Below are 56,063 nucleotides of genomic sequence, written 5' to 3'. Positions count from 1 at the left end.
CCTTCAGGCGGAAGAACATCACCGATTGCTGCGACAGTGCGCCGAGAAAGTGCGGGTCTGCACGGCCTTGCGCCGCGATATGCCCGGCCTCCTGCAAGTGGGACAGCATGACTTCGACCACGGCTTGCTCGCGGTTTTTCGGCGCCAGAATGCTGAGCACTTCGGCAATCCCGTTTGGCCGGGCATAATAGCAGAAGAAACCCACCGGCTCGCCGCTCGTGCCGGAAACCGAGCAGGAACGGAGCGCACCGGCGGCGCGGTTGTCGCGGGCAAGGTTCAAGACCCAGTGCAGGTCCTGTTCCGTCCATGCCGGATAGGCGTCATAGGTCGGCAGGAAGTGACGGATCAGGCCGATGGCGTCGCTTTGCTCAATGTCCTGCACCGTCAGCTTGCCATTGGTGAAAGTGCGCAATTTGGGCAGCGGAACGAGAGGGTCCAGAAGCTGGCCGACCTTTGCCGCAGGCCAGCCGCGCAAGGCGACGCGGCGTTCGGCGACGAACTGGGCCACATAACTGGCAGCGCGGAAAATCCGGGTCCAGGCAAGGCCATGGGTATCGAGCGTGATGCCGCCGACTGCGCTGAAATGGCGGGTGCTGACGGGTGCTGCACTGTCGCTGAAGGAGAAATCATTGGGCCGGGAGCGCAAGGTCAGCGTCAGTTCCGCCGCGCCGCGTGGTGAGCTGCCGGGGCGCATCATATAGGCGCAGAGCAGCCTTCCCATGACGATCTTGCCGTCGACATGATAGGGGATGGGCAACACGCAAAGCGTACTGTCGATCTCGCCCTTGCTGTCCTCATGCACGATGCTGCACAGATCAGCATCGTAATAGGGGTTTTCGAAGAAAACTTGCTGGAAATAGCGGTCGAAACTCTCGTCGTTCGAGGTGGCTTCGGGTCGGAAGACCTGTCTGAACAGGTCGCGCACCGCTGGTATGTCGTCGACACGCATGGACCGGACCCGGTGTGTCCTTGTATCCGCGACAGATGTGAACCCCACTATACCCTGCCCCTCTGCCCGGGCGGACCGGGCTTAAACTTGAACCTCTTTCCTTGCAGCAGCCTCGCGGCTTCTTTTGACGAGATAGAAGACGCAGCACCACGAAGCCAACACGATACATATTTCAATAAAGTAAATGGCGGTGAACGTGCCGGTGATCGGGGCGTACCATGTGGCTGCCGCCAGAAGCGGCGCACCCAGAATATTACCGACATTCAGCACCGCCGTGCGATAGGCGTGCTGGCTGGCAGCTCCGAGCAAATCCACTGCAATCGACCACAGAGCGACAAAGATCGTGATCCAGCACAGGGTGCGGCAGAAGGCGATCAGCGTCGTATATTCCTGACCGAACAGGAGAGGGAGATAGGGCGCGGCGATGAAGATGACCAGCGAGGTCAGCGTTCCAATCAGAAGCGAAGCACCGAGCAGACGCAGCGTGATCGGCAATGCGTGGTGAATGCCGTTGGCGCTGGCTTGCGACAGGCGCGGATAGACGAGACGGTTCATAGCCTCGATGGTCAGCATGCTGCTGTCCACGATACGGCGGGTTACGCCATAGCTGCCGACGATGCTGGGTGCGACAAGCGCGCCGAGGATGAGAAGGTCGGCATTTTGGCGAATAGCGCGAAAAATGAACTGCGAGGCGAACATGATGCCGAGCCGGATTTCCTCGCGCACGATTCGATATTGCGGCGCGCCGAGCCGGCGCAAAAACCACACATAGATCGCCAGCACCAGCACATGGCAGCCGAACTGCCAGTAGGCCCACTGCACCACGGTTGAAATATCGAAGACGAGGCAGGCAATGACTGCGGCCAGCGTGCGCGCCACCGCAAAACCGACCACCGACAGGTTGGCCGATACGAAGTCGGTATGGGCGATATAGATCTGTTCGACGAGAAGAATGGCGCGGACAAGCACGATATTCGTGACGAGCAGGAAAAACATGCCGAGATAATTGCTGGCGAATTCCGGGACGGATTCAAGCCAGAACGGCAGCAGGATCATGCCGATCACCACCAGCACGACGCCGCTTGTGACGATCAGGATGATATTGTGCCCGAGCATGGCGGGATAGATGGCCCGGTTTTGGGCCACGCGCCGCACGAGACATTCGGCTCCGCCAAGTCCGCAAATGTAATTCGCTATGGCCGTGATCGCCATGACGGTCACGAAAAGCCCGAACTCGTGTGATCCGAGATACCGTGCCAGAATGGCAAAAGTCAGCAGCTGCGCCACATTGGCTGCAAACAGACTGCCACTCGATGCGGCATAGGACAACAAGGTGGGCCAGTAGCGTTTCAACATTTCTTACTGCGGATTTAGGGGGTAATCTGTGTCGGGCATTGTCTGCCGATGTCGGCTTTGCGCCTCGGTCCAGCCCGGCATGGCTTTTGCGGAAAGGTTGTTTCCCTCTCCCGACTTACTCAATATTGTCTTGATCTGCGGTTATTCTGCTTATTGCACATGTAGCGTTGAAATATGAACCCTAACTGAACAGGTCATGTATTTTCCAGTTTTATCGCGTATTGCTGCCCGATAGTTGTGATTAACCAATTTTTTTAATCTTCTCATATAAACAAGGCAAAGGCGCTTTTTGCGCGACGGGGCAACACGAGGGCGATCAAAGGCCCAACCATAGGATCGATCAATGTACACCTTGCGTGACCTTGCTTCGAAGGCTCAGCAACCGGCTGCTCAAAAGCGCGGTGCAGAGACGCTCGAGCAATGGAACCAGGCTTTGGCGCAGAACCATGCGCCGTCATATCCAAGGCCAGCGTCCGTTTCCGATGCACCTGCATCCCGTCCGGTGGAGCAGGAGACGGGGTCTGCTGGCGACGGGCTCATGCTGCCGGAAATCGATCTCTGGGCGGCACTTGAATGGGTGCGCGCCCGCTGGATATGGATCGTCATTCTCGCGCTTGCCGGTGCACTGGCGGGCCTTGCCTATGGCATGACGGCCAAGCCGCGCTATACGGCCTATACGGATATGCTGGTGCCGCCATCCGGCTTGCAGCTTTTGCCCAACGATATCTATGCCCAGAGCCTTCAGGCTGACAGCCAGATTCTCGACATCGAAAGCAAGATGAAAATGCTGGTGTCGGGCAATGTGCTGCGTCGTGTCGTGCAGGATCTCAACCTGCAAAGCGATCCGGAATTCGTGCCGCCGCCTGCCGGTTTCGATCTGCGCGCGCTGGTTGGACTTGGCAAACCGAAGGGTGCATCCGACGACACGCTGACGGCGGTGCGCGCCTTGTCGCAACGCATTGTCGTGAGCCGGCCGGAGCGGTCCTATCTCGTGACCATCGGTGTCTGGACTGATAATCCCGAAAAATCGGTCAAGGTTGCCGATGCTTTGGCGCAGTCGTTTCAGGAAGAAGTGGCAGAGGCGGATGCCGATGGCGCAGGTCGCGCTGCTGCGGCCTTGTCGGAACGCCTGACCTCCTTGCAGAAAGCCGCCACCGATGCGGAAGAAAAAGTCGCCGCTTTCCGCCGCGCACATGGTCTCCAGACCACCGGCGGCGAACTGGTCAGCGCGCAGTCCATGGCGCAGATCAACACGAAGCTGGTCGATGCCAAGGCGCGCCAGACCGACGCCAGCACCCGCTATAACGAGCTGACTCGTGATACGGGCAGCCCGGTTGGCCCGGCAAGCACGCTGCAATCGCCGACTATGACCAATCTGCGCAGCCAGTATGCGACGCTGAAGCAGCGTTACGATGCGCTGACCATGACCTATGGCCCGCGCTATCCCGAGCTTATCAACACGCAGCGCCAGCTCGACGGGCTGGAACAGCAGATCGCCAATGAACGCTCGCGCATCCTGCAATCGGCAAAGGTCGATCTCGATCAGGCCAATGCGGTTGTCAATGCGCTCAATGCGCAGGCCGCGACGGCGCGCTCTGCGGTAGCGCTGGACAATGATGCGCAGGTGCAGCTGTCCGATCTCGAACGCGACATGACCGCCAAAGTGTCCATCTACAACACGTTCCTGACGCGCTCGACGGAAACGCATCAGCGCCAGCAACTCGACGCCACCAATATCCGCGTGATCTCGACGGCGATCCCGCCCGTCAGCCGCAGCTGGCCGCCGCGCACCGTGTTGCTCGGTGCAGCCGGTGGTTTCGTGGGGCTCGGTCTCGGCGTGGCGCTGGCGCTGGCGCTGGGTTATCTTGGCGCCTGGCGGAGAAATCGGGAGAGCCGTGTCTGACCTCGCTTCCCATCGGCGTGTGACGGCCCCTGTCCCAGTCAAAGCATCGCCCCGCGACCTGACGACGGTATCGTCATCGCTGGGCGTTGCCCTGTTTCTGATCATGTTTCTGTTCATGTGGGTGGGGATCAGCCCCTATCCGACTTCCAGTGCTGAACTGGGCACTGCTGCCTCGGCAGGGCAATCGAACCTGCTGAACCAGCTGCTGACGCTGGGACTGACCGCAGGCTTCATCGCTTGCGGCCTGAGCAGCCCCTTGCGCCAGACCATTCTCCAGCCGCGGACGCTTCTGGTAACGCTGTTCATCTGGATGTTCGTGACGGCCCTTGTCTCGGCGCATCCTTCGATCGCAAGCCGCAAGGTGGTGTTATCGGTATTGATGGCGCTCAATGCCAGCATATTCCTGCTTTTGCCGCGCTCCGCCACCCAGATGGCGCGGCTCCTGCTGATCGGGTCGTTCATCACGCTCGGCTTTGCCTATTTCGGCGTTATCTTCATGCCGAGCCGGGCCATCCATCAGGCAACGAATGTCATCGAGCCGATGCTGGCGGGCGCATGGCGCGGACATTTTCCACACAAGAACGCTGCTGCTGCTGCATTGGTGCTGCTCAGCTTCTTCGGCCTTTATGGCTGGCAAATGGGGTATCGCAAGGCAGGCGGGCTGGTCGTGGCGCTCTGTGTCTTCTTCCTGTTGCACACGGGCGGCAAGACATCGACGGCCATGCTGCCCTTCATCGCCATCATATCGCTGATCTTCACGCACTGGCGCTGGACACGCATTCCAATCTCGATCGGCGGGGTGGCGGCGTTCAATTTCGTCGCCATTGGAGCGGCGGTTTCGGACCCCATCCGCCAGCTGATCACCAGTATCGGCATTGACGCGACATTTACCAACCGCGCCGATATTTGGCGCATAGCCTTTTCGGCAGTCGCTAAAAAGCCGATATTCGGTTACGGGCTGGACTCTTTCTGGAAAACACCGGAAATGGTCTATGCCGGGGGAGGCGGGGCGACATGGGCAGTCGCGGCCTTCAACGCGCATAATGCCTATCTGGATATGATGATCAATGCGGGCGTTTTCGGCCTGATCCTGATGCTGATCTGGCTGATGATCCTGCCGCTAAGTTATATCAAAGCAGCCGAAGCGACGGGGAACGATCCGGCATTGACGCTTCTTTTCAGCCGTTTGTGGTTGTACGGCCTCTATGCATCCTGCATGGAAAGCACGTTTTTCCAGAATGGCAGCGCCGTCTGGTTTTGTTTGATGATTGCCGTTTTCGGCATGCGCCTTCAGGCGAAGGCGCGACTTGTAAGTTAAGCTTTTTGGGGCAAAGGCTTGGTAAAGACAATGGGACAGGAAAAATTGGGGGAGCAGGACAGATTGGGCTGGGCGCGGGCACGTCTGGACCGGCTGAACAACCGCCTGCATGACGCGCTGAGCCGCAGTTTTCCGTTGCGGCCCTTTCCACTGCCGAAGGACCGGCGGATCATCAGTTTCACATTCGACGATGTTCCCGACAGTGCTGAAAGCACAGGCGCGAAGATACTGGAACGCTACGGCTTTCATGGCACCTTCTATATTGCCGGTGGCCTGGTCGGCTCCGTCGAAACCCACCGGCGGCTGATCACCGAAGACGGGCTCCGCAGGCTGGCCGAGGCCGGGCACGACATTGGCTGCCATACATACGCACATTGGAATGTGCCTTCGGTCGGCGCGCGCGATCTGGCGGCCGATCTTGACCGCAACCACGCTTATCTGCACGGGTTCGAACCGAACCGGGTCGGGCGTCGCAATTTCGCCTATCCCTATTGCGCCTCGTCGATGCGCTCGCGCGGCCTGTTTGCCGACCGCTTCGCCACCTGCCGCAGTGGCGGCGAGCGCATCAATCGCGACGCGGTTGATCTCGCCTTTCTGGAAGCCGTCGAGATAAGGCAGCCGGAGCAGCATGCGGAGCAATTGACCCGGTGGATCGACGATCTCGTCGCAAATCCCGGCTGGCTGATCTTCTATACGCATGATATCAGCGACAGGCCGACGCCTTTCGGTTGCACGCCGGAAACCTTCGAAAAGCTGGTTTCCCATGCGGCACAAAGCGGCGCGGAAGTTTTGTCGATACGCGATGCGCTGGCTCATATCGGAGCAGAGGAAGGTGCTCCCTGATGAAAGCTGCCGATCCGGATCACCGCCTGCTGGCAATCAATAATTATTTTTACCGTCGCGGCGGGGCCGAAGCGGTTTTTCTCGACCATATCAAGCTCTTTTCCGAGATTGGATGGGAGACGGCTCCCTTTGCCATGCAGCATCCGGACAATTTCGCCTCCGACTGGTCGTCCTATTTCGTGTCGGAAATCGAATATGGGCGCGAGAGCGGCCTTCTCACCAAAGTCGCGCAGGCAGGCAAGATCATCTATTCATGGGAAGCGCGCGACCGCATCAAGGCGCTGATCGAGCGCTTTCGCCCGAACGTCGCCCATGCGCATAATGTTTATCATCACCTGTCGCCGTCGATCTTTCCGGTGCTGAAAGCGGCGGGTATTCCGACCGTCATGACCGCGCATGATCTGAAGCTCGCCTGCCCGGCCTATAAGATGCTGTCGCATAACCAGATTTGCGAGCGCTGCAAGGGCGGGCGCATCTACAATGTCGCAGTCCATAAATGCATCAAGGATTCGACGGCGTTGAGCGGGTTGGTTCTGGTCGAAACGGCGATCCATCGCACGCTCGGCCTTTATCGCAACACGCTCGATCGCATCGTGGTGCCGAGCCGCTTCTATATTTCGAAGCTGATCGAATGGGGCTGGCCGGAGGAAAAGCTGGTCTATATCCCGAATTTCGCGCAGACCGATAACCTCGAACCCTTCGAGCATGAGAGCGACTATTTCGCCTATGTGGGCCGTCTGGCCCCGGAAAAGGGCATTGGTACGCTGATCCGCGCAGCTGCAATTGCCGGCCAGAAACTGGTGATTGCAGGCACCGGCCCGGAAGAGCAAAGTTTGCGGGCGCTGGCGGCTGAAACCGGCGGCGATATTACCTTTGCGGGTTATGTCTCGGGCGAGCGGCTGCACCGGCTCATTGGCGAGGCCAAGGCGCTGATCCTGCCGTCGGAATGGTATGAAAATGCGCCGATCAGTATTCTGGAGGCCTATGCGCTTGGCGTGCCGGTGATTGGCGCCGACATTGGCGGTATTCCCGAAATGATCGTGCCGGGCGAGACCGGCATGGTGGCCAGAACCGGCGATGCTGAAGACCTTGCCCGCGTCATGAGCGAAGCCGCCAGTCTGCCCCCGCAGGCCCGGCGCAGGATGGGCCGTCTTGGCCGCACCTGGGCTGGTCGGGAGTTCTCGCCGGAGGCTTATCGGAACCGGACACTGGAACTTTACGCGGAACTGGGAGCGCTTTGATGGAACAAAGGGCTAAAAAGCGACGTGTCATGATGCTCGGCCTGCGCGGCGTACCCAATGTGCAGGGCGGCGTGGAGCGACATGTCGAAGAACTGGCCCGTCTTTACATCGCTAAGGGTTGGGATGTCGAAGTGGTGGGCCGCAGCCCCTATCTCCCCAACAAACAGCCCTATGTCTGGGAAGGCGTGAAAGTCACGCCGATCTGGGCGCCGACGTCGATGAAGTTCGAAGCCATCGTGCATACCCTTCTGGGCGTGCTGCGCGCGGGTTTCACGCGTCCCGACATTTTGCACATCCACGCTATCGGCCCGGCACTAGTGACGCCGCTTGCGCGTCTGCTCGGTTTGCGGACGGTCGTGACCCATCACGGCTTCGATTATAACCGTCAAAAATGGGGCCGCCTGGCGCGCACGACATTGAAGCTTGGCGAAAAATGGGGAATGCGCTTTGCAAACGCCCGCATCGCCGTCTCCAACGATATCGCGAAAACGGTCGGGCAACGCTATAACGTTCCCGTCACCTTCATCCCGAATGGCGTCACCCTGCGCGAGCCGAGCCGTGATCCAAGCTGGCTGGAAAAGCATGGGCTAGTTCCGAGCCGCTATATTGCGCTGGTCGCGCGCATCGTACCGGAAAAGCGCCAGCTCGATCTGATCGAGGCATTCGCCAAGCTCTCCGATCCATCGCTGAAACTCGCCTTGATCGGCTCGGCGGAATATACCGCCGACTATGCGGGAGAGGTGCGCACCCGCGCCGAGGCCGTGCCGGGCGTCGTCCTGACCGGGGCATTGCAGGGGGAGGAACTCTCCGCGCTTTTCAGTCAGGCTGGCCTTTTCGTGCTGCCGTCGAGCCATGAAGGTATGCCTATCGCGCTTCTGGAGGCGATGGGCTACGGACTCAATGTGCTGGCCAGCGACATCACGGCCAATCTGGAAGTCGGACTGCCAGACGACGACTATTTCCCGCTCGGCGACATCGATGCGTTGAAAACCGCGCTACGCCGCAAGAGCGACAACCCGCTGACGGCAGAACAGTCGCAGCAACTCATCGACTGGATCGCCCGCGATTACAGCTGGGACGGCATCGCCGATCGCACGCTGAGGGTCTATGAGGAGGGGAATAGGGGAGTAAGTGAGTAGGTGAGTAGGGGAATAAGGGAATAAGGGAATAAGGGATTAGGGCAGTAGGGCAGTATGTGAAGGAATAGGGTGGCAGGCAAAGAAAAAGGGAGCTGCCGACGATATCGTCAAGCATACTCCCTTATTCCCTTACTCACCTATTCCCTTAGATCAGCGTGCCCGGCGTCGTTCTGCCGTCGGCTGGAAAGCCAGGCGGGAGTGGTAGCTGCAATAAGGGCTGGATTCACCCGATTCACTGCCGCAGAAGTGGAAATCTTCGTTCAGCGGGTCGCCGATCGGCCACTTGCAGGTACGCTCGGAGAGCTGCAACAAAGTGAGGCGTCGCGAAATCGGCACCACCACATTCGAAGCCGGCTTGACGACGGTTTCCGTCACCACTTCGGCTGCATATTCCATCTGCAGTGCCGTTGCGCCTACCGTCTTGGTGACCGTTGCCGTGCGCATCGTCGTCGTATGGGCCGTATGCGTGCTGCCGCCCGCATGCTGCGTTACAGGACGCGGCGCTGCTGCAACCGTATTGACTTTCTTGCTGCGCGGAGCAGCGGTCGTCGTCTTACCGCGACCCGAAAGCTTCAGACGGTGCACTTTGCCGATCACTGCATTGCGGCTCACACCGCCAAGCTGTGCTGCGATCTGGCTTGCGCTCAAGCCTTCGCTCCACAGTTTCTTCAGTAGTTCAACGCGTTCGTCTGTCCAGTTCATCGCCCTGGGCTCCAATCATTTTCGTTATCCGGAATCCACCAGTGTTCCCGGATTGCTCCAGGCGCAAACACCATATCTATCCGGGTGACTAGGTCCGCCGCACGAAATGTAGCTTTTTTCTTTAAAGAGAAACTACAATACCGGATGACTCCATGACAAGGGATAGCCCTGTCAGGCAGATTCCATTTTTAAGGTTTTCCCCAACTTGGGTGGCAAAGACGGTTTTTCTTTGGTCCCGTGGTGCATTTTTGAACACCTTTGAGAGAGAAGCCGCTGCACGCGCCGCGCCGTGGAAACTGGGCTCTATATATAGGCGGGATGTCGGTAGCGCTAGCCCGCCTCCGGAAATGTTGGCGACAAGTCCGGCATGCGCGCTGAAAAAACGCGGGCAAAGCCCGGCCAACGGGCAAAAAATGCATCAACTCATGCGTAAAGAAGCGCGATAATCGAGCCTTAGTTTGATTGACATTTTTTTCGCGAGCGCCAATATACACCCAGAATAATTATGCCGCCCGGTGGGCGGCTTTTTATTTCGGCAGGTTCGTCAGGCGAAGGGCGCATGATCGACGTGCCAAAATCCTGTGATAGCTGGCCGGAGAGAGGGCCGGAATATCGCTCAAAATGGCAAGGCTGACAGTCCGTTTTCTGCGGATGTGCAGCATTAGAAAGGCTTATGGAGGCCTGATTGCAATGACCGACGCTACGACCGTGCAACCGCTTTACGACACCTATAATCGTGCGGCTCTGCGCTTCGAGCGAGGTGAGGGCATCTGGCTGATCACCGAAACCGGCGAACGCTATCTCGATTTTGCGGCCGGCATTGCGGTGAACTCCCTTGGCCATTCCCATCCGCATCTGGTCGAAGCCCTGAAAAATCAGGCAGACAAGCTGTGGCACCTGTCCAATCTTTATGAAGTTCCCGGACAGGAAAAGCTAGGCCAGCGTCTGGTCGACAACACATTCGCCGACAAGGTCTTCTTCACCAATTCCGGTGCTGAAGCGCTGGAATGCGCGATCAAGACCGCCCGTCGCTATCATTTCGCCAACGGTCATCCGGAGCGTTTCCGGATTGTCACCTTTGAAGGCGCGTTCCATGGCCGCACGCTTGCGACCATCGCTGCCGGTGGCCAGGCCAAGTATCTCGAAGGTTTCGGCCCGAAGGTCGAAGGCTTCGATCAGGTGCCGTTCGGCGACGAGGTGGCCCTTCGCGCCGCCATCACTGATGAAACCGCCGCTGTCCTGCTTGAGCCCATTCAGGGCGAGGGCGGTCTACGTGGCTTCCCGGAAGAATTCATGCGCCTTATCCGTCAGATCTGCGACGAAAAGGGCCTGCTCCTGATCCTCGATGAAGTGCAGACCGGCGTTGGTCGTACCGGCAAGCTTTTCGCCCATGAGTGGTCGGGCATCACGCCGGACATCATGGCTGTGGCGAAGGGCATCGGCGGTGGTTTCCCGGTTGGGGCCTGCCTTGCAACGGCTGAAGCCGCCAAGGGCATGGTTGCCGGTGTGCATGGCACCACCTATGGCGGCAATCCGCTGGCCATGGCGGTCGGCAATGCCGTGCTGGACGTTATTCTGGAAGAGGGCTTTCTGGAAAATGTTCAGGCCACCGCGCTTGTCATGAAGCAGGGCCTTGCGTCGATCATCGACCGGTTCCCGAATGTGGTGTCCGAGGTGCGCGGTCGCGGCCTTTTGATGGGCATCAAATGCGTTGTGCCGAACACCACGCTCATTCAGGCGCTGCGCGACGAGCATTTCCTCAGCGTCGGCGCTGGCGACAATGTCGTGCGTCTGCTGCCGCCATTGGTCACGACGCCGGAAGAAGCCCGTGAAGCGCTGAACCGCATCGAAACAGCCGTGGAACGGCTTTCTGTCGTAAATCCGATCAGCAAGACGGCGTAATCATGGCTCAGGATAACGGTATCAAGCACTTTCTCGACCTGTCTTCTGTTTCAGGAAGCGAATTGCGTTCCATCCTCGAAGACGCCAAGGCGCGCAAGGCGCGGCTGAAGGCGGGCGAGATTGAAAAGCCCTATGCCGGTAAGGTGCTGGCGATGATTTTCGAAAAGCCATCGACCCGCACGCGCGTGTCGTTCGATGTCGGCATGCGCCAGCTCGGCGGCGAAACGCTGATGCTCACCGGCTCGGAAATGCAGCTCGGTCGCAGCGAGACTATCGCTGATACGGCAAAGGTCCTGTCGCGCTATGTGGATGCGATCATGATCCGCACCACATCGCATGACCGCATGCTCGAATTGGCCGAATATGCCACCGTTCCGGTCATCAACGCTTTGACCGACGACACCCACCCTTGTCAGATCATGGCCGACGTACTTACATATGAGGAACATCGCGGCTCGATCAAAGGCAAGACCTTTGCCTGGATGGGGGACGGCAACAACGTCCTGCATTCGCTTGTGGAAGCCGCGGCGCGGTTTGACTTCAACGTCAATATCGCGACGCCGGAAGGCAGCGAGCCAAACCAGCACTTCATTGACTGGGCCAGGGCAAACGGTGCGGACATCATGTCCACGACAGACCCGGAAAAAGCGGCAAGCGGTGCGGATTGCATCGTGACCGACACCTGGGTTTCGATGGGGCAGGAAGACCGCGCCCGTGGACATAATGTGTTCATGCCCTATCAGGTCAATGCGCGGCTGATGGCGAAAGCCGACCCGAAGGCCCTCTTCATGCATTGCCTGCCCGCACATCGCGGGGAGGAAGTGACCAACGAAGTGATCGACGGGCCGCAATCGGTCGTGTTCGACGAAGCCGAAAACAGGCTCCACGCCCAGAAGGCCATTCTGGCCTGGTGCCTGCAAGGCGCGTGATTGGAGTTTTCTGTGGCTGAGAATACCAGCAACGATTATATCGAAGCCGAAAACGGCCATTCGGGTCCCAAGCTCGATCTGGGTGATTTCGGCTTTGCAGGCGACGACGCCGTCGTGCCTTTCCAGGTGGAAGGGCTCGATGTGCGCGGTCGCGCGGTTCAGCTTGGCACGAGCATCGACGCCATCCTGAAACGCCACGAATATCCGGAAGAAGTGGCCCGCCTGCTGGCGGAGGCGACGGTTCTGACCGTCCTGCTCGGCACTTCGCTCAAATTCGAAGGCAAGTTCATCTTCCAGACCCAGTCCGACGGTCCGGTGGACATGCTGGTGGTGGATTTCAGCACACCCAATGCGGTGCGCGGCTATGCGCGTTTCGATGAGGATCGCCTGAAGGACGCCATCGCCACAGGCAAGACGCAGCCTGAAGAGCTGCTCGGTCGCGGCACATTGGCCTTCACGGTGGATCAGGGCGCCTATATGCAGCGCTATCAGGGTATTGTGGCGCTGGACGGCTCGACGCTGGAGGAAATTGCCACGACCTATTTCCGTCAGTCTGAACAGATCCCGACCGATCTGAAGCTGAGCGTCGCCAAGCTGGTCGAACGGGGTGCCGATGGCAAGCCGGTCGAGCAATGGCGCGCAGGCGGTCTGATCATCCAGTTCCTGCCGGAATCGGAATTGCGCGCGCGTGTTCCTGATCTGCCGGGCGGCGACGGTGACGAGGAAGAAGCCGTGTTTCATCCGGTGGATGATGCCTGGGATGAGGCGCGGTCACTGCTCGGCACCATCGAAAGCTCGGAACTGACCGATCCGCAGGTCGGTTCGGAACGCCTGCTGTATCGCCTGTTCCACGAGCGCGGCGTGCGCGTCTTCAACGCCATCAAGGTGGCGGATATATGCTCCTGCTCGCGGGAGAAAATCCAGGGCGTCCTGTCAGGCTTCTCGGCAGAGGAAATTCAGGACAGCATCGAAAACGGCAAGATTTCGGTGTCCTGCGAATTCTGCTCGACGCATTACGAGTTTGATCCGGCGCAATTCGCCAAGTAATCAAAAAAAGGCGGTTCAGGAGAACCGCCTTTTTTGTTTCCTGCTCTAACTTTGTTTTAACGCGCATCTTGTTCCGAAAACCGTTTCACACTTTTCGGGATGCGCTCTAATTCAGCGTGCGGCGCTGCTCTGGCACATCCAGCGAGAAAGCCGGAATATCCACTTCGAATGTATTGCCCGTCGGGTTCTGCATCTGATAGCGCCCGACCATGACGCCGGATGATGTGGTCAGCGGACAGCCGGATGAATATTGGAACGAGTCGCCCGGATCGAGCACCGGCTGTTCGCCGACGACACCGGCCCCGCGCACTTCCTCGACGCGGCCATTGGCATCGGTAATCTGCCAGTAGCGCGAGCGCAGCTGCACCGTGTCGGAGGAATTATTGGCAATGGTGATGCGGTAGCCCCAGACATAGCGGTTGTCTTCGGGAGCCGACTCGTCTTCCAGATAAAACGGCTCAACCGTTATTTCGATCCCCTGCGTCACCGCCCTGTACATCGCATCCGCCTTTGTCATGTGCCTGTTGCCCACCTATCGCCAAAGTTGCGTTGGAGGTCAACGTGGCGCGGCAATCTCGACAGGGCCAAAGCGGGCGGTTTTCTGCAATCGGATCGTTCTTGTGGGGGATTGCAGCGAAAAGGTCACATTTTTTAAGACGAAACACCGTCTTTTGCATGATCCAGAGATGCTTCGGCACAAGAAAATGCAGAAGATAAACGGATGACCCGGCCTGACGGAATCAGGCCGGATCATCCTTTTCTTTATTTAGCGAACGGCTGCCTTCAGCGCCTCTTCGACGTCTTCCAGAAGATCGTCGGTATCTTCAAGGCCAACCGAAATGCGCAGCACGCCATCGGAAATGCCAAGCTCGGCCTTGGCCTCATCGCTCAGGTTCTTGTGCGTCGTGGTGGCCGGATGGGTGATCAGGCTCTTGGCGTCGCCCAGATTGTTGGAGATGCTGAACACCTGCAACGCATTTTCGAATTTGAACGCGGCTTCCTTGCCGCCTTCCAGTTCGAGCGCGATCAGGGTCGAACCGCCAGTCATCTGCTTGGCGATCACATCTGCCTGCGGATGGTCGGCGCGGCCCGGATAAAGGACGCGCTTGACGCCCGGCTTGCCTGCGAGAACATCGGCAACGGCAGCCGCCGACTGCGTCATCTGGCGCACGCGCACGGACAGCGTTTCCAGACCCTTCAGCATAATCCAGGCATTGAACGGGCTCATGCCGGGGCCGGTATGGCGATAATAGTCCTGAAGCTCGGTTTCGACCCATTCGCGGTCGGACAGCACGATGCCGCCAAGGCAACGGCCCTGGCCGTCAATATGCTTGGTGGTCGAATAGACGACGATATGCGCGCCAAGCTCCAGCGGCTTCTGGTAAAGCGGGGTCGCAAAGACATTGTCCACGATCAGCTTCGCGCCTGCTTCATTGGCCACTTCGGCCACGGCGGCGATATCGATGATTTCGAGCGTCGGGTTCGACGGGCTTTCGAGGAACATCACCTTGGTGTTCGGACGAACAGCGGCTTTCCAGTTGGCGATGTCCGAGCCGTCGATGATCGAGATTTCCACACCATAGCGCGGCAGCAGGGTCTCGACGATATAGCGACACGAGCCGAACACGGCGCGCGCGGAAATCACATGATCACCCGCCTTGACCTGACACAGAATGGCAGCGGCGACGGCAGCCATGCCGGAAGCCGTGGCACGGCCTTCCTCGGCGCCTTCCAGCGCGCACATGCGCTTTTCGAACATGTCCGTGGTGGGGTTGGCGTAACGCGAATAGATGAAACCCGGATTTTCGCCCTTGAAACGCGCTTCGGCGGCTTCGGCATCGGGATAAAGGAAACCCTGCGTGAGGAACATCGCTTCCGACATTTCGGCGAAACCGGAGCGGAGCGAACCGGCGTGCACGAGCTGCGTTGCGGGGCGGAATTTGCGGGTAGTCTCAGTCGTCATTTTTCCAACCTGTCAAAAGCTGGTCGGCCGGGACGCCCAAAAGCGTTTAGTGGCATCTCGGCGGCCAATAAAAAACCGGCCCAAAAGGCCGGTAACGAACCGCGGCCCTTTTTAGCGAATTCTTTAACGTGGCTGCAAGCCGGCCGGCCAAATCACCACGGAACACATTTTCCATATGCCTGTTGCGCAAGGTCGTCAATGCCACGATAGCGAGTTTTGAGGAAAAGCCTGCCGCGTTGGCTCACGATTGGGTTCGATTCCTGCGGAAAACCCCGTTTCTCCGGGCGTGAAGGGTTGGCATTGGGCCTTCGAGTGGTCAAAGGTCTTTTGAAGAATTGCTCAGACTATGGAGTACGAGGTCGATGGCGCTAAGAGATGCGGGAATTCTGGCGGATGCGGATATCGCTGCGCTGTTCGAAAGCGGTTTGCTGGCTTCGCCGCGCCCGCTGGATACCGACCAGATTCAGCCTGCGAGCCTCGATCTCCGCCTTGGCGCAAAGGCCTATCGCGTTCGCGCCTCCTTCATGCCGGGTCCCGGCACACCGGTTATAGATAAGCTCGAACGGCTCAAGCTGCACGAGATCGACCTGACCGCAGGCGCGGTTCTCGAAACCGGCTGCGTCTATATCGTGCCGCTCTTGGAAAGCCTTGCGCTGTCGCCCGAACTGTCGGCATCCGCCAATCCGAAAAGCTCGACTGGCCGTCTCGACATCTTCACCCGCGTGATTGCCGATGGCGCGCAGGAATTCGACAAGGTGCCTGCGGGTTACAACGGCCCGCTTTATCTGGAAGTCAGCCCGCGCACATTCCCCATTGTTGCGCGCACCGGCTCGCGCCTGTCGCAGATCCGTTTCCGCAAGGGCCGCGCCCAGCTCGATGAAGCGGAACTCGCCGCGCTGCATAATTCCGAGACGCTGGTGGCCGCTGAAATGCCGAACATCTCCGGCGGCGGCATCGCGCTTTCCGTCGATCTTTCCGGTGGCCCGGACAAGTTGATCGGCTATCGCGGCAAGCATCACACGGGCGTTGTCGATGTGGACAAGCGCGCCGCCAATGATGTGCTCGATTTCTGGGAGCCGATCTATGATCGCGGCGCACGCGAACTCGTGCTTGACCCGGATGAATTCTATATCCTCGTCTCGCGAGAAGCCGTGCATGTGCCGCCGCTCTACGCCGCAGAGATGACGCCGTTCGATCCGCTGGTCGGTGAGTTCCGCGTTCACTATGCGGGCTTCTTCGATCCGGGCTTTGGTCACAGTGCGGCTGGCGGCACGGGCAGCCGCGCGGTTCTCGAAGTGCGCAGCCATGAAGTGCCGTTCATTCTGGAACATGGCCAGATCGTCGGACGCCTTGTCTATGAGCATATGCTGCATCGCCCGAAGGCGCTTTACGGCACTGATCTCGGCTCCAATTATCAGGCGCAGCAGTTGAAGCTTTCCAAGCATTTTCGTTGACTGTATGAGCCTGCTCCGCGCAGATAGATGAAGTGCGGAGGAAAGCGACGAACGTGGCCAACGGAACAGGACCGGAAACAAGCCGAAAACAGGATGCCCCGGCGGATGCGCCGCCGCGTAGGCTGTCGGTTGGCATTGTCGCGCTGCCGGGTTTTACGCTGACGGCGCTCAGCCTGTTTCTCGATCCCTTCCGCCTCGCTGCCGATGATCGCGACAAGAGCCGCCAGATCCGCTGCGCCTGGAAAATCTGCACGCTGTCCGGCGATCCGGTCGCGTCCAGTTCCGGCATGGTGATCGAGCCGACAGCTCCCATCGGCGAACTCGACGAATGCGATTATGTGGCGGTCGTTGGGGGGGTGCTTGCCCAGTATCGTCCGCGCCAGCAGGCATTGATCGATCTCATCAAGCGCGCCGACAAACGCGGCAAGACCGTGGTGGGGCTTTGCACCGCCGCTTTCCTGCTTGCCGAGGGCAGCTTGCTCGAAGACCGCAATTGCTGTGTGAACTGGTTCCACCGCGACGATTTTCTCGACCTGTTCGACGGCTATACCGCCGATACGACCAGCCTGTTTCACCGCAGCGGGCGGCACTATACCTGCGCGGGTGGATTGGGTGCAGCGTCGCTGGCGCTCTCCATCATCCAGAACGAGATTTCCGAGGAATTGGCGCGTAAAAGCGCGTCGATCCTGATGATCCCTTACGAGCTGGTACGCTCCGAACAGCCAGCACTCAGCTTTAACGGCGTGCGCTCGCCGATGATCCGCAAGGCCATCCGCATTTTCGAGGAAACGCTGGAAGACCCGGTGCCCATGATCGATGTGGCGCGCAGGCTCGGCATTTCCGTACGCCAGATGGAGCGCGGCTTCCGGCTGGCGCTGGAACGCACAGCCTTCGAAGTGCGCGAAGAACTGCGCGTCAAGAAGGCAAAGGAACTGCTGGCCGAGACCGGATTATCGCTTCTGGAAGTGGCCGTCGCGAGTGGCTTTACCGATACGCGCAGCATGAACCGGTCCTTCTCGCGCCAGAAGCAGAAGGCTCCACGCGATTATCGTAAGCAAAGATAGATGCAGACGCTCAAAACTTGCGGATGTCATCATCTCCGCTTATGTCTTGCGCGATGAATCTGTCAGCATGGCGGAAAATTGAGACGCAGGAGATTTGCATGTCTGATGGTGTAAACCGTTTTCTTGGCGATACGCCTGCACGCATCATCGTCAAGCTGGTGCTGATTTCGCTGGTGGTTGGCGTGGTCATGAGCGCGTTCCACTGGACGCCCTACGATATTCTCTGGGGCATTCGCGATTTCTTCCTGCGCCTGTGGAATATGGGCTTCTCCGCCGTCGCCCGTTTCGCGGATTATCTCATTTTGGGCGCAGCCGTTGTCATCCCTGCCTTTATTTTGCTCCGTATCCTCAGCTATCGCAAATAGCAGATATTGGAAGCAGGGTTATACATTCGGACGATGCAGCAAAAACAAGGATTTATGCTTTCCCGGCGCGGCTTTCTGGTTCTCGCCGGGGGCGCGGTTTCGCTCTCCGTCTTGCCGTTCGGCGCAGCGGATGCAGCGACGAATGTGGTGAGCGCGGGCGATCCCACCGCGCTGTTCAACACCATCCGCAAGGCAAACGGCCTCTCGCTCATGGCGACCGATTCCAAGCTGGAACAGGCCGCGCTTTTTCAGGCGAAGCGCATGGCAAGCTATGGCAAGATCGGCCACAGCGTCGGCTGGGGCAATGGTTTTGTCGCGCGGTTGCGTCAGGCGGGCATTCGCGGTCCTGCGGCTGAAAATGTCGCCTCCGGCCAGCCCAATACCGAAGCCGTGTTCGACGCCTGGATGAAGTCGCCCGGCCATCGCAAGAACATGCTCGATCCCACCTTCAGCCATTATGGCCTGGCCTGGGCCACGCCGGAAAACAAACCCAATCGCATCTATTGGGCAATGATGCTGGGCCTCTGATCTCTATAACTCCTGACATAAAGCTGTCAGGGGCTGCGACAATCTATGGGCCGAATTCTCTGTAGTTTCGAGCGATTCCAGAGTAGACGTTCTCGAATTACAGGTGCGAATTCGGGGATAGTGGTTATGGATCAGTCGCAGCGCGTTGGAAGCGTTACGAGGCCGTTCGATGTGACGCATCGCATGGTCATGCTGATCGCCATTCCCATGACGCTTGCCGCCATCACGACGCCGCTGCTGGGGCTCGTCGATATGGGCGTGGTCGGGCAGATGGGCAAGGCCGAACTGATCGGCGGGCTGGCCATCGGCGCGCTGGTGTTCGATTTCCTGCTGTCCATGTTCAATTTCCTGCGCTCCGGCACAACCGGTCTGGTGGCGCAGGCCATGGGTGCTGAAGACGCCATCGAAGAACAGGCAATCTTCTGGCGCGCCATCATTATCGCGGTGATCGCGGGCGGCTTGATGATCCTCTGCCTGCCGCTCATTCTGGCCGCGGCCTCCAGCTTCATGCATCCGACAAGCGCGACGCAGGAGGCCATGGCGACCTATGTGTCGATCCGCATGCTGGCCGCGCCGGTGGCGCTCATCAATTATTCGGTGCTGGGGCTGGTTCTCGGACGCGGACAGGGCCTGCTTGGCCTCGGCCTTCAGGTTCTGCTCAACGGCATCAATATCGTGCTCTGCATCATTCTCGGCCTCGAACTCGGCTGGGGCGTGACAGGCGTGGCATGGGCCACGGTCACCGGCGAAACCGTCGCGGCGATTGTCGGCCTCTTTCTGGTGGTCCGGCATTTCCGCAAGGACGCGACCAAGCGCCCGAGCCGCCAGCGCATTTTCCAGAAGGAAGGCATTCTGCGCATGTTCGCGGTCAATCGCGATATCATGATCCGCTCCTTCCTGCTTCTGACCGCTTTCGCCTTCTTCACACGTGCGGGTTCCGATCTCGGGCCGGTGACGCTTGCGGCCAATGCCGTGCTGATGAATTTCTTCCTCGTGGCAGGCTTTTTCCTCGACGGCATGGCCGCCGCCGCTGAACAGATCGTCGGGCGGTCGATCGGTGCGCGCTACAGCCCGGCCTTTGTGCGCGGCACCAAGCTCACCTTTGTGTGGGGGCTGGTGATGGCCAGCATCATCGCCTTCGCGCTTTTGGTTTTCGGAGATCCAATCATCAGCCTTCTGTCCAAGGCCGAGGATGTCCATGCCGAGGCGCTCAAATATCTGCCCTGGGCGGCACTCACCGGTATCACCGGGCTGCTCGCCTTTCATATGGACGGTGTCTATATCGGGGCTACATGGTCGCGCGACATGCGCAACATGATGTTCCTGTCGCTGGCCTTCTTTATGGCCGTGCTTTATGCGGCAAAGCCCGCGATGGGCAATCACGGGCTTTGGCTGGCGCTTAATCTGTTTCTGTCGATACGTGGCATCACGCTTCTGGCGATGCTGCCACGCCGCTATCGGCTGGAATTCACGAAATAATCACGCAGGCAAAGGGCGCGCTGCCCAGTCTTTTGTGTCGCGGTCGCGCAGTTCGGCAATATTGGCGACGCCTTCGCGTTTAACCGCTGCCGAAAGCCCGCGCAGAATGTCGCTTGGCAGGCCGGGGCCGCGATAGATGAGGCCCGTATAAAGCTGTACCAGATCAGCCCCAGCCTTGATCTTGGTCAGGGCGGTTTCGGCGCTATCGATACCGCCAACGCCGATCAGCGGCATGTCAGGCCCCACACGCTCGCGCATGCGGGCAAGAACCACGGTGGACCGTTCGAACAGCGGTGCGCCGGAAAGCCCGCCGGTTTCGTCGCGGTTTTCAGCACTTTTCAGCCCGGTACGCGACAGGGTGGTATTGGAAACGATGATGCCGTCCAGTTTCTGCTCGGTGGCCTCGGCGGCAATGTCGTCCAGTTCCTCATCGGCCAGATCAGGCGCGATCTTGAGGAACACCGGACGCTTCAGCGTGCACATGCTGCCTTCCTCGTTGCGCGCTTCCAGCACACGGCTCAAAAGCTCGCGCAGACTGTCGCGCGCCTGGAGATTGCGCAGGCCCGGCGTGTTGGGCGAGGAAATATTGACGGTGAAATAGCGCGCCAGCTGGTAGAACCGGCGAATGCCCGCCACGTAATCGGCGATGCGATCTTCCGCATCCTTGTTGGCACCGATATTGACGCCGACAATGCCGCTCTTGCCTGCGCGCTGCGACAGGCGCTTGAAAGCCGCCTCGTGGCCTTCATTATTGAAGCCAAGGCGATTGATGACGGCCCTGTCATCCACAAGACGGAAAATGCGCGGACGCGGATTGCCGCTTTGCGAGCGCGGCGTGATGGTGCCGATTTCGGTGAAGCCGAAGCCCAGCTTCAAAAGCGCATCCGGCACTTCGGCATTCTTGTCATAGCCAGCGGCCATGCCGAGCGGATTGAGAAACTGCAATCCCGCAACCTTGACCGACAAAGCGGGGTCGCTCGGTGCGCTGCAGCTTACGAGCCCGGTCTTCAGCCCGGCAATGGACAGGCCATGCGCCTGTTCTGCGTCGAAAGAGAAGAGGGCGCGTCGGCCGAGAGTTTCAAAAAGTCCGCTCATTCGTCTTTCAGCTCCGGGAAAATATGAAGTCCATTGTCGTCGAGCAGCAAGGGCTCGACAGCCACGACCGCATCAAGCGGCAGGTCCGCATAGAGATGAGGGAAAAGCGCACCACCGCGCGAGGCCTCATATTTAAGGTCTTCACCAAGACGGGTCGCGTCCACGCTCACAAGAACCAAGTTGTTCTGGTTCGCGAAATGCTTCGCAGCGGTTTCGCGCACCTGTGTTGCAGTAGAGAAATGGATATAGCCATCGGCAATATCAACCGGTGCACCCGAAAAGCTTCCCGCCTTTTCCGCTTGCGCCCAGAGTTCGCGCGGGGCGATCTTGTAGATGATCTTGGTCATGGCTGTCCTCTAGACCGAAATTGTCAGAAAATCAAAGACCCAAAGCATTTCCAGCAAAAGTGCGAAGCGGTTTTGCGTGGGATAATGCGTAAAAACAAATAGCTGAAGGGGTTCGATTTTCGTCGCAAAGCTCCCATATGATGACAGGAAGCCAAAGGGAGATCGGATTATGTCGAACAAAAACACCTTTTTCGCCGCACGTCCCGTCATGCGCGGTCTGGCGGCGGTGGCTCTGGTCGCGCCGGTTCTGGCTGCATCCGGGGCGGTGGCGCAGGAAAATGGCCGCTATCGTCTGGAACAGACCGAAACCGGCTATGTGCGCCTTGATAGCAAGACCGGCGCGATTTCGGTTTGCACCGAACAGTCGCAGGGCCAGATGATCTGCAAGATGGCCACGGAAGACCGCGAGGCTTATGAGAATGATCTGGCGGATTTGCAGGGCCGCGTGAAGGTGCTGGAAGACCGGCTGGCGGCCATCGATCAGAAGGGCGGCGGCAATACCGCTTCGGGCCTGCCGAGCGAACAGGAGTTCGAACAATCCATGAGCTATATGGAACGCTTCATGCGCCGCTTCATGGACATTGCCAAGAGCTTCGACAGCGAGCCGGAAAAGCCCGCCGAGACGACACCAACACCGCCCGGCGGACGGACGTGATCGCTCGTGGATAATAAAAAAGGCGCCAAATGGCGCCTTTCCTGTTTCTGTCGTTACGCGGCGTAGCGTTTCGTCGCTTCGATCAGCTCATGAACGATGCCCGGCTCGGTCACGGCGTGGCCGCTATCCTCGACGATCTTGAGGTCGGCTTCCGGCCACAGCTTCTTCAGCTGCCATGCATTGATGAAGGGCGTGCAGATATCGTAACGGCCATGCACGATGACGCCCGGAATATGCCGGATGCGTTCGACATTGCGCAAAAGCTGGTCATCAGAATCGAGGAAGCCGCGATTCTGGAAATAGTGGCACTCGATGCGCGCAAAGGCGATTGCATATTCATCCGCGCCGAAGGCATCAACGCGCGATGGGTCCGGCAGAAGCGAAATGATTGAGCCTTCCCAGCGCGCCCAGCGACGGGCGGCTTCCAGCTGAACTTTCGGATCGCGGTCCGTCAGGCGCTTGTAATAGGCGGCAATCATATCGCCGCGCTCGGCTTCGGGAATATGCTCCTGAAAGGCTTCGAAGTGATCTGGAAAAATGATGCTGGCACCGTTGGTATATGTCCAGTCGATTTCGAACCGGCGCAGCATGAAGATGCCACGCAGCACCATTTCCGACACGCGTTCCGGGTGCGTTTCAGCATAAGCGAGGCCGAGCGTCGAACCCCAGGAGCCACCGAAAATCTGCCATTTGTCGATGCCGAGATGGGCGCGGATATGCTCCATATCGGCAACGAGATCCCAGGTGGTGTTTTCACGCAATTCGGCGTGCGGCGTGGAACGACCGCAACCGCGCTGGTCAAACAGGATGATGCGATAACGCTCCGGATCGTGCAGGCGACGCATGGCTGGCGTGATGCCGCCGCCGGGGCCGCCATGAATCATGATCACCGGCTTGCCGTCCGGGTTGCCGCACTGCTCGACATGGATGCGATGCAGCGGGGACACCTGCAGCATCTCTTCCTTGAAGGGTTCAATCTCGGGATAAAGCATATTGCGCGTCATGAAAGGCCTTCTGGTTCCCACCCTCTGCTTCACGTGCCTGGCGGGGCCTGTGTTTCAATTTCCGGCGCAACCCTACCACAGAATGCGGCCACATGGCGGCAATGAGAAATGCGAAAACACGTTAGCAACGTGATTTTTGGTTGCTCCGCATAAAAATAGGCATAAAAACTTGTTTGGTAGCATTGGATGCACCGCACGGGGAGGAACCACTTGAAATTGGCGCGCGAGGCACATGCACTTTATCATCGCTGACGATCACCCGCTTTTTCGCGGCGCATTGAGACAGGTTCTGTCGGGACAATCCGAAAACGTCGAGATTGTCGAAGTTGGCGATTTCGATGCCGTCAGGAAACTGGTTGCCGAACGCGACGATATCGACCTTCTGCTGCTCGATCTGACCATGCCCGGCGGCGCTGGACTTTCGGGGCTGGTGGCGCTGAAGGCGTTGCAGCCGGCCCTGCCGGTGGTGATCGTGTCCGCCACCGACGATGCCGCGACGATCCATCATGCGGTGGAACTGGGCGCATCGGGCTTCATCTCCAAATCGGCCAGCATGGAGACCATCGGCGAGGCGGTGCGCGCCGTGCTTGCGGGCGATATCTGGACACCGGAAGGCATTGATCTCGATCACCCGAAGGATCCGGAAATCGAGGGCCTGATTGCGCGCCTGCGCACGCTCACACCGCAGCAGACCCGCGTGCTGACCATGCTCGCCGAGGGTCTTCTCAACAAGCAGATCGCCTATGAGCTGAGCGTGTCGGAAGCGACCGTCAAGGCGCATGTCTCGGCCGTGTTGCAGAAGCTTGGCGTCGATAGCCGCACTCAGGCTGTCATCTTGCTGTCGCGCATCGGCAGTGACGTTATCAGCACATGATATGATTATTGCGCAGCCGTCTGTGACGGGCTGCCGTCCTGTCGCGCATGATAAAAATGCGACAGCAATGAGCGTAACGCCGCCGGGCGAAGCGGCTTGTTCAACAAGGTGATGTTTTCATCCTCGGCGCGCTGGCGCACTTCCTTGGAACGGTCGGCGGTCAGCAAGATGGCGGGTATTTCCGTCTCGAAATGCTCCCGCGTGAAGCCGATCATGTCGATGCCGTTTTCATGGATCAAATGATAATCGGCGACGATGACATCCGGCGCGGTGCTGCGATTGGCGCAAAACGCTTTCAGCGCCGCGCCGTTGCGCAGCGTGGTCACGTTGCAGCCCCAGCCCGAAAGAAGCGTTTCCATGCCGGACAGAATGTCGGCATCATTGTCGATGCACAGCACATCGAGGCCTGTCAGTTCCAGCGCGCGCGCATGGCCACGACGGCTTCTGGTTTCCTCTACCGGCACTGGCTCGTTTGAAACCGGAATGCGCAGGGTGAATGTTGTGCCCTTGCCCTGAACCGAGCGCACCGACAGCGGAAATTCCAGCAGCCGGGCGATGCGGTCGACGATGGACAGGCCAAGTCCCAGCCCTTCCGCCTCGCGCATACCTTCATCAAGGCGGGTGAATTCGCGGAAGACGAGCTTCAGCTTGTGCTGCGCAATGCCGATTCCGGTGTCCAGCACCTGCAATTCGACAAAAGCGCCCCGCCGCCGGACGCCAAGCAGCATGCCGCCGCTGCGGCTATATTTGATCGAATTGGAAACGAGATTCTGGATCAGGCGGCGCAGCATGTTGCGGTCGGTTTTCACCACGATGCTCGACGGCACCACGCGCAGTTTCAGCGCCTTCTTGCGCGCCAGCGGCGTGAAATCCGTGGCGATCTGGCTCAGCAACCTGTCCAGCCGGAACACCGAGACTTCCGGTTTCAGCGCGCCTGTGTCGAGGCGCGAAATATCCAGCACCATGCCCAGAATGGCTTCCACCGCCTCCAGCGAGGAATCGATGTTGCGGGCAAATTCGCTGGTTTCCGAACGCCCAAGTTTCTCCGACAGCGCGGTGGAATAGAGGCGCGCGGCGTTGAGCGGTTGCAGAATGTCGTGGCCCGCGGCGGCGAGAAAGCGCGTCTTGCCGAGATTGGCCTCTTCGGCAGCGGCCTGCGCCCGCGCCAGTTCCTTGTTCACATGGGTCAGTTCCGCCGTGCGGTCGGCCACGCGCTGTTCCAGCATTTCGGCGGCCTTCTGGCGCATCAGATCGGCTTCGACGGCGGCGGTGATGTCGGTATAGGTCGCGACGATACCGCCATCCGGCATCGGATTGGACTGGATTTCCAGTGTCTTGGCCGTCGATTTCATCTTCAGGCGCGCGGGCTTGCGGCTGGCCGTCAGCGAATGGATGATGCTGTTGCGCGCATTGAAGGCGATGTCTTCGCGGCGGATCAGATGCTCGACGATTTCCGAAACCGGGATACCGACCTGCATCACCTCGTCAGGCAGGTTGAGCAGGGTGCGGAACTGGCGGTTCCAGAAGGCCAGCCGAAAATCCTTGTCGAAAACCGTAATGCCCTGTTCCATCTGGTCGAGCGCGATCTGCAACAGGTCGCGATTTTGTTGCAGGGCGGCGGAAGCGTCATCGAGAAGCTGGCGCGCATCACGCCCTGAAGCATCGTTGCGTTGCAGAAGCAGCGACAGAACGAGCCGTGCCGAAGCGGTGCCGACCGCCGTGCCAAGCAATTGTTCGGCATGGCGGATCAGGGGCGTGTCAACGGTCATGCCCGGATCGAGCCTGCGCTGTTCATGCCCTTCGAACCGCAGGAAGGCGCGCTCGACACGTTCGGAGCCGAGATAGCGCGCCATGGTGGCTTTCAGTTCCGCCACGGTGACGGTGGTGCGGAACCGTCGGAGCGTCGGCGTCGCGATGAAATAGCGCGGCAAGAAGATGCTGGCCTGAATGCGCTCCAGCGGCGTCGAGGCGCGCGAGAGCGAACCCAGAATATAGAACAGCGTATTGGCTGTGAGGCTCCAGATCACGCCATTGGTCAGCGGCAGCGCATCGGTGCCGAACAGGGCTTCCGGGCGCAGTGCCGTGAAACCCAGAAAGCCGTCGCGCAAAATGGCGGCATCTTCCGGCGCCATGGTAGGCAAAAGCAACGTATAGGCCCACACGAGAAAGCCCGCCGACAGCCCCATCATCGCGCCGCGCCCATTGGCATTGCGCCAGAACAGACCGCCGATAAAGGCCGGAACGAATTGCGCAATGGCCGCAAACGATACGAAGCCGATAGAGGCAAGGTGAATATTGTTGGACGTGAAGCGATAATAGGCGAAGGCGAGCGCCAGAATGGCGATGATCGTCACACGCCTTGTATTGAGAATGACCTTTGTCAGGTCGGGCTGTTCAGCCGGGTGACGCTTGGCCATGCTGCGGATGAAAAGCGGCAGCACGAGATGGTTGGAAATCATGATCGACAGCGCCACGCAGGCGACGATCACCATCGCCGTTGCAGCGGACAGACCGCCAAGGAAGGCGATGAGCGCCATCCAGTGCGCTTCGGCGGCAAGCGGCAGCGCCAGCACGTAAAGATCGCCACTGACCGTGGTGCCAAGCGTCATCACGCCGATCAGGGCAATCGGAAACACGAAGATATTGATCAGCACCAGATAGACCGGGAACAGCCAGGATGCGGTGCGCAATTCCTTTTCGCTGCGGCTTTCGACGACCGTAACGTGGAACTGGCGCGGCAGCATGATGATGGCCGCAGCACTCAAGGCGGTTTGTATGATCCAGGTGCCGATGGAGGTCTGGTAGTGGAAGGCTTTCAGCGCATCGGTGGACTGGGAAATCTGGTCGATGAGCTGCGAGGGCGAGCCGAACAGGAAGAACGTGCAGGCGAGCCCAACGGTGAGAAATGCGCAAAGTTTGATGACGGATTCCACCGCAATGGCGAGGATCAACCCGTTCTGGTGTTCGGTCGCATCGGTGTGGCGCGTGCCGAACAGGATCGCGAAGACGGCGAGCACAGCGGCAACTGCCAGCGAAATATCGCCGAAGATGAAGGCAGGCGGCGCGACGGCGCGGCCATAATGGTCCATCACCAGCCCGACGCTGCCCGCAACTGCTTTCAGCTGCAAGGCGATATACGGGATCGACCCTACGGCGGCGATACAGGTGGCGAGAGATGCCACGCCAAAACTTTTGCCATACCGCGCCGCCAGAAAATCGGCGATGGAGGTGATGCGCTCCGCCTTGGCCAGCCGCACGATATGGCGCAGTAGCCGGTTGCCGAGCGTGAACACCAGGATCGGCCCGATATAGATTCCGAGAAATTCCAGCCCGCGCTGTGCGGACAGGCCGACAGAGCCGAAGAAGGTCCAGGACGTACAATAGACCGCAAGGCTCAGCGCATAGACATAGGGACGCGGCGCACTGTTCCAGCGTGAGGCTCTGCGGTCGCCGATACTGGCAACAGCAAAAAGCAGCAGCAGGTACAGGAAGGCAGCGCCGATGATTCCCCAGCCTTGCATAGGCGGCTTTATTCCTCTTCAGTTTATCCAAGTCTGTCTGACGCAAGCACTTTCATGTCCTGCGTGCAAGAATATTGATGAAAAAGCGGATGTTTTACCCATCGATATCCGCGTTTATCTTTTCTTTGAAGTTTTTCGAATACAAACTAAGCGAAATACAGTTTGATAGAACCGTTCTTCGAGCCTCCCCCTGTCAGGAGCGGTCCTATCGTTCACCGTCGGAGCGATCTGACGCCATATTAATTGACGAACGCACCGCAGCAACGACGGCCCGGTTATGTGGAATGCAATCGTGAGGGAGACTGACGAATGTTGAAAGAATTCAGGGAATTCGCTCTCAAGGGCAATATGGTCGATCTGGCCATCGGTGTGATTATCGGCGGCGCCTTCGGTGGCCTCGTCAATTCCATCGTCAACGATATCATCATGCCGATCATCGGTCTGATCACCGGCGGTATCGATTTCTCGAACATGTTCATCCAGCTTGCCGGCGAGCCGAAGTCCACGCTTGCCGCCGCCCGTGAAGCCGGTGCAACCGTTGCTTACGGTAACTTCGTGACCCTGCTGATCAATTTCCTGATTATCGCCTGGGTGCTGTTCCTTGTCGTCAAGGGCATGAACCGCATGAAGAAGAAGGAAGAAGCAAAGCCTGAGCCGGAAGCTCCGCGCGAGGAAGTGCTGCTGACCGAAATCCGCGATCTTCTTGCCAAGAAGGCCTGATCGGGATTTTTCTTTGCGATCCAAGACGGAGCCTGCAAGGGCTCCGTTTTTGTTTTGGCATTCATCAATACCGATGATCGGATCATCACAAAATGCCGAGTGATTTTGTGCTCGCGTCTTGCTAAGGCCGATAGACATAGAGCAAGTAGCGCAGGATCATCATGACACTTTTAGCCAGTCTCCGCCGTGAAGCAGCGCAAGCGCCAGAAAGCGGCATTGTCGCCGTTGCCAATCATGGCCGGGGCCGCGAAGGGCTCATTCCGTTATGGGTGGGCGAAGGCGATCTGCCGACGCCGGATTTCATCCGCGATGCGGCGCAGAAAAGCATTACCGACGGCGAGACCTTCTATACATGGCAGGCCGGTATTCCCGAACTGCGCGAGGCGCTGGCCCGTTACCATGCGCGTCATTTCCCGCTGGCCTTGAAGCCTGAGAATTTCTACGTCACCGGCTCGGGCATGCACGCCATCGAAATGGCGCTGACGGCGACGGTCGGTGCGGGCGAGGAAGCGATCTATCTGTCGCCGGCCTGGCCGAATTTCGTCGGCGCGGCTGGTCTTGCAGGTGCGGTGCCCGTCGCGGTGGAACTGGAATTCGGCGCGAATGGCTGGGTGCTCGACCCGGAGAAGGTCGCCGCCGCCATCACGCCCCGCACCCGCGCGCTGTTCATCAACACACCGTCCAACCCGACCGGATGGACCGCCGACCGCGAGACGCTGCGTTACATCCTTGATCTGGCGCGCAAGCACGGGCTCTGGATCATCGCCGACGAGATCTATACGCATTTCTATTATGGGGGCGGTCACGCCCCGTCTTTTATGGAAATCATGGAGCCCGACGACCGCATCATCTTCGTCAATTCCTTCTCCAAGAACTGGGCGATGACCGGCTGGCGCGTGGGCTGGATGACGGTGCATCCATCCGTCGGTCCGGTGATCGAAAACATGATCCAGTATTCGAACTCCGGCGTGGCGCCATTCATGCAGCGCGGCGCGGTGGCCGCGCTCGATCAGGGTGAACCCTTTATCGCCATGCAGGTGGAGCGTGCCCGCGCCACCCGCGACAGGCTTTGCTCGACCTTGCAGGCAACCGGCAAGGTGCGCCTGGCCCCGCCGGAAGGCGCGTTCTATCTGTTCTTCGGCGTTGAAGGCGTGACGGATTCGGTCAAGGCGGCCATCGATATTATCGACCGGGCCAATGTGGGCCTTGCACCGGGCAGCGCCTTTGGGCAAGGCGGCGAGGCATTCTTCCGCCTTTGTTTCGGTCGCGCCCCGCATCAGATTGATGAGGCCGCAGCCCGGCTCGTGAAATGGATTGAGCGACTTTAATCTAAAACAAAGGCCGGTGAAAACCGGCCTTCTTCATTCAGCTGTATACGAGAATCTTATCCGCCCGCCTTGGACACCATCAGCGGCACGACGCGGTCGGAACTGGCTGTCTGCGGGGCATCGGTTTCGGCAAAGGGAATGCCAAGCGTGTTCCAGACTTCCAGCAGAGCATCCTTCAGCCCGTCGATCAGCGCATCGTCATGCAGCGGCGACGGCGTGATGCGCAGGCGTTCGGTGCCGCGCGGCACGGTCGGATAGTTGATCGGCTGGATATAGATGCCGTGGACATCGAGCAGCCGGTCGCTGGCCTTCTTGCAAAGTTCCGGATCGCCGACCAGCACGGGCACGATATGCGTGTCCGAAGGCATGACCGGCAGGCCCGCCGCCGACAGCACATCCTTGGCCTGCTGCGCTTGACGCTGCTGGCCGTCGCGTTCGATCTGCGAGGTTTTGAGATGGCGGATCGAAGCCGTCGCGGCAGCTGCCACCGATGGCGGAAGCGCGGTCGTGAAGATGAAGCCCGGCGCATAGGAGCGCACGGCATCGATAATGGCGCGTGAGCCGGTGATATAGCCGCCCAGCGCGCCGAAAGCCTTGGCGAGCGTGCCTTCGATGATGTCGATGCGGTGTGCCAGACCATCGCGGTCGGTGATACCGCCGCCGCGCTTGCCGTACATGCCAACCGCATGAACTTCATCAATATAGGTCATGGCGTTATACTTGTCGGCCAGATCGGCGATCTTCTCGATCGGTGCAATATCGCCATCCATCGAATAGACGGATTCAAACACGATCAGCTTGGCGCGTGCCGGATCGGCGGCCTTCAAAAGCTGTTCCAGATGCTCGACGTCATTGTGGCGAAAAATCTTCTTCTCCGCACCCGAGCGGCGCACGCCTTCGATCATCGAGGCATGGTTCAGCTCGTCGGACAGGATCAGGCAGTTCGGCAGCAGGCGCGCAATGGTCGAAATCGAGGCTTCGTTGGAAATGAAGCCGGAGGTGAAGACGAGACCGGCTTCCTTGCCATGCAGATCGGCCAGTTCGGCTTCCAGCTCGACCAACGGATGGTTGTTGCCGGAAATGTTGCGCGTGCCGCCAGCGCCGGAACCGGCATTGCTTGCGGTGTCGCACATGGCCTTGATCACATCGGGATGATGTCCCATGCCGAGATAATCATTGGAACACCAAACGGTGATTTCACGGGCCGTGCCATTGTTCCGCCAGATCGCGCGGGGGAAACGCCCGACGATGCGTTCAAGGTCGGCGAAAACGCGGTAACGCTTCTCTGCGTGCAACTGATCAATCGCGTCTTCGAAAAACCGGCGATAATCCATCATGCGCTCCTTAGAGGGCAGCGCGTCCTTCAGGGCGCACAAAACTCGCTCTAACTATTTGATTCGACGCACCGTGTTTCCGAAAAATCGCTCCCGATTTTTAGGCCGATGCGCTTGTCTTTGCCTTAACTAGCGCTTTTGGCCGTTAACGTCCATGGCGCGGTCGCGGGCAATTTGCCACGTTTTATTGAAGCAGCATTGATCAGGATCAAGCAAATGCAGCCAGAAGGGCAAAATGGCTGAGACGTTCATTCACGCATTCGTATCGTCGTATCACACAGCGTGATTCTTGCTGACATGGAATTGCCTGGAATGAATAGCGATATAGTGTTTATTAGCGCTTCCTGAAAGACATCCCCCATATGAAGTCGGTTTTGCCGCCAATGCACTATCCAGCGTCAAAAGAAACGGATTGGGCTGCCTATTGGCGCGCCTCGTCGGCCCAGCAGTTCAAGCTGCGCTGGCGCCATGCGCGGCTGTCGGTGCCCAAAAAGCGCGGCAAGGCCAATTTGATCGCCTCGGCTGGAAGTTTCGCGGCCCTGCTGCCGAATGATCTGCCGCTGATTTGCGTGGTGCGCAATGCTGGCGCCTATCTGAATTCGTTCCTGCGCTATTATCGTGCGCTGGGCGTTACGCGTTTCATCGTCGTGGACGACAAGTCGGATGACGGCACGGCCGAAATTCTCGCCAATGCCGCCGATGTCGATCTGTTCGTTTCCGACGTGCGCTATGCTGAGGCGGATCGCGGGCGCGCCTGGCGCGATGCGCTGTTCAATATTTACGGTCGCCGCCGCTGGTATCTCTCGGTGGATGCCGACGAGTTCTTCGTCTTCCCGCGTATGGAACAGCGCAGCTTGCGCGATTTCATCGGGGAACTGGAAGCACATGGTATCCGGCGTTGCCTCGCGCCGATGATCGACATGTATCCCGCCGGTCTTCTGCGCGATGGCGTTTTTGTCGATGACGGAACGAAATATCCTTTCGAAGTGTCGTCGCATTTCGACGGCGACGGCTATACGGTCAGGCAGGAGCGTTTCGGCGTTGCCGTGCGGGGTGGGCCGCGCCAGCGCCTGTTCGGGCGCAGCATGCGCCTGTCCAAGTTTCCGCTGATCTGGGTAGACCGCAAGACCGATTATCGCCGCGGCAGCATTCACGGGCCGGGCCCTTGCTTCCGCAATTATCTGCCGGTCACCGGGGCGCTTTTGCACTATCGTTTTTCGTCGCGCTCGGTCGAGGAGTTTCAACGGATCGCGAAAGAGGGCGGCCATGCAGGCGGCTCGGAACACTACAAGGCCATCGTCGGCAACGAGCGGTTTTCCGACGACCTGTCGCTGGTCTATTCGGGCTCGGTTCACTATACGGGACCGGAATGTCTGGTCGAACGCGGCTTTATGGTGGATTTGCAAAACCTGACGAAGCCGCCCTGCATGGAGCGGGCCAAGGCAAGCTGAAACCGGTTATGTTTCGGCTCAGGACAGGGCGATCTTTCGCAGGAATTGCAGCCATATATCGTTACGCCGGATCGTCAGGCGCGGAATGCCGAACGGGTCGTCGGTGGCTTTTGCGCGGCGCTTTTCCGTGGTGGTGGCGTATTTATACCCGGCCTGCGCGACGATCTCGCGTGTTCTCGCAGTCTCGCCGCCATAGGGATAGGCGAATGATATGACTTCCTGACCAAGCAAGTCCTCGATCTTTTCGCGAGATTGCCGGATCTGCACTTCAGCATCCGTATCGTTTGCGGTGCTCAGATTGATGTGATCGAGCGTATGTGACCCGACTTCGTGACCGAGGGCCGCCCATTCCCGCATTTCGGCGACGCCCATGCAATCGGCCCGCGCCACGCCGATTTTCTGATCCCAGAGATTGAAGCCACCGATCTGGTTCGCGACGAAATAATTCGTGGCGGTAAAGCCATGTTCCTGCAAGATAGGCAGAGCATTGCGGAAGACATTGTCAAACCCATCATCGAAGGTGATGACCGCGACTTTCCCCTCTTTGCCACCATAGATATAGGGCAGCGCATCCTTCAGCGACAATCCCTGATAGCCGAGGCGCTTGAGCCAGGCCATCTGGTTGCCAAAACGGTCGGGATGCACGGTCATGCTGCGAAAAGGCGCTTTGTGCCGGGGCGGAACATCGATCTGGTGATAAAGAAGAATTGGGACGGACACGATAATCCTCGATCTTGTATGTTCAGTCGGTCGCGCGAAATATTGTTTTGTCGCTAAATCTTTAAAAATAAATAATTAAATCAGTTTTTTCCTGAATGGAATTGCTAACTCTTGCGAGAACGATTTTTGATCTTCCAGCGATAAAGCGGTCGCAGGATTTCCCGCTTCAGCTTATCGGGCAGGGATCGGGATTTCTGGATGGTGCTGCCGCCCAGACGCACCGACACCTCGCGCACGCCGCCGGGCAGGACGGAAAGCGGCTTCAGTCCCGTCACCCAGTTCATCTGCGCCGTGGTGTCGACCGGCCGGTCGAAAGTTTCGGTCGCGGCCAGCAGCCGTCTCGCCGCCTCGCGCCCGACAAGCTGGGCGACCATGCCGAGGCCGACCGGTACGGGCAGGATCACGCGCACGCCATCGATATTCAGCACTTCACGGCCTGTTTCCCGCTCGCGGAAAGGAAAGCGGATGAAGCTGTCATGGTCGACAAGCTGCAACGCGGCCTGAAAAGCGGCGGCAAATTCCGGCGTCAGCTCCACGTCATCTTCCAGCACGAAACCGGCGTCGATCTTCTGATCGACGATGGCCTGCCATGCCTTGCGATGCGACAGAAAGCAGGCAATCTCGTTGGTGCTGAGGGGGAAGGGGTAGTGGGGCTTGTGCACCGAGCGGCGATAAACGCGCTGGATCGTTTCTCCATCGAGCACACGCCCGTCAATGGCGTCGATCACCTCGGCCCGTATGGGCAGGCTGTCGATGAGCTGCGCCACCTGCGGCTGGCGATCGCTCGCCCGCTTCAGATGGATGATGAAGGCCTTCACGGCCCTTTTCGGGCCGTCTGGATTTTGTTGCGTGGCGGGCTTTTGCGATCCGCTTTGCGCTGGAGAGTCATGACGCGTTTCGTTCATGGTCTCTATGTAGCGTGGAGCCGATGAAAAAGCTTCAGGATTTTTGCCGGAAAGGAGCGGCGATCAGACCGGCTTCCAGCCCGGTTCCACAAGGTCGGCTTCGGCGCGCCACAGATCGGCATAATCGACATTCTGCCAGTCTTTGAACCAGGGACCGCCGCTGGTGTAATGCACGACTTTCGGCAGGCCGTGTTCGGGCTTTTCGTTCCAGCCTTCAAGCCAGTTATACTCGGTCGGCAAGGCGCCGATTTCATCATCGGCAGCCCATTGCATGCGATGCAGAAAAGCGCCTGTTTCGCGGTTGACCAGTTCCGGCGTCAGCTGCTGGGTCGAAGGATGCCCGCAATTGAACAACATGCAGGACGACCAGTTCTTGCGCGGATAGGTGGTCTGCACCTTTCCATCCATCTTCACGCTGTCTTTCGGCTGATAGTCGTGCTGCACGCAGTAAACCGCCTTCGACGGGTCGTTATAGGCCTGCAGCCCGGCAATATCGCCGAGAAACAGGAAGTCGCAATCGCAAAACAGCGCCCAGCCCTTGTAGCCGGCAAGCCAGGGCGTGAAGAACCGCGAATAGGTGAATTCCGTGGAGGCCAGCGGGTCGATGTCACGCGTATAGACGCCCTGATCGACCAGATCCTGCAACTTGATCGGTACGATCTCCAGCGGAATGGAAGAATGTTTCAGCGCCGAGGCCCTGGCGACTTCATAGGCGATCGGTTCGCGGGAGTCCCAGCCAATAAAAATGCGTAACGGTTCAGTCATTCAAATACTCCTTTTAACGAGATTTGTGGCGAAGGCCCGAGCAGGTCGGGCTATTCGATGATGCTGATGCGCCCGGAAGCCACTTGTCTTTCGACCCAGCTGCGCTCGTCGCCCCATGCGTGGCGTTTCCAGCCTTCCCAGGTGAAACCGCACAGCTTCACGTCCCAGCTTTCGGCGGGGCATTTGCCCAGCATGTGCCAGATGCCGAAAAAGCCGGTGCTGGGAAAAACCTTGCTCAGCTGCTCCTCGCTGACGCCCAGTTCCTTGCAGCCAGCCATATAGAACTGCGGCGGCATGATGCGGATTTCCTTGCCCGCAGCGCCCACGACTTCGATGGTTTCGGCGGTCCAGTCGGAACGACGCCCCTTGAGACGCGACAGGATATTCGGCTTGGGGTGATAAAGACGCATGATGCTCGGGTGATAGGCGAGCATGACTTCCTTCGCGGCCCGGAAGGTCGGGGTTTGCACGAAGCCCGGATCGCGCAGGCGGCGCTGCATCGGCTTGCTGGAGGTGGCCAGTATCAGGAGGTCGGTCCGCGTGCCGCTCATGCCGATCGATTGCTTGGGCTCGTTGAAACGCACCACGAAATCTGCAGCATCAACCTCGCGCGACAGGTCGCGGGGTAAAGGGGCATTACCGACTATAATGAGAGTTTTCTTCATTTTTACCGGCGGGAATCGACTTGAAAGACGTTCTGCTTCCCGTCTAACCGGAATTTTTATATTTTAAAAGCATTAGCTAATTTAGATAAAAAGAATGTTGGCTGATTTGCAGGATTTCCCCAATCACAATGCAGCCATGCAGTATCTGCACTTCTCAAACGCGTTTGAAAGGCGGAAGCTCATATTTGGGAGGAAGATAAAAACAAGGGGATACCGCCATGAGCCTTCCAATCAATCTTCGTACCCAATTCAATCGCTGGATGCAGTATTGCGAAAACCTGCGCGAGCTTGAAAGCTGCAGCGACCGCGAACTGAGCGATCTCGGCCTCAGCCGCAACGACATCCGCCGCGTGGCGCGCGAAGCCGCTTACGCCGCAGCCTGACAATGCGGGCAAAAGGAGCCCATCGCGTTCGGCATGAAACCGGACGCGGGCTCCAGTCGCGGTGGAATGTTAGCCGTTAAACATCTCCAGGCTTCTTGAATCGGACGTGAATATCGTCGCCCGCAAGATCGAAACCGGCATAGTTGCGCTGGAAGGCGATCAAGGCGTCGTTGACGCCCTTGGAATAATCGTCGTCCTGCACTTCGATATGGTGCCGGTAGAGGATCCTGTCGCCTTTGTAGAATATAACCTGACCTTCCATCATAGCCTCCTTCTCAGCTGATAAGCATCAAGACGGAACGCCGCCGGATGGCGCGTAAAGTCGGTGTGTCTATTTGAGATAGGCGATGACCCGCGCGCTTCAAGGGTTTTTTGACGTTCCACCGCTTGCAAGTGTCAGCCAGGCCCGCGCGGCATGGGACAGAAACGCGCCTTTGCGCCAGATCAGGGCCATGTTCCAGTTCATGTCCGCATCGGTGATTTTCTGAATGCGGACGCCGGAATGATAGCGTTGCTCGGCGATCATCAGGGGCAGGAAGCCGACGCCCATGCCCGCTGCCACCAACTCGACGATGAAATCGATCTGACTGGAACGCACCGCGACATTGGGGGCAAAGCCATGCTGCTGGCAGGCATCGAGGATGATATGATTGAGTGCAAAGCCGCTTTCAAAAAGAATGAAAGGCAAGCCTGCGATCTGGTCCAGCGTCACGCCGTCGCCTTTGGCGGCCTCATGGGTCGCGGGCAGCAGGGCGACGACCGGCTCGCAGCGCACATCCTGCCACTCGAAACTGTCCTCGACGGGCAGAAGCGAGGCGGCAAGCTCGACATCACCCGCCAGCAACAGCTCTTCCAGACGGCGGCTGCCATGCTCGACCAGTTGAATGTCGATATCCGGGTGAAGCTTGGTATAGGCGGCGAAAACCGGCGCAAACAGCACGCTGGAGCCGATAGGCGGCAGACCGAGGCGCAGCAGACCGCGTTTCAGGCCGCGCAATTCGCCCAGTTCCGCCAGCATATCGTCTTTCTCGGCCAGCATGGCGATAGATCGGCGATAGACGATTTCGCCCGCAGCCGTCAGGCGGGGCGGGGAAGCGTCGCGGTCGAGAAGGGCAAGGCCCAGCTCTTCCTCCAGCTGCTTCACTGCCTTGCTGACGGTGGACTGGGTCGCGTGAATGGCTCTGGCCGCGGCGGAAAACCCGCCCTGCCGCACCACCTCCACAAATGCCTGAAAGCTCCTCAAGTTCATGAGCTATTCTATATCGGAATAGCTGCAATGAAATCAATTCATTTCTAGAATAAGCCATGACGGCCTATATTGTTGTTCACAAGAGACCGAATTCAAACGGGTCAACGCCCGGGAAGAAGCCAATGAACGCCTCCAAAAATGCCCGTACTCTCGCCGTCCGCTTCCGCTATGCGCTGCACCACAGCCGCATGATGCAGATTGCGACGCTGGTCGGCTTCTGGCTGGCGGGTGAAGCTTTCGTCCGCGTGGTTGGCCTGCCCCTGCCGGGTGGCATCATCGGCATGGCGCTGGTGTTGGCGCTTTTGTTGAGCGGGCGCGTCAGCCTGTTCAGCATGAAGCGCGGCGCGGAATGGTTTTTGGCGGAAATGCTGCTGTTCTTCGTGCCCGCCGTTCTGGCGATCCTTGAGCACCGCGAACTGATCGGTGTGCTTGGCCTCAAGATCATGGCCGTCATCCTGCTCGGCACGCTGACGGTGATGAGCGTCACCGCATTGACGGTAGACCTCTGCTATCGCTGGAGCCTCCGTTATGCTGCCAAGTAACCCCTTCGTGGCAACGCTGTTCTGGTCGGCGGCCACGATCCTGCTTTATCTCGCGGCCAAGCGCGTTTATCGCCGCTTTCCCCTATGGTGGCTGACGCCTTTGGCCGTCACGCCGCTTCTGCTGATGGGGCTGGTTGTCGCGCTTGATGAAAACTATCGCGGCTATTTCGGCGCCACCCACTGGCTGGTGGCGCTGCTCGGCCCTGCAACGGTTGCCTTCGCCATTCCCATCTATCAGCAGCGCGCGACCATCCGCCGGTACTGGCCGGTTTTGCTGGCTGGTGTGCTGGTCGGCAGTTCATCGGCCATGGCTTCGGCCTGGGGGCTGGCGCATCTGCTGGGCTTGAACGAGGCGATCAGCCTCAGCCTGATGCCGCGTTCGATGAGCACGCCGTTCGCCATGACGGTTTCGGGCGACATTGGCGGCACGCCGGACCTGACTGCCATCTTCGTGGTGCTGACCGGTGTTTTCGGCGCGGCGCTTGGCGAAGTGATGCTCAACTGGCTGCCGCTGCGCTCCGCACTGGCGCGCGGCGCACTGTTCGGCATGGGCGCGCATGGCGCCGGTGTGGCAAAGGCCCACCAGATCGGCAGCGAGGAAGGTTCCATCGCCGGTCTCGTCATGGTGCTGGTTGGACTGGTGAATGTGCTGGCTGCGCCGATGATTGCGCATTTCCTCTAAGTCGTTGTTTATAAATATAAATCTTCCTTCAGGAGTGCCCGTTTTTGCGGGCGCTTTTGCATTTTCCGCAGATGCCTTTTTCTTGAGCAGTGCGGAATTTGCATAACTGACATGCATTATTGGCCGTTGTTGTATAAAGTACAGCGGGTTAGAACTTGGTCATCGAGTTCACTCCTCCTCCCAGAACTCGATACCGGAATACGGCACTCCTCCTCCCAGCCGTATTCGAAGATCAGGCCGCGCATCCTCCTCCCGCGCGGCCTTTTTCTTTTTGTGAACCTCCCCAAAATCTGCACAAGCCAAACGCTCCATCCGTTGACAATCCGTCACCGTAGAGCCCCATGGGCAATCCGCGCTGGCTGTACTATCTCTCGTGCAGCTTTATTAGGACGGGAGATCGCAATCATGACCAGTGGCATCCATCATCTCACGCTGATCACGCGCAAGGTGCAGGCGAATGTCGATTTCTATGCGGGCTTTCTGGGTCTGCGTATCGTCAAGCGGACGGGCGGCTTCGAGGATGCCGAGCAGCTGCATCTGTTCTATGGCGACCGCTCCGGCACGCCCGGTTCGCTGATCACCTTTCTGGTCTGGGAAGACGGCTCCAAGGGCCGGGTCGGTCACGGGCAGGTCAGCGAAATCGCGCTTTCCATCGACCGCACGGCCATCGGCTTCTGGCTGGAGCGCGCGTTGCGTTATCACGTATCGTCCGAGGGTCCGGTGCAGGAGTTTGGCGAGCCGGTTTTGCGGCTGCGCGATCCCGATGGCGTGATCGTCAAGCTGGTCGGCAGCGATCTTGCGGCCAATGACCCGTGGTCCGGTGAGGGCATTCCGGCTGAATTCGCCATTCGCCGGATACGCTCCGCCACCATCCTGTCGGAGCAGCCCGAACAGACCGCCGCATTCATCGAGCGATATTTCGGCTTTCGCCATCAGGGGAAGGAAGAAACCATCGACCGGCTGGTCTCCGATTCCGGTGACGCCATCGATGTGCGCGATGCGAGCGGCTTCTGGCCCGGCATTCCGGGGACCGGCATTGCCGATCATGTGGCGTTTCGCGCCCGCACGACCGACGATGTGACGACGCTGGAAAAGGAGCTGTCCAAGCTCAATTCCAGCGAGGTCAATGTGCATGACCGCAAATATTTCACCTCGCTCTATGTTCGTGAGCCGGGCGGAACCCTGTTCGAATTTGCCACCGACGCCCCTGGTTTTACCGTGGATGAGCCGGTGGAAACATTGGGGCAGCTTCTGTTCGTGCCGCCGGGCAATGAGAAACAGGCCCAGGCAATCCGCGCCCGCATGCCGCAATTCGGCCTGCCGGGTGAGGAGCGGGTGATCTATCGCGATCTGCCCTTCGTCCATCGCGTTCACCTGCCGGAAGATCCGGATGGCAGCACGCTGATCCTGCTGCACGGTTCGGGCGGCAATGAGAATGATCTCATGCCGCTCGCCCGGCTGGCCGCGCCGCGCGCCACGCTGATCGGTGTTCGCGGTCGCAGCACGGAGGAGGGCATTCAGCGCTGGTTCCGCCGTTTCGATCAGAAGCGTTTCGACCAGAAGGACATCCGGTTCGAAGCGGAAGCCTTTGAGGCTTTCGTTGAGGGCGCGATTGCGGCCTATGACATCGACCCGGACCGACTGGCCTTTATCGGCAATTCCAACGGGGCAAACCTGCTTGCGGCCTTCATGCGGCTTCATCCGCATATCGTGCGCAAGGCGGTTCTGCTGCGCCCTTCGGAAGTTCTGGAGGAACAGCCGGACGCCGATCTGTCCGACGCTGCCGTTCTTCAATTGAACGGCGCAGCCGATCCGTTCGGCGATGCTTCGGGCGCATTGGCAAAGGCGCTGCGGGATGATGGTGCCGATATCGATGTTCGCGCCATCGAGGGCTGGCATGGCCTGACCGACGACGATATTCGCCTCACAGGCGATTGGCTGAAGCAGAAACTCTGAATGCCTCGTCGATCAAACGAAAAAAGGGCCGCCGGATTTCTCCGGCGGCCCTTTTTATTTGCTTAGTCCAGCGGCTTGAGGCCTTTTTCGATGGCTGCGCGCTTGCTTTCGAGGAAAGGCGGCAGCGACAGGCTTTCGCCGAGGCTCTCCAGCGGTTCATCGACGGCAAAGCCCGGACCGTCGGTTGCGATTTCGAACAGGATACCGTTCGGTTCGCGGAAATAGAGCGAACGGAAATAGTAACGCTCGACTTCACCGCTGGACGGCACCCTGAGCGACCGCAGGCGTTCGACCCATTCCTGCATGCTTTCCTGATCCGGCGTGCGGAAGGCGACATGGTGCACCGCTCCCGCACCCTGCCATGCTGTCGGCAGGTTGGGCTGCACGGCGACATGAAGTTCGGCAGCCGCGCCGCCCGGTCCCATCGAGAAGACATGCACATGGCCTTCGCCATCGGGCGAGGCATAGTCGCCGGTCTCGCTCATGTTCATCAGCTTTTCGAGCACGATCCTGGTCGGCGCGAGGTCGGGGACGCTCAGCGTTATCGGGCCGAGGCCACGAATCTGCCTCTCGGCGGGTACGGGGCTTCTGTCCCAGCTATGGGCGTCGCCCGCGCCGCCATCGTCGGTCAGCCGCAGACGCTGGCCTTCCGGGTCTTCGAAATCGAGTACGGCACGACCGGCCACTTCAAAAATATCGCCGGCTTCGATGCCCTGTTCGTTCAGGCGCTTGCGCCACCAGTCGAGGCTTTCGACGCCATTCACGCGCAGGCCCGTGCGGGCCACGCTGTTGGTGCCGCGGCGTTCGCGCTCGACCGGCCAGTCGAAGAAGGTGATGTCGGTGCCCGGCGATGCCAGACCATCGGCATAGAACAGATGGTAGGCGCTGGTGTCGTCCTGATTGACGGTCTTCTTGACGAGCCGCAGCCCGAGCGTATCGGTGTAGAAGCGCCGGTTGGCCGGTGCATTGGCGGTGATGGCCGTCAGGTGGTGCAGTCCGGTAAGTTCCAAAGCCATAATTGCCTCCTTTGTTCAGGGAGTTGCGTTTGCTGTTGGTCCCTATATCGTCCGTTGGGGCGTTCCGGAAAAGTGCTGGTTGCTGAACAGTGTGTAACCGATAAGCCGCAGCCGTGGCCTGATCGTTCGGTGGTGGATAAAAGGGGCTTGGCAGAGCTTGGCCCGTCAAGAATATATTAACCTGCAAAATTCGCAGTGTAAAAGAAACGCGAATTCATTGACGTGGCGTGTCTGGCCTTTCAGAAATCAGGTCTGATTTCGATGCGAAGCGGTGGCGTAAAGGGAGCTTGGTTTTGCAGAGCATGTTTCGTCGGGCTGTGCCTGCATTGCTTGTTTTGGTGACGCTGCTCGCAGGTTGCGCCAGTCGTCCTGAAGGCGTGCTTGTGCCGGTGGGCGAGGTTACATCGCCCGGAACGACCAAGGTTGATTTGCTCGTCGCAACCACCCGCCGCCCATCTGACAATCCCGGCATTCTGTTTTCCGGCGAACGCGACAAGCTGGTCTCGATCAATGATATCGTCGTGTCCATCCCGCCGGAAAAGAACCGCAAGGCGGGCGAAGTGCAGTGGCCAAAGAAGCTGCCGCCCAATCCGCAGACCGATTTTGCCACCGTCAGCGTAACACCGCTCAAGACCGATGTTGAGAAGGCAGGTTGGGTTCGCCCGCACCTCACCAAGAGCCGCCGCGTGATGGTGTTCGTGCACGGCTTCAACAACACGTTTGAAGATTCCGTCTACCGCTTTGCCCAGATCGTGCATGATTCCGGGGCCGATGTTGCGCCGGTGATCTTTACCTGGCCGTCGCGCGCCAGCGTGTTCGACTATAATTACGACAAGGAAAGCACCAACTATTCCCGCGACGCGCTGGAACAGATACTTCGCGCCATCGCCCGTGAGCCGGAGGTGAAGGACATCACCGTGATGGCCCATTCGATGGGCAGCTGGCTGACGGTTGAAGCGCTGCGCCAGATGGCGATCCGCGACGGGCGCGTGAATGCCAAGATCACCGATGTCATTCTGGCTTCACCCGATCTGGACGTCGATGTGTTTGCCAAGCAGTTTCTGGCGATGGGCAAGGACCATCCACGCTTCACGCTGTTCACCTCGCGTGACGACCGCGCGCTTGCATTGTCGCGGCGCATTTCGGGTAATATCGACCGCCTTGGCCAGATCGATCCGTCCATAGAGCCTTATCGTTCGGGGCTTGAAAAGGCGGGCATTACCGTCATCGATCTTACCAAGCTCAAATCGGGTGATCGCCTCAATCACGGCAAGTTTGCCTCAAGCCCCGAGGTCGTGCAGCTGATCGGCCAGCGCCTCGTTGCAGGCCAGACCATCACGGATTCGCAAATCGGTCTCGGTGATCGTCTGGGTGCTGTGGCGATCGGCACGGCGCAAGGCGTCGGTACGGCGGCCTCTCTCGTGGTCACAGCGCCGATTGCCGTGTTCGATCCGAAAACCCGCAAGACCTATGACGAGCAGATCGACCGTTTTGGTCGCGCGGTCGGCAATACGGTGGGAGCGGTGGCGACCCCGACGCAATAAGCGGCTTGGTGCGCCTTGCCTTCGCTGTTGTCATATTTGAGCTGACGCTGTAGGACTCGCGGCCATCAGAAGATCGGCCCGCGAGGAGGAACGCGTATGCAGATTATCCGCACCATCGAGGAATTGCGGCAGGTCCTGGCACCTGCGCGTCGTGCGGGCAAGCGCATCGGCTTCGTGCCGACCATGGGCTATCTTCACAAAGGCCATCTGGAACTTGTTCATCGTTCCCGCGCCGACAATGACGTGACCATCGTGTCGATCTTCGTCAATCCGCTGCAATTTGGCGCGAATGAAGATCTCGACAAATATCCGCGTGATCTGGAGCGCGATGCGGCTCTGTTGCGGGGGGCAGAGGTCGATTACCTCTTCGCACCAGCCGTCAGCGACATGTATCCGCGCCCGATGCAGACGGTGGTGGATGTGCCGACGCTCGGCAATCAGATGGAAGGGGAGGCGCGTCCCGGCCACTTCGCCGGGGTCGCAACGGTGGTCAGCAAGCTCTTCAATATCGTCGGTCCCGATGCCGCCTATTTCGGCGAAAAGGACTTTCAGCAGCTCGTCATCATCCGCCGCATGGTGGAGGATATGGCCATTCCGGTGCGCGTCGTCGGCGTGGAGACGGTGCGGGAGGATGACGGGCTCGCCTGTTCGTCGCGCAATGTCTATCTGACGCCCGCTGAGCGTGCTGCCGCCATCATCGTGCCGAAGGCGCTCGATGAGGCTGAGCGGCTTTATCGCTCCGGAGTGGACGATCCCGATGCGCTGGAAGCGGCAATTCGCGCCTATATCGCTACGGAACCGCTGGCGACGCCGGAAGTTGTGGCGCTGCGTGACCCCGAAACGCTGGAGCGCCTGACGGCGGTGCAGGGGCGGCCCGTGCTGCTTGCGCTGTTCGTGCGGCTTGGCACGACGCGGCTCCTCGATAATCGTGTCATTGCGCATGTCGCGCAGGAACAGGCGGCCTGACATGAGCGCACCCGTCAAACAGAAGCGACTGACGCCCAAGGCCATTTCAGCCCTGAAGGGCGAGCGCCCGATTGTCAGCCTCACCGCTTATACGACACCGATTGCGCGTCTGCTCGATCCGCATTGCGACCTGCTGCTGGTGGGGGATTCGCTCGGCATGGTGCTTTACGGCATGGATTCCACCCTTGCCGTGACGCTCGACATGATGGTCGCCCATGGGCAGGCGGTGATGCGCGGAGCCGAGACGGCCTGCGTCATCGTCGATATGCCGTTCGGTTCCTATCAGGAATCGAAGGAACAGGCGTTTCGCAACGCTGCTCGCGTGATGCAGGAAACCGGCTGCGACGGCGTCAAGCTCGAAGGCGGCGAAGAAATGGCCGAAACGGTCGATTTTCTGGTGCGGCGCGGCATTCCGGTCTTCGGCCATGTCGGTCTGATGCCGCAACAGGTCAACACGGTTGGCGGTTTCCGCTCGCTCGGACGCGGCGACGAGGAAGCCGACCGCATTCGCCGTGACGCGCAGGCCATTGCCGATGCCGGCGTGTTTGCGCTGGTGATTGAAGGCACGGTGGAGCCGCTGGCGCGCGAGATCACTGCATCACTCTCCGTTCCGACGGTGGGCATCGGCGCGTCGGCTGCCTGCGACGGGCAGATACTGGTCTCGGACGATATGCTGGGGCTGTTCCAGGATTTCACGCCGCGCTTCGTGAAGCGCTTTGCGCAACTCGCGCCGCAGGTGTCCGATGCGGCGAAAGCCTATGCCGAGGAGGTGCGCGCGCGCACATTTCCGGGGCCGGAGCATGTTTTCGGGGCCAAGAACAAGGCGTAAGCGCTGAAAGCTGTGGCCGGTAACGCACAGCGCCTTGTATTCGTTGGTCAATCGCGTTCAATGTCGGGAATGTTTTCCGGAGTTGCCGTGACCGACGATATTGCCCATACCGAACTGATTGCCGTGCTGGCCGCTGTGACCAGCGAACAGCCGCGCGTCATGACCGTACGACAGGGGCAGGCTCTTCCCTCTGGCCCGTTCGAAAGCGAGCACCGTTCGTTGCAATCCGGTCTTCGCGCCTGGGTACAGTCGGAAACCGCGCATCCGGTCGGCTATCTGGAGCAGCTCTACACTTTTGCCGACCGTGACCGTCACGCACAGGGCGAACGCATCATCTCGATCAGCTATCTCGGCCTTGTGCGTGAGAGCGATGCGGCGGCAGGGCAGGCCGGCTGGCGCGGCTGGTATGATTATCTGCCGTGGGAAGATCACCGTCAGGGCGAACCGGCCATCATGGAGCATCTCAACAATGCGCTCCTTGTCTGGGCCTATCGGGCCGAAACGCCGGAACTGACCGCGCAGCGCATGCGGCGTATCGCCTTCAACTTCGGCTTTGAAAATGGCGAGTGGGGCGGGCGCTGGAACGAAGACCTCGTGCTGCAACGCTATGAACTGCTGTTCGAAGCCGGTCTGGTGGCGGAAGCTGGGATGAAGGAAGACGAGAACGGTCGCTCCATGTTTGCCGATCATCGCCGCATCCTTGCCACGGCCATTGCGCGACTGCGCGCCAAGATCAAATATCGCCCGGTGGTGTTCGAATTGATGCCGGACAGTTTTACGCTTCTGCAATTGCAGCGCACCGTCGAAGCGCTGGCGGGCCTGCGCCTGCACAAGCAGAATTTCCGCCGCCTGATCGAGCAGCAGGATCTGGTCGAGGAAACCGGCGAAAGCGACAGCGAAACCGGCGGTCGCCCGGCAAAACTCTTCCGTTTCCGCTACTCGATTGTCGAGGAACGCGCCCTTTCCGAGCGCCATCTGGCCGGAGCCAAGCTGCCAATCTCCCGCGATTGACAATATACTCGAATCGAGTATAAGTTCATAAACATGAAATGCTCAGATTGAGTATAATGGGTAGGCTCGGGAGGCCCAACCATGAACGATCATGTTTCCGTTTCGCAACTCTATGACCGCGTGGCCAAGGTGCTACCCAAGGCGGAGTGGCTGGGCTTCGAAGACGATGTCGCAGCCATTCTCGAATTGAAGAAAAAGCGTAATGCGGTGATCCTTGCGCATAATTACCAGACGCCTGAAATCTTCCATTGCGTGGCTGATATTGTCGGCGACAGTCTGGCGCTGGCCCGCAAGGCTGCGGAGGTCGATGCCGATGTGATCGTGCTGGCGGGTGTGCATTTCATGGCCGAGACGGCGAAGCTGCTCAATCCCGGCAAGACGGTGCTGATCCCCGATATGGGCGCGGGCTGTTCACTGGCCGACAGCATCACGCCGGAAGATGTGGCGTTGTTGCGGCAGGCGCATCCGGGCGTGCCAATCATCACCTATGTCAATACATCTGCTGCCGTGAAGGCGGCGTCCGACATTTGCTGCACTTCCGGGAATGCCAAGAAAGTGGTGGAGTCGCTTGGCGTGCCGCGTGTGCTGATGATCCCCGACGAGTTTCTGGCGCAGAATGTGGCGCGCGAAACCAATGTCGAAATTCTCGCCTGGCATGGCCATTGCGAGGTACATGAGCGGTTCACGCCCGACGATATCCGTGAATTGCGTGAAAGCCATCCCGGCGTGGTGGTTCTGGCCCATCCCGAATGCCCGCCGGAAGTGGTGGCGGTCGCCGATTTTGCCGGTTCCACAGCGGTCATGTCGGACTATGTCGGCGAGAAGAAGCCGCAGCGTGTCGTGCTTTTGACCGAATGCTCGATGAGCGACAATGTCGCCGTCGATCACCCGGATGTGGAGTTCATCCGCCCGTGCAATCTCTGCCCGCATATGAAGCGGATCACGCTCGCCAATATTCGCGACGCGCTCGAAAACAACCGTCATGAAGTGACCGTCGATGCAGCATTGATGGAGCCTGCCCGGCGCGCCGTCGAGCGGATGCTGGCGGTATGAATACGGCCCCGGTCCTCGTCATTGGCAGCGGCCTTGCCGGTCTGATGACGGCGCTGACCCTGTCGCCGCAGCCGGTGCTGCTGGTGACAGCGGGAACCCTCGGCCTTTCCGGTTCCAGCACGCTGGCGCAAGGCGGCATCGCCGCGAGCCTTGGCGCGGATGACAGCGCGGCGCTGCATCTGGCCGATACGATTGCGGCGGGCGACGGCCTGTGTGACGCAGGCGTGGCGGCAGAAATTATCGCGGCAGGCGCGGATGTGGTTGCCGCGCTGGAAGCGCATGGCGTGCGCTTCGACCGCAAGGCGGGCGGTTCATTTTCGCTCGGGCTGGAAGCCGCCCATAGCCGCCATCGCATCGTGCATGTGGATGGCGATGCGACCGGGGCGGGCATCATGCGCGCCTTGACCGCCAAGGTTCTGGCGACGCCTTCGATCACCGTCATGGAAAACACCCGCGCCCTGCGGCTCATCCGGCAGGATGGCCGTGTCACCGGCGCTTGTCTTGAAAATGTCGGTCCGGTTGCAGCGCGCGCCGTGGTGCTGGCGACGGGCGGGATCGGCGGACTTTATAACGCAACGACCACGCCGCTCGGCAATCTCGGCCAAGGGGCCGCTCTGGCAGGCCGTGCAGGCGCTGTGCTGGCCGATATGGAATTTGTGCAATTCCACCCGACCGCGCTAGCCGTTTCCGCGCCGCGTCTGCCGCTGATCAGCGAAGCGGTGCGCGGGGAGGGCGCCAATCTCGTCAATGATCGTGGCGAGCGCTTCATGGCGGATATTCCGGGCCGCGAGCTTGCGCCCCGCGATGTAGTGGCGCGCGCCATCGGCAGCGAGATCGCGCAAGGGCGCAAGGTCTATCTCGATGCGCGTACAGCTCTGGGCGTGCGTTTTGCCACCCGGTTTCCCGGTATCGATGCGCTTTGCAAACAACATGGCGTCGATCCGTCCCGCGATATGATCCCGGTCAGACCCGCCACGCATTATCACATGGGCGGCGTCAAGACCGACGCTGACGGTCGCACCAGCTTGCCGGGTCTCTGGGCGGTGGGGGAGGCTGCCTGCACCGGCCTGCACGGCGCCAACCGGCTTGCCAGCAATTCGCTGCTTGAAGCCGCCGCCATGGGGTTGCGCGCCGCCCGCGCGATTGGCTGTGCAGAGGCGGTCGCCGTGCGGCATCCCGTGCCTGTCAGCCTGCCGCAGAGTTCCGATCCCGAACCGGTACGGCGCATTGTTTCCCGCCATCTTGGCCTGCTGCGTGATGAAGAAGGTTTGCGCTCTGCAATCACCACCCTTCTCCCCCTCGCGGAGACCGACGATGCCGCAGCCTTGGCGCTGGTCGCTGCGGTTGCGGCATTTGACCGGTGCGAGTCGCGCGGCAGCCATGCCCGCAGCGACTATCCCACCAAAAGCACGGATTCGGGCCGCAGCTTTTTCACCTTTCCAGCAGCTTTCGCACTGGCTTGCGAAATTGCCGCGCCTCACCCTGTTACAAGGACTGCATGATGAACCTGCCGCGCTTGTCTCCGCTTGTCGTCGAACCGCTGGTGCGCGCCGCACTTCTGGAAGATCTGGGGCTCGCTGGCGATATCACCAGCAATGCGGTGGTGCCGGAGGATCACCGTTCGGCCATGCTTTTCAGCCTGCGCCAGCCGGGCGTCATTGCCGGGCTGGATGTGGCCGAAATGGCGTTTCGTCTGGTCGATCCGGATGTCAAATTCGAACGTTTGGCGCGGGACGGTCAGTCTCTTGAGAAAGGGGCGGATGTTGCCCGCGTTTCCGGCTCGTCCCGTTCCATTCTGGCGGGGGAGCGGACCGCGCTCAATTTTCTCGGTCACCTGTCCGGTATTGCCACAGCCACCGCCGGCTTGGTGCAGGCGGTCCAAGGCACCAGGGCCTCCATCGTCTGCACGCGCAAGACAACACCGGGGCTGCGCGTCTTGCAGAAATATGCAGTGAGGGCAGGCGGCGGCATGAACCACCGTTTCGCGCTTTATGATGCGGTGCTGATCAAGGACAATCACATCGCAGTTGCTGGCGGTGTGCGTGAGGCCATCGAACGTGCCAAGGCCGGGGCCGGTCACATGGTCAAGATCGAAGTCGAGGTCGATACGCTGCAACAGCTTGATGAGGCGATGGCTGTTGGCGTGGATGCGGTGCTGCTCGACAATATGTCGCCTGCGCAATTGCGTGAGGCGGTGTCGGTGATCGACGGGCGCGCGATTTCGGAAGCGTCGGGCGGGATCACGCCGGAAACGGTGGCGGCGGTGGCTGCCAGCGGCGTTGAGCTGATTTCGGTCGGCTGGACCACGCACAGCGCGCCGAACCTCGATATCGGGCTCGATTTCGAAGAGCTGAAATGAAAAAGGGAGGCAATCGCCTCCCTTTTTTCGTTTGTATGGCTGCGAAACTTATTTTTCGACAAAAGCCTTTTCGATCACGAAATGACCGGCTTCGCTCTGGCTGCCTTCCTTGAAACCGCGCTCTTCGAGGAGCTGCTTGGTTTCCGCCAGCATTTCCGGGCTGCCGCACAGCATCACGCGATCATCTTCCAGATTGAGTTCCGGCATGTCGATATCGGTGAAAATCTGGCCCGAGCGAATGAGGTCGGTGAGGCGTCCGCGGTTCTTGTAAGGCTCGCGGGTGACGGTCGGGTAATAGATGAGCTGCTTTGCTGCCATCTCGCCGAGGAATTCGTCCTGCGGCAATTCGTTGGAAATGAAATCTGTATAGGCCAGTTCCGCCACCTGACGCACGCCATGAACGAGAATGATCTTCTCATAGCGCTCATAGGCTTCCAGATCGCGGATGATCGACAGGAATGGCGCAAGGCCGGTGCCGGTCGAGAGCAGCCACAGATTCTTGCCGGGCTTCAGATTGTCATAGAGCAGCGTGCCGACCGGCTTCTTGGACAGGATGATCTGGTCGCCAACTTTCAGATGCTGGAGCTTGGAGGTCAATGGACCGTTCGGCACCTTGATCGAGAAGAATTCCAGCCCGTCTTCATAGAGGCTCGAGGCAATGGAATAGGCGCGGGTGAGCGGCTTGCCGTTCACTTCGAGGCCCATCATGATGAACTGGCCGCTCTGGAAGCGGAAGCCCGGATCACGCGTCGTACGGAAGGAAAACAGCGTGTCGGTCCAGTGATGGATATCGGTGACGGTTTCCTGATTAAAGTTGCTGCTCATCTTCGGAACTGTCTCTGTTGTTCTCCGGCACCACGCTTGGGAGGACGGCGCCTTAAAGGATTGGGTCGGTTGGTTTGGTCTTTATCGGTCATTGCTGCGGCCCGTCCGCATGGATGCAACTCCGTGGAGTTTGCATCCTGAGCAGGCAGGCCGCTTTGATCGCAATCAATATAAGCGCGTCAGGCTGCCTTCAGGGTGGCTTCCGCGAATTCGTAGTTGGCCAGCTTGTCGAGGAAGTTCGTTACATAGTCAGGCCGACGATTACGGAAATCGAGATAATAGCTATGCTCCCAGACATCAAGCCCTAATAGCGCCTTGCCTTCGCCGGTTGCCAGCGGATTGGAGCCATTTGGCGTCTTGGTGACCTTCAGCTTGCCGTCATTGGCCAGAACCAGCCATGCCCAGCCCGAGCCGAACTGGCCGACAGCCGCCGTCTTGAAGGCTTCCTTGAACTGGTCGACGCCGCCAAAGTCTTCGACGATCTTCTTTTCCAGCGCGCCGGGAAGGCGTCCGCCATTTGCCGACAGGTTCTGCCAGAACAGATCATGGTTCCAATGCTGGCCGGCATTGTTGAAGACCGGAGCGAGATCGGGCTTGTCCTTGGCAAAGAGCACGATTTCCTCAAGCGACTTGCCCTTGAGCGCATCGTTCTTCTCAACGAAGCCATTGAGCGCCGTTACATAGGCCTGATGGTGCTTGCCATGGTGCAACTCAAGCGTTTCGGTGCCCATGCCGACGCCTTCAAGAGCGTTGGTCGCATAGGGAAGCGGAGGCAGGGTAAAGCTCATTTTGGACTCCTTCATACAGAACGATCTTGATAATTCCGGGCGGTTCGCTTAATTTAACAAGATAATGCTTCTTTAAATCGAAAACAGGCAATATGTCAAGGAATGACTTTCTAAATACGGACGTTTCGGGAGCACGTTCACCCGCAGAGCGCGTGATGCTGGCGCTGAAAATGCGCGGTGCGCAGACGGCTGCCGCAATCGGCGAACATCTCGGCACCACCGGCGAGGCGGTGCGCCAGCAGCTGGTGCGGCTGGCCGAGGAAGGTCTCGTCGCGCCGCATTCCGTTTCGCAGGGCGTTGGCCGCCCGTCGCAGTTCTGGGACCTGACGGAAACCGGCAATAAGCGCTTTCCCGATACCCATGCCGATCTGACCGTGCAGCTTCTGCATTCCGTGCGCACCATCCTTGGCGAAGACGCGCTGGAAACACTGGTCGCGCATCGCGAGGCCGAAACCCGTCGTCAGTATCATGCGCGCCTGAAAGACATGGAGTTCGACGAGCGCGTCAAGGCGCTTGCAGATATTCGCTCGACCGAGGGCTATATGGCCGATGCCGAGCGGCGGGCGGATGGTTCTTGGCTTTTTGTCGAGAACCATTGTCCGATCTGTGCCGCCGCCGATGCCTGTCAGGGCTTTTGCCGGGCCGAGCTTCAGGTGTTTGAAGCGGTTCTGGGTCCCGATGTTTCGGTTGCCCGTACCGAGCATATTCTGGCCGGGGCGCGGCGCTGCGCCTATGTTTTTACCCCGGCCAGTCTTTCCTGATCAGCACGATGCCACTTGCGGCTGTCTTGCGCTGCGCACCAAAGCCAGCGCGGACAGGAATGCCAGCGCCGACATGATGGCAAAGCCGGAAAACAGCCACATGGCGGCATTGGCGGTGCCTGCAAAGCCGCCGGGATTGCTGAGGCCAGCCATATTGGCGACCATGCCCGCCAGCGCGGCGCCGAGCGCCGTGGTGAAAAGCTGGACAGTCGTGACGGATGCCGACGCTAGATTCTGGTCATCCGCATCGGCGCGCTTGAAAATGCGCGTCAGAAGATGCGGCCATGTCATGCCCACGCCAAAGCCGATGACCGCCAGCGCCAGACAGATTGGCAACAGGCTTGCCCATTGACCGTCGCTGCCGACGGGAACCAGCGTGGCGAGCGTGACCATGCCCGCTATGCCCATCAGCGGCGCGGCGATGATCACCCGGTCAACCCGGCCTGACGAGACGCCCGAAGATCCGATGGAACCGAGCGTCCAGCTTCCGCCCATGATGGCGGCCAGATAACCGGCGACCAGAGGCGACTGGTTATGCAGCACCTGAAAGAACAGTGGCACGAACACTTCGGCGCTGGTGACCGAGGCGCTGAGGAAGGCGAGCGTCAGATAAAGCGCGCCGAGCCGGCGGAGACTGAAAGACCCCTTGGGCAGAATGCGCCGTGACGAATTGCGTTCGATCACGAAGAGCAGGACCAACAGCACGATAGCCAGCGCGACGCCTGCCGCATTCATGACGGCATTGACCGAAATGCTGGCGGCGGAGACGGCAAGGACAGCCGCCGTCAGCAAAATGAGCTGCGGCCAGGCCAGTGGTGCGCGGCTGCCTGCATCGCCGGAGGCGCGCGGCAGCACGACCATGGCCATGATGGCAAAAATGCCGATCACCGGTGCCAGCGACCAGAAGGCAGCGCGCCAGATGCCAAGCTCGGCGAATATGCCGCCGATGGCCGGACCAACGAGGGTTGCAACGCCCCACATGCCGGAGACGAGACCGATGGCGCGGGGCCAGAGGTTTTCAGGAAAAACGATGCGGATCATCGCATAGGAAAGCGCCAGCATCATGCCGCCGCCAAGGCCCTGCACCGAACGCCCGGCCAGCATGACCGGCATGGATGGCGCGAGACCGCAGGCGAGCGTCCCGGCGGCGAAAATGACCGCCGCCAACAGATAGGCGCTGCGCGGACCTGCCTGCGAGAGCAGGCGCGGAACGAGCGCAGAGCCGAGAATGGAGGCCGTCACGAACAGCGCCGTGTTCCAGGCATAATAATCCATGCCGCCAATATCGGCGACGACCGTGGGCAGGATGGTGGTGGCGATGAACACGTTGATGGCGTGCAATGCGACACCGCCGACAAGCGTGAGCGACCGGATGGCGTTCTTACCGGCAAACAGGTCTCCCCAACCAGCGGTCTGGCCGCTAGCGGATGTTTGGTCCTGCATGATTTTTCCCTTACACAACTGAATAACCGGACATGGAGGCCCCAAAATGCCCATCCGTCCGAACTGCATGCCAATCGCTACGCCCGCCCCTTTAATTTGTCAAGCAGATGCTTGTTTAATTATCAGGGAGATATTTCGGGCGATGATAGAGCGGTCACTCCTGCACAGAAAGCCGGTGTTGCGCACAAAGACTTTCAATCAAAACAAGGGAGAAGCGTGTAAGGGGTTCAAATTCTGGCGAAAAGCTCTATATCAGGGCCAACCGTTGAAGGCTGATGGCCAAGATGGAAGCGATCCGCGACAGCTTGTGGGGAAATTTTTCCCCGTGGTGCTGTGGCGGATTTGTGTTTCTGTCACAAGCTTCCTATAAGCCTTTGAATAATTCCAGAAGAAGCGTCTGACGCTTCTTCCCAACGTGGCGACCAGCCTTGCTGGACAGGCCAGATTTCCCCATTGGACGACCCGAAGACGAAGAGCCATGATCCAGACGCCTTATTACCTGATCGACAAGACCAAGCTGAAGCGCAACATGGAAAAGATCGCCTATGTGCGCGAGAAGTCCGGTGCGAAGGCTTTGCTGGCGCTGAAATGCTTCGCGACATGGTCTGTGTTTGATTTCATGAGCCAGTATATGGACGGCACCACCTCGTCCTCGCTCAACGAGGTGCGTCTTGGCCACGAGAAATTCGGCGGCGAAACCCACGCCTATAGCGTTGCCTATGCCGATCACGAGATCGATGAAGTCATCGCCAATGCCGACAAGATCATCTTCAATTCCATCGGCCAGTTGGATCGCTTTGCCGATAAGGCGGCGCATATCAAGCGCGGCCTGCGTCTCAATCCGGGCGTGTCGTCATCGAGCTTCGATCTTGCCGATCCGGCGCGTCCGTTCAGCCGTCTTGGCGAGTGGGATGTGGCGAAGGTCGAGAAGGTCATGGACCGCGTGACTGGCTTCATGATTCACAACAATTGCGAAAATTCCGATTTCGGTCTGTTCGACAAGATGCTGACGGAGATCGAAGACAAGTTCGGCTCGCTTCTGCACCGGGTTGAATGGGTCAGCCTTGGCGGCGGCATTCATTTCACCGGCGAGAATTATCCCGTCGATGAATTCTGCACGCGCCTGAAGGCGTTTTCGGAAAAGTTTGGCGTGCAGGTCTATCTGGAACCGGGCGAAGCCTCGATCACCAAGACCACAACGCTGGAAGTGACGGTTCTCGACACGCTGTTCAACGGCAAAAACCTCGCCATCGTGGATAGCTCCATCGAAGCCCATATGCTCGATCTTTTGATCTATCGCGAAACCGCGAAGATGGAGCCGAATGAGGGCAACCACCGTTACATGGTCTGCGGCAAGTCGTGCCTGGCGGGCGATGTTTTCGGCGAGTTCAATTTCGGCCATGAACTGAAAGTTGGCGACCGTCTCTCTTTTGCGGATGCCGCCGGTTATACGATGGTCAAGAAAAACTGGTTCAATGGCGTGAAAATGCCTGCGATTGCCGTGCGCGAATTGGACGGCACGGTCAATGTTGTCCGCGAATTCACCTTCGCGGATTTTGAAGGGTCGCTTTCGTAAAGATCCGGTTGCGGCTTCAGGCTGCAACGAACTCATGTGTTCCGAATGAGAAGGCAATCGGGACGGTCAATAGATGGCGGGAAACCGCTGGAAGAGGAAGCATCGACAGAAAATGAAGAAGAACGTTCTCATTATCGGCGCCGGGGGCGTGGCACAGGTTGTTGCACATAAATGTGCGCAAAACTCTGACATTTTGGGCGATATCCATATTGCGTCCCGCACGGTTGAGAAATGCCGCAAGATTATCGATAGCGTGCATGAAAAGAAGAGCCTCAAGACCGAGGTGAAGCTGGAAGCGCATGCGCTGGATGCTCTGGATGTTGAAGCCACCAAGGCTCTGATCCAGAAGACGGGTGTTCAGATCGTCATCAATGTCGGCTCGGCCTTCCTCAATATGTCGGTCCTTCGCGCCTGTATCGATACGGGCGTTGCCTATATGGACACGGCCATTCACGAAGATCCGAAGAAGATCTGCGAGACGCCGCCATGGTATGGCAATTACGAATGGAAGCACCTCAAGGAATGCGAAGAGAAGGGCATCACAGCCATTCTCGGCATCGGCTTCGACCCGGGCGTGGTCAATGCCTATGCGCGTCTGGCCGCTGACGATTATCTGGACGACGTGACGTCGATCGATATCGTCGACATCAATGCCGGTTCGCATGGCCGCTGGTTCTCGACCAATTTCGACCCGGAAATCAATTTCCGCGAATTCACCGGCACGGTCTATTCCTGGCAGAAGGGTGCGTGGCAGTCGAACAAGATGTTCGAAGTTGGCCACACGTTCGACCTGCCTGTCGTCGGCCCGAGCAAGGCTTACATGACCGGCCATGACGAAGTGCATTCGCTGTCCAAGAACTACCCGAATGCGGATGTCCGCTTCTGGATGGGCTTTGGCGATCACTACATCAACGTCTTCACGGTGCTGAACAATCTTGGTCTCTTGTCCGAACAGCCGGTCAAGACTGCTGAAGGTCTGGAAGTCGTGCCGCTCAAGGTGGTCAAGGCTGTGCTGCCCGATCCGTCGTCGCTGGCGCCGGATTATACCGGCAAGACCTGCATTGGCGATTTCGTCAAGGGCACCAAGGACGGCAAGGAAAAGGAAGTCTTCATCTACAACGTTGCCGATCATAAGGACGCTTACAACGAAGTGGGTTCGCAGGGCATTTCCTACACGGCTGGCGTTCCCCCTGTGGCTGCCGCAATCCTGATCGCTTCCGGCGAATGGGATGTGAAGAAAATGGTCAATGTGGAAGAGCTGAACCCGAAGCCTTTCCTCAACATCCTGAACCATATCGGCCTGCCATCCCGTATCAAGGATGAGAATGGCGACCGCGCGCTGGACTTCGCGTGAGGTTATAGCTTTACGCAATAAAAAACCCCGCTTCGGCGGGGTTTTTTATTGCGTGCTTCATGCTGTGCACTGTCTCCTTCGTTCCTCATCCTTGTACGTTGTCGATAGTGTAAAATAGGTGACGTGACGGAGGCGCGTGTCATCCTTGGGACTTGACCCC

General features: G+C 59.2%; 52 protein-coding genes and 1 riboswitch (1 of these 53 running past the window's edge). Of the genes, 32 read left to right on the top strand and 20 right to left on the bottom strand.

Going from position 1 to position 56,063, the window contains the following annotated elements; genetic code table 11:
• A protein-coding gene (locus FIC94_RS06865) for a hypothetical protein (RefSeq protein ID WP_140024386.1) crosses the window boundary here: on the bottom strand, positions 1 to 949 show its 5' portion. It extends 119 nt beyond the left edge of the window; 949 of the gene's 1,068 nt are visible here — the first part of the coding sequence; the start codon lies at positions 947 to 949; its stop codon lies beyond the left edge, outside the window.
• Positions 950 to 1,030: 81 nt separating this feature from the next.
• Positions 1,031 to 2,305: a lipopolysaccharide biosynthesis protein gene (locus FIC94_RS06860; protein ID WP_180917925.1), complete on the bottom strand. Its 1,275-nt coding sequence runs from the start codon at positions 2,303 to 2,305 to the stop codon at positions 1,031 to 1,033.
• 343 nt (positions 2,306 to 2,648) lie between these two features.
• Between FIC94_RS06860 and FIC94_RS06855 the strand changes: the two genes are divergently transcribed.
• Genes FIC94_RS06855 through FIC94_RS06835 form a run of 5 tightly spaced genes read left to right on the top strand, consistent with a single transcriptional unit; the run spans position 2,649 to position 8,749 of the window.
• Entirely contained in the window at positions 2,649 to 4,208 is a 1,560-nt protein-coding gene (locus FIC94_RS06855) for a GumC family protein (protein WP_140024385.1), read from the top strand.
• Positions 4,201 to 5,526: an O-antigen ligase family protein gene (locus FIC94_RS06850; RefSeq protein ID WP_319080564.1), complete on the top strand. Its 1,326-nt coding sequence runs from the start codon at positions 4,201 to 4,203 to the stop codon at positions 5,524 to 5,526. Before FIC94_RS06855 ends, FIC94_RS06850 begins: the two co-directional genes overlap by 8 nt.
• A gap of 30 nt (positions 5,527 to 5,556) precedes the next feature.
• Entirely contained in the window at positions 5,557 to 6,369 is an 813-nt protein-coding gene (locus FIC94_RS06845) for a polysaccharide deacetylase family protein (RefSeq protein ID WP_140024384.1), read from the top strand.
• Entirely contained in the window at positions 6,369 to 7,610 is a 1,242-nt protein-coding gene (locus FIC94_RS06840; RefSeq protein ID WP_121537236.1) for a glycosyltransferase family 4 protein, read from the top strand. Before FIC94_RS06845 ends, FIC94_RS06840 begins: the two co-directional genes overlap by 1 nt.
• Positions 7,610 to 8,749 carry a glycosyltransferase family 4 protein gene (locus tag FIC94_RS06835; RefSeq protein ID WP_140024383.1) on the top strand — a complete coding sequence of 380 codons (1,140 nt, stop codon included), beginning with the start codon at positions 7,610 to 7,612 and terminating at the stop codon, positions 8,747 to 8,749. The genes FIC94_RS06840 and FIC94_RS06835 overlap by 1 nt, the downstream gene beginning before the upstream one ends.
• 150 nt (positions 8,750 to 8,899) lie before the next feature.
• Here the strand turns inward: FIC94_RS06835 and FIC94_RS06825 are convergent, their stop codons facing one another.
• Complete coding sequence (locus FIC94_RS06825; RefSeq protein ID WP_109368343.1) at positions 8,900 to 9,451, bottom strand: GcrA family cell cycle regulator; 552 nt, start codon at positions 9,449 to 9,451, stop codon at positions 8,900 to 8,902.
• A gap of 690 nt (positions 9,452 to 10,141) precedes the next feature.
• Between FIC94_RS06825 and FIC94_RS06815 the strand changes: the two genes are divergently transcribed.
• Genes FIC94_RS06815 through FIC94_RS06805 form a run of 3 tightly spaced genes read left to right on the top strand, consistent with a single transcriptional unit; the run spans position 10,142 to position 13,329 of the window.
• Positions 10,142 to 11,353, top strand: coding sequence for an aspartate aminotransferase family protein (locus FIC94_RS06815; RefSeq protein ID WP_140024381.1), 1,212 nt, complete (start codon positions 10,142 to 10,144; stop codon positions 11,351 to 11,353).
• A gap of 2 nt (positions 11,354 to 11,355) precedes the next feature.
• Positions 11,356 to 12,282 carry an ornithine carbamoyltransferase gene (gene argF, locus FIC94_RS06810; protein ID WP_109368345.1) on the top strand — a complete coding sequence of 309 codons (927 nt, stop codon included), beginning with the start codon at positions 11,356 to 11,358 and terminating at the stop codon, positions 12,280 to 12,282.
• 12 nt (positions 12,283 to 12,294) lie between these two features.
• Positions 12,295 to 13,329 (top strand): Hsp33 family molecular chaperone, encoded by a 1,035-nt coding sequence (locus FIC94_RS06805; RefSeq protein WP_109370165.1) that lies wholly within the window; start codon positions 12,295 to 12,297, stop codon positions 13,327 to 13,329.
• 106 nt (positions 13,330 to 13,435) lie between these two features.
• Here the strand turns inward: FIC94_RS06805 and apaG are convergent, their stop codons facing one another.
• Positions 13,436 to 13,828: a Co2+/Mg2+ efflux facilitator ApaG/CorD gene (apaG, locus tag FIC94_RS06800; RefSeq protein ID WP_109370166.1), complete on the bottom strand. Its 393-nt coding sequence runs from the start codon at positions 13,826 to 13,828 to the stop codon at positions 13,436 to 13,438.
• 267 nt (positions 13,829 to 14,095) lie between these two features.
• Positions 14,096 to 15,292: an O-succinylhomoserine sulfhydrylase gene (locus FIC94_RS06795; RefSeq protein WP_109368346.1), complete on the bottom strand. Its 1,197-nt coding sequence runs from the start codon at positions 15,290 to 15,292 to the stop codon at positions 14,096 to 14,098.
• Between the two features lie 89 nt (positions 15,293 to 15,381).
• Positions 15,382 to 15,461, bottom strand: a riboswitch (SAM riboswitch).
• 193 nt (positions 15,462 to 15,654) lie between these two features.
• On the opposite strand from FIC94_RS06795, the gene FIC94_RS06790 reads away from it, so the two are divergent.
• The 5 genes from FIC94_RS06790 to FIC94_RS06770 all read left to right on the top strand — a co-directional run bounded on the left by FIC94_RS06790 (position 15,655) and on the right by FIC94_RS06770 (position 20,182).
• Positions 15,655 to 16,746 (top strand): 2'-deoxycytidine 5'-triphosphate deaminase, encoded by a 1,092-nt coding sequence (locus tag FIC94_RS06790; RefSeq protein ID WP_121537244.1) that lies wholly within the window; start codon positions 15,655 to 15,657, stop codon positions 16,744 to 16,746.
• 53 nt (positions 16,747 to 16,799) lie between these two features.
• Complete coding sequence (locus FIC94_RS06785; RefSeq protein WP_140024380.1) at positions 16,800 to 17,810, top strand: GlxA family transcriptional regulator; 1,011 nt, start codon at positions 16,800 to 16,802, stop codon at positions 17,808 to 17,810.
• A 98-nt stretch (positions 17,811 to 17,908) separates the two neighbouring features.
• Positions 17,909 to 18,175 carry a DUF6460 domain-containing protein gene (locus FIC94_RS06780; RefSeq protein ID WP_078338112.1) on the top strand — a complete coding sequence of 89 codons (267 nt, stop codon included), beginning with the start codon at positions 17,909 to 17,911 and terminating at the stop codon, positions 18,173 to 18,175.
• Between the two features lie 33 nt (positions 18,176 to 18,208).
• Entirely contained in the window at positions 18,209 to 18,703 is a 495-nt protein-coding gene (locus FIC94_RS06775) for a CAP domain-containing protein (RefSeq protein ID WP_109368349.1), read from the top strand.
• 126 nt (positions 18,704 to 18,829) lie between these two features.
• Positions 18,830 to 20,182 (top strand): MATE family efflux transporter, encoded by a 1,353-nt coding sequence (locus tag FIC94_RS06770; protein ID WP_109368350.1) that lies wholly within the window; start codon positions 18,830 to 18,832, stop codon positions 20,180 to 20,182.
• On the opposite strand, the gene FIC94_RS06765 is transcribed toward FIC94_RS06770, so the two are convergent.
• Together FIC94_RS06765 and FIC94_RS06760 are read right to left on the bottom strand one after the other, a co-directional pair.
• Positions 20,183 to 21,277: a quinone-dependent dihydroorotate dehydrogenase gene (locus tag FIC94_RS06765; protein WP_140024379.1), complete on the bottom strand. Its 1,095-nt coding sequence runs from the start codon at positions 21,275 to 21,277 to the stop codon at positions 20,183 to 20,185.
• Entirely contained in the window at positions 21,274 to 21,624 is a 351-nt protein-coding gene (locus FIC94_RS06760) for a DUF952 domain-containing protein (protein WP_109368352.1), read from the bottom strand. Before FIC94_RS06760 ends, FIC94_RS06765 begins: the two co-directional genes overlap by 4 nt.
• Positions 21,625 to 21,793: 169 nt before the next feature.
• On the opposite strand from FIC94_RS06760, the gene FIC94_RS06755 reads away from it, so the two are divergent.
• Positions 21,794 to 22,279 carry a hypothetical protein gene (locus FIC94_RS06755; RefSeq protein WP_109368353.1) on the top strand — a complete coding sequence of 162 codons (486 nt, stop codon included), beginning with the start codon at positions 21,794 to 21,796 and terminating at the stop codon, positions 22,277 to 22,279.
• A gap of 53 nt (positions 22,280 to 22,332) precedes the next feature.
• Here the strand turns inward: FIC94_RS06755 and pip are convergent, their stop codons facing one another.
• Positions 22,333 to 23,283, bottom strand: coding sequence for a prolyl aminopeptidase (gene pip, locus FIC94_RS06750; protein WP_109368354.1), 951 nt, complete (start codon positions 23,281 to 23,283; stop codon positions 22,333 to 22,335).
• A gap of 232 nt (positions 23,284 to 23,515) precedes the next feature.
• Between pip and FIC94_RS06745 the strand changes: the two genes are divergently transcribed.
• Positions 23,516 to 24,157 (top strand): response regulator transcription factor, encoded by a 642-nt coding sequence (locus FIC94_RS06745; protein ID WP_109368355.1) that lies wholly within the window; start codon positions 23,516 to 23,518, stop codon positions 24,155 to 24,157.
• A 5-nt stretch (positions 24,158 to 24,162) separates the two neighbouring features.
• On the opposite strand, the gene FIC94_RS06740 is transcribed toward FIC94_RS06745, so the two are convergent.
• Entirely contained in the window at positions 24,163 to 27,678 is a 3,516-nt protein-coding gene (locus tag FIC94_RS06740; RefSeq protein WP_121537252.1) for a hybrid sensor histidine kinase/response regulator, read from the bottom strand.
• 309 nt (positions 27,679 to 27,987) lie between these two features.
• On the opposite strand from FIC94_RS06740, the gene mscL reads away from it, so the two are divergent.
• Together mscL and FIC94_RS06730 are read left to right on the top strand one after the other, a co-directional pair.
• Complete coding sequence (gene mscL, locus FIC94_RS06735) at positions 27,988 to 28,398, top strand: large conductance mechanosensitive channel protein MscL (protein ID WP_109368357.1); 411 nt, start codon at positions 27,988 to 27,990, stop codon at positions 28,396 to 28,398.
• Between the two features lie 161 nt (positions 28,399 to 28,559).
• On the top strand, positions 28,560 to 29,726 hold the full coding sequence (locus FIC94_RS06730) for a pyridoxal phosphate-dependent aminotransferase (protein WP_121537254.1): 1,167 nt from the start codon (positions 28,560 to 28,562) through the stop codon (positions 29,724 to 29,726).
• A 56-nt stretch (positions 29,727 to 29,782) separates the two neighbouring features.
• Here the strand turns inward: FIC94_RS06730 and hemA are convergent, their stop codons facing one another.
• Positions 29,783 to 31,060, bottom strand: a complete 1,278-nt coding sequence (gene hemA / locus FIC94_RS06725) for a 5-aminolevulinate synthase (protein WP_140024543.1) — start codon at positions 31,058 to 31,060, stop codon at positions 29,783 to 29,785.
• A 362-nt stretch (positions 31,061 to 31,422) separates the two neighbouring features.
• On the opposite strand from hemA, the gene FIC94_RS06720 reads away from it, so the two are divergent.
• Entirely contained in the window at positions 31,423 to 32,511 is a 1,089-nt protein-coding gene (locus FIC94_RS06720; protein WP_140024378.1) for a glycosyltransferase family 2 protein, read from the top strand.
• Between the two features lie 18 nt (positions 32,512 to 32,529).
• On the opposite strand, the gene FIC94_RS06715 is transcribed toward FIC94_RS06720, so the two are convergent.
• The 4 genes from FIC94_RS06715 to FIC94_RS06700 form a co-directional block, all read right to left on the bottom strand.
• Positions 32,530 to 33,231, bottom strand: coding sequence for a polysaccharide deacetylase family protein (locus FIC94_RS06715; RefSeq protein ID WP_109368361.1), 702 nt, complete (start codon positions 33,229 to 33,231; stop codon positions 32,530 to 32,532).
• Positions 33,232 to 33,335: 104 nt separating this feature from the next.
• The gene (locus FIC94_RS06710; RefSeq protein WP_140024377.1) at positions 33,336 to 34,136 is read right to left on the bottom strand and encodes a glycosyltransferase family 25 protein; all 801 of its coding nucleotides are present in this window, start codon (positions 34,134 to 34,136) and stop codon (positions 33,336 to 33,338) included.
• A 63-nt stretch (positions 34,137 to 34,199) separates the two neighbouring features.
• Positions 34,200 to 34,901, bottom strand: a complete 702-nt coding sequence (locus tag FIC94_RS06705; RefSeq protein WP_121537262.1) for a glycosyltransferase — start codon at positions 34,899 to 34,901, stop codon at positions 34,200 to 34,202.
• 50 nt (positions 34,902 to 34,951) lie between these two features.
• The gene (locus FIC94_RS06700) at positions 34,952 to 35,566 is read right to left on the bottom strand and encodes a glycosyltransferase family 29 protein (protein ID WP_109368364.1); all 615 of its coding nucleotides are present in this window, start codon (positions 35,564 to 35,566) and stop codon (positions 34,952 to 34,954) included.
• A 218-nt stretch (positions 35,567 to 35,784) separates the two neighbouring features.
• On the opposite strand from FIC94_RS06700, the gene FIC94_RS22380 reads away from it, so the two are divergent.
• Positions 35,785 to 35,949, top strand: coding sequence for a DUF1127 domain-containing protein (locus FIC94_RS22380; protein WP_210261360.1), 165 nt, complete (start codon positions 35,785 to 35,787; stop codon positions 35,947 to 35,949).
• A gap of 76 nt (positions 35,950 to 36,025) precedes the next feature.
• Here FIC94_RS22380 and FIC94_RS06690 read toward each other — a convergent pair whose 3' ends face one another.
• Positions 36,026 to 36,211, bottom strand: coding sequence for a hypothetical protein (locus FIC94_RS06690; RefSeq protein WP_109370167.1), 186 nt, complete (start codon positions 36,209 to 36,211; stop codon positions 36,026 to 36,028).
• A gap of 99 nt (positions 36,212 to 36,310) precedes the next feature.
• A complete protein-coding gene (locus FIC94_RS06685; RefSeq protein WP_140024376.1) occupies positions 36,311 to 37,198 on the bottom strand; it encodes a LysR family transcriptional regulator in 888 nt (295 codons plus the stop codon).
• Between the two features lie 122 nt (positions 37,199 to 37,320).
• Here FIC94_RS06685 and FIC94_RS06680 point away from each other — a divergent pair, with 122 nt between their 5' ends.
• The 3 genes from FIC94_RS06680 to FIC94_RS06665 all read left to right on the top strand — a co-directional run bounded on the left by FIC94_RS06680 (position 37,321) and on the right by FIC94_RS06665 (position 40,378).
• Positions 37,321 to 37,740 (top strand): CidA/LrgA family protein, encoded by a 420-nt coding sequence (locus FIC94_RS06680; RefSeq protein ID WP_109368366.1) that lies wholly within the window; start codon positions 37,321 to 37,323, stop codon positions 37,738 to 37,740.
• Complete coding sequence (locus FIC94_RS06675; RefSeq protein ID WP_109368367.1) at positions 37,727 to 38,422, top strand: LrgB family protein; 696 nt, start codon at positions 37,727 to 37,729, stop codon at positions 38,420 to 38,422. Before FIC94_RS06680 ends, FIC94_RS06675 begins: the two co-directional genes overlap by 14 nt.
• A 405-nt stretch (positions 38,423 to 38,827) precedes the next feature.
• Complete coding sequence (locus tag FIC94_RS06665; protein WP_140024374.1) at positions 38,828 to 40,378, top strand: VOC family protein; 1,551 nt, start codon at positions 38,828 to 38,830, stop codon at positions 40,376 to 40,378.
• Between the two features lie 62 nt (positions 40,379 to 40,440).
• On the opposite strand, the gene FIC94_RS06660 is transcribed toward FIC94_RS06665, so the two are convergent.
• Entirely contained in the window at positions 40,441 to 41,394 is a 954-nt protein-coding gene (locus FIC94_RS06660) for a ring-cleaving dioxygenase (protein WP_109368369.1), read from the bottom strand.
• 302 nt (positions 41,395 to 41,696) lie between these two features.
• Between FIC94_RS06660 and FIC94_RS06655 the strand changes: the two genes are divergently transcribed.
• The 7 genes from FIC94_RS06655 (at position 41,697) to nadC (ending at position 49,156) form a co-directional block, all read left to right on the top strand.
• Positions 41,697 to 42,938, top strand: coding sequence for an alpha/beta hydrolase (locus tag FIC94_RS06655; RefSeq protein WP_109368370.1), 1,242 nt, complete (start codon positions 41,697 to 41,699; stop codon positions 42,936 to 42,938).
• 96 nt (positions 42,939 to 43,034) lie between these two features.
• The gene (gene panC, locus FIC94_RS06650; protein WP_140024373.1) at positions 43,035 to 43,904 is read left to right on the top strand and encodes a pantoate--beta-alanine ligase; all 870 of its coding nucleotides are present in this window, start codon (positions 43,035 to 43,037) and stop codon (positions 43,902 to 43,904) included.
• Position 43,905: 1 nt separating this feature from the next.
• Positions 43,906 to 44,733, top strand: a complete 828-nt coding sequence (panB, locus tag FIC94_RS06645; RefSeq protein WP_140024372.1) for a 3-methyl-2-oxobutanoate hydroxymethyltransferase — start codon at positions 43,906 to 43,908, stop codon at positions 44,731 to 44,733.
• A gap of 60 nt (positions 44,734 to 44,793) precedes the next feature.
• Positions 44,794 to 45,744: an NUDIX hydrolase gene (locus tag FIC94_RS06640; RefSeq protein ID WP_140024371.1), complete on the top strand. Its 951-nt coding sequence runs from the start codon at positions 44,794 to 44,796 to the stop codon at positions 45,742 to 45,744.
• A gap of 81 nt (positions 45,745 to 45,825) precedes the next feature.
• Positions 45,826 to 46,797: a quinolinate synthase NadA gene (gene nadA / locus FIC94_RS06635; protein WP_109368373.1), complete on the top strand. Its 972-nt coding sequence runs from the start codon at positions 45,826 to 45,828 to the stop codon at positions 46,795 to 46,797.
• Complete coding sequence (locus FIC94_RS06630) at positions 46,794 to 48,299, top strand: L-aspartate oxidase (protein ID WP_140024370.1); 1,506 nt, start codon at positions 46,794 to 46,796, stop codon at positions 48,297 to 48,299. The genes nadA and FIC94_RS06630 overlap by 4 nt, the downstream gene beginning before the upstream one ends.
• The gene (gene nadC / locus FIC94_RS06625; protein WP_140024542.1) at positions 48,299 to 49,156 is read left to right on the top strand and encodes a carboxylating nicotinate-nucleotide diphosphorylase; all 858 of its coding nucleotides are present in this window, start codon (positions 48,299 to 48,301) and stop codon (positions 49,154 to 49,156) included. Before FIC94_RS06630 ends, nadC begins: the two co-directional genes overlap by 1 nt.
• 48 nt (positions 49,157 to 49,204) lie before the next feature.
• Here nadC and FIC94_RS06620 read toward each other — a convergent pair whose 3' ends face one another.
• Entirely contained in the window at positions 49,205 to 49,981 is a 777-nt protein-coding gene (locus FIC94_RS06620; protein WP_078337945.1) for a ferredoxin--NADP reductase, read from the bottom strand.
• 179 nt (positions 49,982 to 50,160) lie between these two features.
• Positions 50,161 to 50,769, bottom strand: coding sequence for a superoxide dismutase (locus tag FIC94_RS06615; protein WP_140024369.1), 609 nt, complete (start codon positions 50,767 to 50,769; stop codon positions 50,161 to 50,163).
• A gap of 155 nt (positions 50,770 to 50,924) precedes the next feature.
• Here FIC94_RS06615 and FIC94_RS06610 point away from each other — a divergent pair, with 155 nt between their 5' ends.
• Positions 50,925 to 51,530 (top strand): helix-turn-helix transcriptional regulator, encoded by a 606-nt coding sequence (locus FIC94_RS06610; protein WP_140024368.1) that lies wholly within the window; start codon positions 50,925 to 50,927, stop codon positions 51,528 to 51,530.
• Here FIC94_RS06610 and FIC94_RS06605 read toward each other — a convergent pair whose 3' ends face one another.
• Positions 51,531 to 52,973 carry an MFS transporter gene (locus tag FIC94_RS06605; protein WP_140024367.1) on the bottom strand — a complete coding sequence of 481 codons (1,443 nt, stop codon included), beginning with the start codon at positions 52,971 to 52,973 and terminating at the stop codon, positions 51,531 to 51,533.
• A gap of 478 nt (positions 52,974 to 53,451) precedes the next feature.
• Here FIC94_RS06605 and nspC point away from each other — a divergent pair, with 478 nt between their 5' ends.
• Both nspC and FIC94_RS06595 read left to right on the top strand, forming a co-directional pair.
• Positions 53,452 to 54,549 (top strand): carboxynorspermidine decarboxylase, encoded by a 1,098-nt coding sequence (nspC, locus tag FIC94_RS06600; RefSeq protein ID WP_124915175.1) that lies wholly within the window; start codon positions 53,452 to 53,454, stop codon positions 54,547 to 54,549.
• Positions 54,550 to 54,661: 112 nt separating this feature from the next.
• Positions 54,662 to 55,903, top strand: a complete 1,242-nt coding sequence (locus FIC94_RS06595) for a saccharopine dehydrogenase family protein (RefSeq protein WP_140024366.1) — start codon at positions 54,662 to 54,664, stop codon at positions 55,901 to 55,903.
• Positions 55,904 to 56,063 lie beyond the last annotated feature (160 nt).

The organism is Ochrobactrum teleogrylli (assembly GCF_006376685.1).
Lineage (GTDB): Bacteria > Pseudomonadota > Alphaproteobacteria > Rhizobiales > Rhizobiaceae > Brucella > Brucella teleogrylli.
Note: the sequence above shows the minus strand (reverse complement) of the source record. Positions and strands in the feature narration are given on the sequence as shown.

Excerpts from the sequence above, each read along its gene's own strand:
- FIC94_RS06860 (WP_180917925.1), bottom strand. The coding sequence starts at position 2,305 with ATGTTGAAACGCTACTGGCCCACCTTGTTGTCCTATGCCGCATCGAGT.
- FIC94_RS06855 (WP_140024385.1), top strand. The coding sequence starts at position 2,649 with ATGTACACCTTGCGTGACCTTGCTTCGAAGGCTCAGCAACCGGCTGCT.
- FIC94_RS06845 (WP_140024384.1), top strand. The coding sequence starts at position 5,557 with ATGGGACAGGAAAAATTGGGGGAGCAGGACAGATTGGGCTGGGCGCGG.
- FIC94_RS06840 (WP_121537236.1), top strand. The coding sequence starts at position 6,369 with ATGAAAGCTGCCGATCCGGATCACCGCCTGCTGGCAATCAATAATTAT.
- FIC94_RS06835 (WP_140024383.1), top strand. The coding sequence starts at position 7,610 with ATGGAACAAAGGGCTAAAAAGCGACGTGTCATGATGCTCGGCCTGCGC.
- FIC94_RS06825 (WP_109368343.1), bottom strand. The coding sequence starts at position 9,451 with ATGAACTGGACAGACGAACGCGTTGAACTACTGAAGAAACTGTGGAGC.
- FIC94_RS06815 (WP_140024381.1), top strand. The coding sequence starts at position 10,142 with ATGACCGACGCTACGACCGTGCAACCGCTTTACGACACCTATAATCGT.
- argF (WP_109368345.1), top strand. The coding sequence starts at position 11,356 with ATGGCTCAGGATAACGGTATCAAGCACTTTCTCGACCTGTCTTCTGTT.
- apaG (WP_109370166.1), bottom strand. The coding sequence starts at position 13,828 with ATGTACAGGGCGGTGACGCAGGGGATCGAAATAACGGTTGAGCCGTTT.
- FIC94_RS06795 (WP_109368346.1), bottom strand. The coding sequence starts at position 15,292 with ATGACGACTGAGACTACCCGCAAATTCCGCCCCGCAACGCAGCTCGTG.
- FIC94_RS06790 (WP_121537244.1), top strand. The coding sequence starts at position 15,655 with ATGGCGCTAAGAGATGCGGGAATTCTGGCGGATGCGGATATCGCTGCG.
- FIC94_RS06780 (WP_078338112.1), top strand. The coding sequence starts at position 17,909 with ATGTCTGATGGTGTAAACCGTTTTCTTGGCGATACGCCTGCACGCATC.
- FIC94_RS06775 (WP_109368349.1), top strand. The coding sequence starts at position 18,209 with ATGCAGCAAAAACAAGGATTTATGCTTTCCCGGCGCGGCTTTCTGGTT.
- FIC94_RS06770 (WP_109368350.1), top strand. The coding sequence starts at position 18,830 with ATGGATCAGTCGCAGCGCGTTGGAAGCGTTACGAGGCCGTTCGATGTG.
- FIC94_RS06765 (WP_140024379.1), bottom strand. The coding sequence starts at position 21,277 with ATGAGCGGACTTTTTGAAACTCTCGGCCGACGCGCCCTCTTCTCTTTC.
- FIC94_RS06760 (WP_109368352.1), bottom strand. The coding sequence starts at position 21,624 with ATGACCAAGATCATCTACAAGATCGCCCCGCGCGAACTCTGGGCGCAA.
- FIC94_RS06755 (WP_109368353.1), top strand. The coding sequence starts at position 21,794 with ATGTCGAACAAAAACACCTTTTTCGCCGCACGTCCCGTCATGCGCGGT.
- pip (WP_109368354.1), bottom strand. The coding sequence starts at position 23,283 with ATGACGCGCAATATGCTTTATCCCGAGATTGAACCCTTCAAGGAAGAG.
- FIC94_RS06745 (WP_109368355.1), top strand. The coding sequence starts at position 23,516 with ATGCACTTTATCATCGCTGACGATCACCCGCTTTTTCGCGGCGCATTG.
- FIC94_RS06740 (WP_121537252.1), bottom strand. The coding sequence starts at position 27,678 with ATGCAAGGCTGGGGAATCATCGGCGCTGCCTTCCTGTACCTGCTGCTG.
- mscL (WP_109368357.1), top strand. The coding sequence starts at position 27,988 with ATGTTGAAAGAATTCAGGGAATTCGCTCTCAAGGGCAATATGGTCGAT.
- FIC94_RS06730 (WP_121537254.1), top strand. The coding sequence starts at position 28,560 with ATGACACTTTTAGCCAGTCTCCGCCGTGAAGCAGCGCAAGCGCCAGAA.
- hemA (WP_140024543.1), bottom strand. The coding sequence starts at position 31,060 with ATGGATTATCGCCGGTTTTTCGAAGACGCGATTGATCAGTTGCACGCA.
- FIC94_RS06720 (WP_140024378.1), top strand. The coding sequence starts at position 31,423 with ATGAAGTCGGTTTTGCCGCCAATGCACTATCCAGCGTCAAAAGAAACG.
- FIC94_RS06710 (WP_140024377.1), bottom strand. The coding sequence starts at position 34,136 with ATGAACGAAACGCGTCATGACTCTCCAGCGCAAAGCGGATCGCAAAAG.
- FIC94_RS06705 (WP_121537262.1), bottom strand. The coding sequence starts at position 34,901 with ATGACTGAACCGTTACGCATTTTTATTGGCTGGGACTCCCGCGAACCG.
- FIC94_RS06700 (WP_109368364.1), bottom strand. The coding sequence starts at position 35,566 with ATGAAGAAAACTCTCATTATAGTCGGTAATGCCCCTTTACCCCGCGAC.
- FIC94_RS22380 (WP_210261360.1), top strand. The coding sequence starts at position 35,785 with ATGAGCCTTCCAATCAATCTTCGTACCCAATTCAATCGCTGGATGCAG.
- FIC94_RS06690 (WP_109370167.1), bottom strand. The coding sequence starts at position 36,211 with ATGGAAGGTCAGGTTATATTCTACAAAGGCGACAGGATCCTCTACCGG.
- FIC94_RS06685 (WP_140024376.1), bottom strand. The coding sequence starts at position 37,198 with ATGAACTTGAGGAGCTTTCAGGCATTTGTGGAGGTGGTGCGGCAGGGC.
- FIC94_RS06680 (WP_109368366.1), top strand. The coding sequence starts at position 37,321 with ATGAACGCCTCCAAAAATGCCCGTACTCTCGCCGTCCGCTTCCGCTAT.
- FIC94_RS06675 (WP_109368367.1), top strand. The coding sequence starts at position 37,727 with ATGCTGCCAAGTAACCCCTTCGTGGCAACGCTGTTCTGGTCGGCGGCC.
- FIC94_RS06665 (WP_140024374.1), top strand. The coding sequence starts at position 38,828 with ATGACCAGTGGCATCCATCATCTCACGCTGATCACGCGCAAGGTGCAG.
- FIC94_RS06660 (WP_109368369.1), bottom strand. The coding sequence starts at position 41,394 with ATGGCTTTGGAACTTACCGGACTGCACCACCTGACGGCCATCACCGCC.
- FIC94_RS06655 (WP_109368370.1), top strand. The coding sequence starts at position 41,697 with ATGTTTCGTCGGGCTGTGCCTGCATTGCTTGTTTTGGTGACGCTGCTC.
- panC (WP_140024373.1), top strand. The coding sequence starts at position 43,035 with ATGCAGATTATCCGCACCATCGAGGAATTGCGGCAGGTCCTGGCACCT.
- panB (WP_140024372.1), top strand. The coding sequence starts at position 43,906 with ATGAGCGCACCCGTCAAACAGAAGCGACTGACGCCCAAGGCCATTTCA.
- FIC94_RS06640 (WP_140024371.1), top strand. The coding sequence starts at position 44,794 with ATGTCGGGAATGTTTTCCGGAGTTGCCGTGACCGACGATATTGCCCAT.
- nadA (WP_109368373.1), top strand. The coding sequence starts at position 45,826 with ATGAACGATCATGTTTCCGTTTCGCAACTCTATGACCGCGTGGCCAAG.
- FIC94_RS06630 (WP_140024370.1), top strand. The coding sequence starts at position 46,794 with ATGAATACGGCCCCGGTCCTCGTCATTGGCAGCGGCCTTGCCGGTCTG.
- nadC (WP_140024542.1), top strand. The coding sequence starts at position 48,299 with ATGAACCTGCCGCGCTTGTCTCCGCTTGTCGTCGAACCGCTGGTGCGC.
- FIC94_RS06620 (WP_078337945.1), bottom strand. The coding sequence starts at position 49,981 with ATGAGCAGCAACTTTAATCAGGAAACCGTCACCGATATCCATCACTGG.
- FIC94_RS06615 (WP_140024369.1), bottom strand. The coding sequence starts at position 50,769 with ATGAGCTTTACCCTGCCTCCGCTTCCCTATGCGACCAACGCTCTTGAA.
- FIC94_RS06610 (WP_140024368.1), top strand. The coding sequence starts at position 50,925 with ATGCTGGCGCTGAAAATGCGCGGTGCGCAGACGGCTGCCGCAATCGGC.
- FIC94_RS06605 (WP_140024367.1), bottom strand. The coding sequence starts at position 52,973 with ATGCAGGACCAAACATCCGCTAGCGGCCAGACCGCTGGTTGGGGAGAC.
- nspC (WP_124915175.1), top strand. The coding sequence starts at position 53,452 with ATGATCCAGACGCCTTATTACCTGATCGACAAGACCAAGCTGAAGCGC.
- FIC94_RS06595 (WP_140024366.1), top strand. The coding sequence starts at position 54,662 with ATGAAGAAGAACGTTCTCATTATCGGCGCCGGGGGCGTGGCACAGGTT.